The 57,300-nt window shown below is 70.9% G+C and carries 47 protein-coding genes and 2 pseudogenes (1 of these 49 only partly in view); 24 read left to right on the top strand and 25 right to left on the bottom strand.

Annotated elements, in window-relative coordinates; translation table 11 throughout:
• Positions 1-710 carry the 3' portion of an amidohydrolase family protein gene (locus tag ACFPZ3_RS63710; protein ID WP_379524133.1) on the top strand. The gene continues 160 nt to the left of window position 1, outside the view, so 710 of the gene's 870 nt are visible here — the last part of the coding sequence; the start codon falls outside the window, past its left edge; the stop codon is at positions 708-710.
• Positions 711-714: 4 nt separating this feature from the next.
• On the opposite strand, the gene ACFPZ3_RS63705 is transcribed toward ACFPZ3_RS63710, so the two are convergent.
• Positions 715-879, bottom strand: coding sequence for a hypothetical protein (locus ACFPZ3_RS63705; protein WP_379524132.1), 165 nt, complete (start codon positions 877-879; stop codon positions 715-717).
• A 175-nt stretch (positions 880-1,054) separates the two neighbouring features.
• Here ACFPZ3_RS63705 and ACFPZ3_RS63700 point away from each other — a divergent pair, with 175 nt between their 5' ends.
• Positions 1,055-2,182 carry a sensor histidine kinase gene (locus tag ACFPZ3_RS63700; RefSeq protein ID WP_379524131.1) on the top strand — a complete coding sequence of 376 codons (1,128 nt, stop codon included), beginning with the start codon at positions 1,055-1,057 and terminating at the stop codon, positions 2,180-2,182.
• Positions 2,175-3,284, top strand: a complete 1,110-nt coding sequence (locus ACFPZ3_RS63695; protein WP_379524130.1) for a hypothetical protein — start codon at positions 2,175-2,177, stop codon at positions 3,282-3,284. Before ACFPZ3_RS63700 ends, ACFPZ3_RS63695 begins: the two co-directional genes overlap by 8 nt.
• Before the next feature lie 28 nt (positions 3,285-3,312).
• On the opposite strand, the gene ACFPZ3_RS63690 is transcribed toward ACFPZ3_RS63695, so the two are convergent.
• The 4 genes and pseudogenes from ACFPZ3_RS63690 to ACFPZ3_RS63675 form a co-directional block, all read right to left on the bottom strand.
• Positions 3,313-3,672: a 5-carboxymethyl-2-hydroxymuconate Delta-isomerase gene (locus ACFPZ3_RS63690; RefSeq protein WP_379524129.1), complete on the bottom strand. Its 360-nt coding sequence runs from the start codon at positions 3,670-3,672 to the stop codon at positions 3,313-3,315.
• 22 nt (positions 3,673-3,694) lie between these two features.
• Complete coding sequence (locus ACFPZ3_RS63685) at positions 3,695-4,255, bottom strand: hypothetical protein (protein ID WP_379524128.1); 561 nt, start codon at positions 4,253-4,255, stop codon at positions 3,695-3,697.
• 262 nt (positions 4,256-4,517) lie between these two features.
• Positions 4,518-4,679, bottom strand: a complete 162-nt coding sequence (locus ACFPZ3_RS63680; RefSeq protein WP_379524324.1) for a hypothetical protein — start codon at positions 4,677-4,679, stop codon at positions 4,518-4,520.
• Between the two features lie 6 nt (positions 4,680-4,685).
• A pseudogene (locus ACFPZ3_RS63675) lies at positions 4,686-4,805 on the bottom strand (class I SAM-dependent methyltransferase); the annotation flags it as partial.
• A 287-nt stretch (positions 4,806-5,092) separates the two neighbouring features.
• On the opposite strand from ACFPZ3_RS63675, the gene ACFPZ3_RS63670 reads away from it, so the two are divergent.
• Positions 5,093-5,224, top strand: a complete 132-nt coding sequence (locus tag ACFPZ3_RS63670; RefSeq protein ID WP_379524323.1) for a hypothetical protein — start codon at positions 5,093-5,095, stop codon at positions 5,222-5,224.
• Here ACFPZ3_RS63670 and ACFPZ3_RS63665 read toward each other — a convergent pair.
• Positions 5,191-5,286 (bottom strand): annotated as a pseudogene (locus ACFPZ3_RS63665) (hypothetical protein); the annotation flags it as partial. The gene ACFPZ3_RS63670 and the pseudogene ACFPZ3_RS63665 overlap by 34 nt on opposite strands.
• 410 nt (positions 5,287-5,696) lie before the next feature.
• Here ACFPZ3_RS63665 and ACFPZ3_RS63660 point away from each other — a divergent pair.
• Complete coding sequence (locus ACFPZ3_RS63660; RefSeq protein ID WP_379524127.1) at positions 5,697-6,578, top strand: cyclase family protein; 882 nt, start codon at positions 5,697-5,699, stop codon at positions 6,576-6,578.
• A 41-nt stretch (positions 6,579-6,619) separates the two neighbouring features.
• Here the strand turns inward: ACFPZ3_RS63660 and ACFPZ3_RS63655 are convergent, their stop codons facing one another.
• Positions 6,620-7,282: a class I SAM-dependent methyltransferase gene (locus ACFPZ3_RS63655; RefSeq protein ID WP_379524126.1), complete on the bottom strand. Its 663-nt coding sequence runs from the start codon at positions 7,280-7,282 to the stop codon at positions 6,620-6,622.
• Positions 7,283-7,527: 245 nt separating this feature from the next.
• Between ACFPZ3_RS63655 and ACFPZ3_RS63650 the strand changes: the two genes are divergently transcribed.
• Both ACFPZ3_RS63650 and ACFPZ3_RS63645 read left to right on the top strand, forming a co-directional pair.
• Positions 7,528-8,757 carry a serine hydrolase domain-containing protein gene (locus tag ACFPZ3_RS63650; RefSeq protein WP_379524319.1) on the top strand — a complete coding sequence of 410 codons (1,230 nt, stop codon included), beginning with the start codon at positions 7,528-7,530 and terminating at the stop codon, positions 8,755-8,757.
• Between the two features lie 176 nt (positions 8,758-8,933).
• Entirely contained in the window at positions 8,934-9,224 is a 291-nt protein-coding gene (locus ACFPZ3_RS63645) for a hypothetical protein (RefSeq protein WP_379524125.1), read from the top strand.
• Positions 9,225-9,249: 25 nt separating this feature from the next.
• Here the strand turns inward: ACFPZ3_RS63645 and ACFPZ3_RS63640 are convergent, their stop codons facing one another.
• Positions 9,250-10,689: a glycoside hydrolase family 43 protein gene (locus tag ACFPZ3_RS63640; RefSeq protein WP_379524124.1), complete on the bottom strand. Its 1,440-nt coding sequence runs from the start codon at positions 10,687-10,689 to the stop codon at positions 9,250-9,252.
• Positions 10,690-10,975: 286 nt separating this feature from the next.
• On the opposite strand from ACFPZ3_RS63640, the gene ACFPZ3_RS63635 reads away from it, so the two are divergent.
• Positions 10,976-12,367 carry a family 43 glycosylhydrolase gene (locus tag ACFPZ3_RS63635; protein WP_379524123.1) on the top strand — a complete coding sequence of 464 codons (1,392 nt, stop codon included), beginning with the start codon at positions 10,976-10,978 and terminating at the stop codon, positions 12,365-12,367.
• 64 nt (positions 12,368-12,431) lie between these two features.
• On the opposite strand, the gene ACFPZ3_RS63630 is transcribed toward ACFPZ3_RS63635, so the two are convergent.
• Together ACFPZ3_RS63630 and ACFPZ3_RS63625 are read right to left on the bottom strand one after the other, a co-directional pair.
• Positions 12,432-13,367, bottom strand: coding sequence for an RNA polymerase sigma-70 factor (locus tag ACFPZ3_RS63630; RefSeq protein WP_379524122.1), 936 nt, complete (start codon positions 13,365-13,367; stop codon positions 12,432-12,434).
• A gap of 110 nt (positions 13,368-13,477) precedes the next feature.
• Positions 13,478-13,951 (bottom strand): carboxymuconolactone decarboxylase family protein, encoded by a 474-nt coding sequence (locus tag ACFPZ3_RS63625; RefSeq protein WP_379524121.1) that lies wholly within the window; start codon positions 13,949-13,951, stop codon positions 13,478-13,480.
• A 201-nt stretch (positions 13,952-14,152) separates the two neighbouring features.
• Between ACFPZ3_RS63625 and ACFPZ3_RS63620 the strand changes: the two genes are divergently transcribed.
• Entirely contained in the window at positions 14,153-15,517 is a 1,365-nt protein-coding gene (locus ACFPZ3_RS63620; RefSeq protein WP_379524120.1) for a PI-PLC domain-containing protein, read from the top strand.
• Positions 15,518-15,530: 13 nt separating this feature from the next.
• Positions 15,531-16,181 carry a CG0192-related protein gene (locus ACFPZ3_RS63615; protein WP_379524119.1) on the top strand — a complete coding sequence of 217 codons (651 nt, stop codon included), beginning with the start codon at positions 15,531-15,533 and terminating at the stop codon, positions 16,179-16,181.
• 9 nt (positions 16,182-16,190) lie between these two features.
• Here the strand turns inward: ACFPZ3_RS63615 and ACFPZ3_RS63610 are convergent, their stop codons facing one another.
• A complete protein-coding gene (locus ACFPZ3_RS63610) occupies positions 16,191-16,964 on the bottom strand; it encodes an SDR family oxidoreductase (RefSeq protein ID WP_379524118.1) in 774 nt (257 codons plus the stop codon).
• Entirely contained in the window at positions 16,964-17,851 is an 888-nt protein-coding gene (locus ACFPZ3_RS63605; RefSeq protein ID WP_379524117.1) for a dihydrodipicolinate synthase family protein, read from the bottom strand. The genes ACFPZ3_RS63610 and ACFPZ3_RS63605 overlap by 1 nt, the downstream gene beginning before the upstream one ends.
• A gap of 238 nt (positions 17,852-18,089) precedes the next feature.
• Between ACFPZ3_RS63605 and ACFPZ3_RS63600 the strand changes: the two genes are divergently transcribed.
• The 8 genes from ACFPZ3_RS63600 (at position 18,090) to ACFPZ3_RS63565 (ending at position 27,334) form a co-directional block, all read left to right on the top strand.
• Positions 18,090-18,623, top strand: a complete 534-nt coding sequence (locus ACFPZ3_RS63600; protein WP_379524116.1) for a tripartite tricarboxylate transporter TctB family protein — start codon at positions 18,090-18,092, stop codon at positions 18,621-18,623.
• Positions 18,623-20,134, top strand: coding sequence for a tripartite tricarboxylate transporter permease (locus tag ACFPZ3_RS63595; RefSeq protein WP_379524115.1), 1,512 nt, complete (start codon positions 18,623-18,625; stop codon positions 20,132-20,134). Before ACFPZ3_RS63600 ends, ACFPZ3_RS63595 begins: the two co-directional genes overlap by 1 nt.
• A gap of 22 nt (positions 20,135-20,156) precedes the next feature.
• Positions 20,157-21,146: a tripartite tricarboxylate transporter substrate binding protein gene (locus tag ACFPZ3_RS63590; protein ID WP_379524114.1), complete on the top strand. Its 990-nt coding sequence runs from the start codon at positions 20,157-20,159 to the stop codon at positions 21,144-21,146.
• Between the two features lie 12 nt (positions 21,147-21,158).
• Entirely contained in the window at positions 21,159-21,749 is a 591-nt protein-coding gene (locus ACFPZ3_RS63585; protein ID WP_379524113.1) for an RraA family protein, read from the top strand.
• Positions 21,750-21,787: 38 nt separating this feature from the next.
• Positions 21,788-22,549, top strand: a complete 762-nt coding sequence (locus ACFPZ3_RS63580; protein WP_379524112.1) for an IclR family transcriptional regulator — start codon at positions 21,788-21,790, stop codon at positions 22,547-22,549.
• 34 nt (positions 22,550-22,583) lie between these two features.
• Positions 22,584-23,360, top strand: coding sequence for an NAD(P)-dependent oxidoreductase (locus ACFPZ3_RS63575; protein ID WP_379524111.1), 777 nt, complete (start codon positions 22,584-22,586; stop codon positions 23,358-23,360).
• 114 nt (positions 23,361-23,474) lie between these two features.
• Positions 23,475-26,558: a glycosyl hydrolase 115 family protein gene (locus ACFPZ3_RS63570; protein ID WP_379524110.1), complete on the top strand. Its 3,084-nt coding sequence runs from the start codon at positions 23,475-23,477 to the stop codon at positions 26,556-26,558.
• Between the two features lie 152 nt (positions 26,559-26,710).
• Positions 26,711-27,334: a hypothetical protein gene (locus tag ACFPZ3_RS63565; RefSeq protein ID WP_379524109.1), complete on the top strand. Its 624-nt coding sequence runs from the start codon at positions 26,711-26,713 to the stop codon at positions 27,332-27,334.
• Between the two features lie 111 nt (positions 27,335-27,445).
• Here ACFPZ3_RS63565 and ACFPZ3_RS63560 read toward each other — a convergent pair whose 3' ends face one another.
• The 7 genes from ACFPZ3_RS63560 to ACFPZ3_RS63530 all read right to left on the bottom strand — a co-directional run bounded on the left by ACFPZ3_RS63560 (position 27,446) and on the right by ACFPZ3_RS63530 (position 33,973).
• On the bottom strand, positions 27,446-27,613 hold the full coding sequence (locus tag ACFPZ3_RS63560) for a hypothetical protein (protein WP_379524108.1): 168 nt from the start codon (positions 27,611-27,613) through the stop codon (positions 27,446-27,448).
• A 109-nt stretch (positions 27,614-27,722) separates the two neighbouring features.
• Positions 27,723-28,163: a hypothetical protein gene (locus ACFPZ3_RS63555; protein WP_379524107.1), complete on the bottom strand. Its 441-nt coding sequence runs from the start codon at positions 28,161-28,163 to the stop codon at positions 27,723-27,725.
• Positions 28,164-28,269: 106 nt separating this feature from the next.
• Positions 28,270-28,794, bottom strand: coding sequence for a DUF6528 family protein (locus ACFPZ3_RS63550; RefSeq protein ID WP_379524106.1), 525 nt, complete (start codon positions 28,792-28,794; stop codon positions 28,270-28,272).
• A 530-nt stretch (positions 28,795-29,324) separates the two neighbouring features.
• The gene (locus ACFPZ3_RS63545; RefSeq protein ID WP_379524105.1) at positions 29,325-30,653 is read right to left on the bottom strand and encodes a hypothetical protein; all 1,329 of its coding nucleotides are present in this window, start codon (positions 30,651-30,653) and stop codon (positions 29,325-29,327) included.
• A gap of 64 nt (positions 30,654-30,717) precedes the next feature.
• Complete coding sequence (locus ACFPZ3_RS63540) at positions 30,718-30,909, bottom strand: hypothetical protein (protein WP_379524104.1); 192 nt, start codon at positions 30,907-30,909, stop codon at positions 30,718-30,720.
• A gap of 135 nt (positions 30,910-31,044) precedes the next feature.
• Positions 31,045-33,024, bottom strand: coding sequence for an AfsR/SARP family transcriptional regulator (locus ACFPZ3_RS63535; protein WP_379524103.1), 1,980 nt, complete (start codon positions 33,022-33,024; stop codon positions 31,045-31,047).
• Positions 33,025-33,031: 7 nt separating this feature from the next.
• Positions 33,032-33,973, bottom strand: coding sequence for a LysR family transcriptional regulator (locus ACFPZ3_RS63530; RefSeq protein WP_379524102.1), 942 nt, complete (start codon positions 33,971-33,973; stop codon positions 33,032-33,034).
• A gap of 73 nt (positions 33,974-34,046) precedes the next feature.
• Between ACFPZ3_RS63530 and ACFPZ3_RS63525 the strand changes: the two genes are divergently transcribed.
• The 3 genes from ACFPZ3_RS63525 to ACFPZ3_RS63515 all read left to right on the top strand — a co-directional run bounded on the left by ACFPZ3_RS63525 (position 34,047) and on the right by ACFPZ3_RS63515 (position 39,626).
• On the top strand, positions 34,047-35,387 hold the full coding sequence (locus tag ACFPZ3_RS63525; RefSeq protein WP_379524101.1) for an MFS transporter: 1,341 nt from the start codon (positions 34,047-34,049) through the stop codon (positions 35,385-35,387).
• Positions 35,384-37,603 carry an arylsulfatase gene (locus ACFPZ3_RS63520; RefSeq protein ID WP_379524100.1) on the top strand — a complete coding sequence of 740 codons (2,220 nt, stop codon included), beginning with the start codon at positions 35,384-35,386 and terminating at the stop codon, positions 37,601-37,603. Before ACFPZ3_RS63525 ends, ACFPZ3_RS63520 begins: the two co-directional genes overlap by 4 nt.
• A 61-nt stretch (positions 37,604-37,664) precedes the next feature.
• Positions 37,665-39,626 carry a protein kinase domain-containing protein gene (locus tag ACFPZ3_RS63515; RefSeq protein WP_379524099.1) on the top strand — a complete coding sequence of 654 codons (1,962 nt, stop codon included), beginning with the start codon at positions 37,665-37,667 and terminating at the stop codon, positions 39,624-39,626.
• 63 nt (positions 39,627-39,689) lie between these two features.
• Here the strand turns inward: ACFPZ3_RS63515 and ACFPZ3_RS63510 are convergent, their stop codons facing one another.
• On the bottom strand, positions 39,690-41,639 hold the full coding sequence (locus tag ACFPZ3_RS63510) for a glycoside hydrolase family 71 protein (RefSeq protein WP_379524098.1): 1,950 nt from the start codon (positions 41,637-41,639) through the stop codon (positions 39,690-39,692).
• Positions 41,640-41,795: 156 nt separating this feature from the next.
• A complete protein-coding gene (locus ACFPZ3_RS63505; RefSeq protein WP_379524097.1) occupies positions 41,796-42,530 on the bottom strand; it encodes a TetR/AcrR family transcriptional regulator in 735 nt (244 codons plus the stop codon).
• A 124-nt stretch (positions 42,531-42,654) separates the two neighbouring features.
• Between ACFPZ3_RS63505 and ACFPZ3_RS63500 the strand changes: the two genes are divergently transcribed.
• Positions 42,655-44,043, top strand: coding sequence for a serine hydrolase domain-containing protein (locus ACFPZ3_RS63500; RefSeq protein ID WP_379524096.1), 1,389 nt, complete (start codon positions 42,655-42,657; stop codon positions 44,041-44,043).
• Here the strand turns inward: ACFPZ3_RS63500 and ACFPZ3_RS63495 are convergent.
• Complete coding sequence (locus tag ACFPZ3_RS63495) at positions 44,040-44,633, bottom strand: helix-turn-helix domain-containing protein (RefSeq protein ID WP_379524095.1); 594 nt, start codon at positions 44,631-44,633, stop codon at positions 44,040-44,042. The genes ACFPZ3_RS63500 and ACFPZ3_RS63495 overlap by 4 nt on opposite strands.
• A gap of 46 nt (positions 44,634-44,679) precedes the next feature.
• On the opposite strand from ACFPZ3_RS63495, the gene ACFPZ3_RS63490 reads away from it, so the two are divergent.
• Positions 44,680-45,234: a GNAT family N-acetyltransferase gene (locus ACFPZ3_RS63490; RefSeq protein WP_379524094.1), complete on the top strand. Its 555-nt coding sequence runs from the start codon at positions 44,680-44,682 to the stop codon at positions 45,232-45,234.
• Here the strand turns inward: ACFPZ3_RS63490 and ACFPZ3_RS63485 are convergent.
• Positions 45,210-46,154: a GlxA family transcriptional regulator gene (locus tag ACFPZ3_RS63485; RefSeq protein ID WP_379524093.1), complete on the bottom strand. Its 945-nt coding sequence runs from the start codon at positions 46,152-46,154 to the stop codon at positions 45,210-45,212. The genes ACFPZ3_RS63490 and ACFPZ3_RS63485 overlap by 25 nt on opposite strands.
• A 53-nt stretch (positions 46,155-46,207) precedes the next feature.
• On the opposite strand from ACFPZ3_RS63485, the gene ACFPZ3_RS63480 reads away from it, so the two are divergent.
• Positions 46,208-46,801 (top strand): DJ-1/PfpI family protein, encoded by a 594-nt coding sequence (locus tag ACFPZ3_RS63480; protein WP_379524092.1) that lies wholly within the window; start codon positions 46,208-46,210, stop codon positions 46,799-46,801.
• Positions 46,802-46,812: 11 nt separating this feature from the next.
• Here the strand turns inward: ACFPZ3_RS63480 and ACFPZ3_RS63475 are convergent, their stop codons facing one another.
• Both ACFPZ3_RS63475 and ACFPZ3_RS63470 read right to left on the bottom strand, forming a co-directional pair.
• A complete protein-coding gene (locus ACFPZ3_RS63475) occupies positions 46,813-48,513 on the bottom strand; it encodes an ABC transporter ATP-binding protein (RefSeq protein ID WP_379524091.1) in 1,701 nt (566 codons plus the stop codon).
• Positions 48,500-57,300: amino acid adenylation domain-containing protein (locus ACFPZ3_RS63470; protein ID WP_379524090.1), on the bottom strand; the 8,801-nt coding region annotated here is incomplete at its 5' end. The genes ACFPZ3_RS63475 and ACFPZ3_RS63470, both read right to left, overlap by 14 nt.

The raw sequence follows: 57,300 nt of genomic DNA, 5'->3' as shown, positions 1-57,300 counted from the left end.
ACGGCACGGTCCTCGTCCAGACCGTCTCCGACCTCGCCGAGACGCGCCTCTTCCTCGACATCGCCCGTGAGACCCCGTTCGTCCACGGCGTCGTCGGGTGGGTGGACCTCACCGCGCCCACCGTCGGCGAGGTCCTCGACGAACTGCTCGACGAGTACGGGCCGCTCCTCGTCGGCATCCGCCACCAGGTCCACGACGAGGACGACGCCGCGTGGCTGGGACGTCCCGACGTCCGGCACGGACTTGGCCAGGTGGCGGCCCGCGGACTCGCCTACGACCTGCTTGTGCGAACCCGCGAACTCCCTGCCGCCACCGCCGCCGTCGTAGCCCTGCCCGATCTTCGCTTCGTGCTCGACCACATCGCCAAGCCCGGCATCGCCGGCGGCTGGGACGAACCCTGGGCGGCGGCCATCGCCGACCTCGCCGCGCTCCCCAACGCGCGCGTGAAGCTCTCCGGCATGGTCACCGAAGCGAACTGGACCAACTGGTCCGCGGACATCCTGCGGCCCTTCGTCGAGCGTGTCGTCGACCTGTTCACCGTCGACCGTGTCATGTTCGGCTCCGACTGGCCCGTCTGCCTGCTCGCGGCGTCGGCCTACGGCGACGTCGTGGATGCCCTCTCCACTGTCCTGAGCGGCCTGAGCCCGGCGGAATCGGAACAGGTCTTCGGCCGGACCGCCCAGACGTACTATCGTCTGCCGGGCATCTGAGGTGTCAGGCGACACCGCCGGCCCGGCCCTCGCCCGGTGGAGTCAGCAGAACATGGGCATGCCGTACAGCCAGGGGCGGGCGCTGGAGCAGGTGATGCCGCGATGCCTCCACCACCTGCGCGTCGGTGTCCTCGCTGGGCGGCGCCGAATCCTTGGGGGGAGCTGTCATGAATGCCGGTCTTTCCATCGGTTGCATCGGAACATCTGTAGTTCGGCGAAGCCCCGATTCTTGTTCACGGTCCCTCGACGGCTGCCGTGACAGATCGGCCTCCCGTTTCGCGCTCGCGACTCGTTAGGCTGCGTCACGGCAAGATCGCGGTCGGGATGAGCTGAGGGGTAGCGGGTTGGCTGAGGAAGCAGTGCGGCTGCTGGTGCGCTTCGGCCGTCGATACGCGGCCGCCGTGCGCCTGGCGACGCTCGTTCCGATCTGCGTGATCGCCCTGTCCCGCGCCACTCCCGGGCAATTCACGGCCACGGCGTACGTGGTCGGCGCCGCAGCCGCCTGGACCTGCGGATACGCCTGGTGGCTGCGCATGGGCCGGGGGAACATGCCGGTCGCCCTCGACGTGGTCGTGCTGCTCGGACTGTTCGCGAGCGTCTTCTGGACCGGCGCCGTCGAGGACAGGAACACCGGGTGGCTGCGGCTTCTGGTCACCTTCGCCTGTGTGACGTGTCAATGGCACACTCCGCTCCTGGCGGGCGGCGCGGCGGCGCTGGCGGCCGGGGGCGGGGCGGTGGTCATCCTCATCGCGGCGGGAGCGGTGGAGTCGGACCGGAGCCTGGTCACAGGGACAGCGTGGGCGATTCCGGGGGCCGCGCTGTCCGGAGCGGCCTGGATGCTCCTCAAGCGCGGCGCGGAACGGGCCGACCGATTAGCGGCCGAGGCCGAACGAGCACGCGGAGAGTCGCTGGTGGCCGCGGCGGCCCGCGCGGAGGAACGCGAGCTCGCCAACACGTTGCACGACACGGCGGCCACGACCCTGCTGCTGGTCGGCATCGGCCAGGTGCGTTCCGACGCGGACTGGCTGGCACCGCAGGCGCGCCGCGATCTGGACCAGCTGCGCTCCGACAGCAGGCAGGCACCGCCGTACGCGGACCTCGTCGACCTGCTGCGCGCCAACCTCGACGCCACGCATCTGACCGTGGAGTTCGACGCCCCCGCGCAGCTGCGGCTTCCGTTCGACGTCGCCAGGGCGATCGCCGACGCGGCACGGGAAACCCTCACCAACGTACGCCGCCACGCGGGCACGACCCACGCGACCGTCCGGCTGCGCGGGAGCGAGAGAGCGCTACGACTCGACATCGCGGATCGCGGGAAGGGATTCTCGCCGACGGACGTGCCGGCCACCCGGCGCGGCATCCGCGAGTCCGTACGCGGCAGGATCGACCGCATCGGTGGCACGGCCACGATCACCTCCGCCGAGGGCGAGGGCACCCTCGTACGACTGGAGTGGCAGGCCGGCCATGAGTGACACCGGCGAAGAGGTGACGCGCGCCCAGCTGAGGCACGGTTTGCGGATCGCGACGCTGGTCGTCGCCATGGCGACCGTGTTCGGGCCCGGCCTGACCAACCTGATGAGCAACATCGACCGCTACCAGTCCTCACTCGCACAACTGGCCGCCTTCGCGGCGCTGGCAGCCGTGCTCGCCGGTGAGGCCACGCTGCTCGTCCGCGGACGTTCGTGGGGCCGGTCGCGCGGGCCCGTCATCGCCGTCGTGCTCATCGTGTCCGCGCTGTCGTACGTGACCCTGCCGGATGGGCGCACATCGACCAGCGTCGATTGGATGTTCGGCGCCGCGAACTGGGTGGGCGTCGTCGTACTGCTCGATCGCCCGTTGCGGACCGCCGCGTCGTTCCTGCTGGCCCACGAGCTCACCGCCCTGCTCCACCTGCTCCTGCTCGATGACCCCAGCCGGGCGGACCTGGCCCGGTTCGCCACCGGCTCGGTGACCGTGTTCGGCCTGCCTCTGTGCGCTGCCGTGATGGCGGCCGTCACGCGCGGCCTCAGCGCGGCGGCGGCGACCTCCCGCGGGGAGATCGAGCGGGTACGTGTCGCCGAGGCCGTCGCCGCGGAATCCCACGGCCGCAGGCAGCAGCGGTTCGCCGAGTTGTCGGCTACCACCATCCCGCTCCTGGAGGGACTCGCCGACGGCTCGCTGCGCCCCGAGGACCCGGCGGTCCAGCGACGCTGCGCCATCGAGGCGGCCAGGATGCGGAGACTGTTCGCCGAGGCGGACGATGTCGAGAACCCTCTGTTGCACGAGCTGCGCCACTGCATCGACGTGGCGGACCGCAAGGGCGTCGTGGTGGAACTGGACACGCGCGGTCAGTGGCCCGAGCCGCCCGTGGCCGTTCGGCGCGATCTCACCGAGGCAGTGATCATCGTCCTCGCGACCGCCGTCTCCCGGGCACGCGTCACCGTCATCGGTAGTGCTGAGCTGGTGTCGGTCAACGTGGTCGCGGACTGCCGTGAGATGAACATGCCGAGCCCGGCGACACCCGGTGTCGAGGTCGAGGCTTTGAACAGCGACGATTCGCTCTGGATGGAGGCCCGCTGGCAGCGGACGAGCTGATCACCGCGGACGTTCGCAGACGATCACGCTACGGTGCCAGAACGCGTTTGTGGTAGCTCGCGATCTTCCGAACCTCGACCGTGACCTGGACGTTCAACCCCGTCCCTGGCTTGATGTGATCGCACAACGTCGCGAGGGCCAGTTCACCGAGGCGGGCTTTCAGTTCGGCGTCGCGGCCGGGCAGGATCGCCAGATCCACGTGGACCATCGCCTCTCCGGGCTCCCCGCCGCCGATGACCGCCTCGCCGATCGGATGGAAGCGGGTCTTGAAGCTCGGCAGGGCGCTGCTGATCAGCTCGGCGGCGGCAGGGTGGAGCGCCAGCGCGAATCCGCGCCGATCGAACGCCTCGGCCAGGGACTCTGAGTACTCAACGGTGATCTGCGGCATATCGCCCATTATCGTGCCCGCGTCACCTTCGAGGAACTCGGCACCCGCCAGGTGCAAGATCCGCGTCGAAGTACGGGCTCAGCAACGGGCCCAGCGTGGCCGCCATCAACCGGTCGCCCGGCTCGATGGCGCGCCGCGCGCCGTCGAACGGCACCCCCAGCGTGCTGACCGCGCCCGTGGCCGGGGACCTGACGACGATCTTCAGCATGTCGTCGATGCCGTGGCGGTGCAGGAACTTGTCGGCGAAGTCCCGCTCCGGGCCGGTCGCCCGCAGGCGGAGTTGTCCGAGGGTCGCCACACCGTGACGGGTCAGGCAGGCGACCCCGTCGCGCGAGGCGAACGGATTGTTCCAGCGCCAGCGTTCGGCGTATTCATCGACGAAGTCCGGCCGGAACATGGTGAGGTACTGCTCCTGGCCATCGCCTCCCAGCGCCAGATACGCGGGGTTCTCGGCCACGAACGCGTTGACCCACCCGAGATGGACGGCCAAGGCCTCGGCCAGCACCGGATAGAGCGCCCCCTGCCGAGCCGCGGCCACCTGCTCCAGCACCTTGATGAGCTTTCGGTATTCCAGCTGTTCCACGGATCCGCCATCGCACTTGTTCATCGCTTCGGGGGCAGCCAGTACGGTCGGCTGCGTCGTTCTCGCCTTCTCAAGGATTGCGCAATCGGCGGCCGAACATCTAACACTTGACCAAGGATTCCGCTTCAAAGGGCCAGGTCACGGGACGTTCTCCGGTCGCCGACGACGGCGGATCCGGCAAATGCCGCAATCGCGTGAGTGCGACGTCGGCCAGGTGATCACGGTGCCCGGCGCCGGTGTGATGCCCGCCGGCTGGTGACCGCTACACCCGAGCCACGGCCAGAAGATGGGCGCTGGCGTTGATCATCAGAGGATCCTGTTCGGCGATGAGGGCCTCGACCGCGGAGGTCATCTCCGCGGTGAGCCGCCCGGTCGTGCCGGCCTCCAGGAGCGACAGGTAGCGGCTGATGGCGGCGGCCGCCACGAGGCCTCCTGGACGCAGCACCCGCTGTGCCTCGGCGAGCGCCCGCGCCCGGTCGGCCGGTGCGGTCAGGTGGTAGAGCGGGCCGAGCAGCAGGACGACGTCCGCGCTTCGGTCCTGGGCACTCAGCTGACGGTCCTACGCGAACCAGGCGAGCCGTTGACGAGGAGCCGCTCCGTCCGCTCACGCCGCGCCACCGCCAGTCCGCGCCGATCAGTGACGCCGCCTCCTGAACCGCTCCAGACGCCGGCCTCGTGCTGGTCGCTGGGGTCACAGCCACCGAGATCCGCATCAGGAGCCTTTCTCCACCAGGCCCGTCGACGGCCGCTCCGGTGCCGCCCTCCGTATCTCTCAGCAGGAGCAGCCCGGTGACGGAGAACGTGCAGATGAGGATGACGAGTTGGACGCCGTAGTGGATGTCCTGGGTCGGCAGCAGCATGTTGCCGGTGTGCAGGCCGACGTGCACGCCGACCGCCATCCACACCGTCCCCGTGCGCGCCCGCGCCGCCCCGCAGGCGAAGCCGAGCGCGATCGCCTGGACCACGTAGAGCAGGCGCTCGGCGAGCGTGTCCGCCGAGCTCTGCGAGATGATGTGCAGCGCGCCGAACACCACGGATGTCACCAACAGCACGGCCTTCGGCGACTTTCCTCACCGAAGGACACCAGCGCCGCCGCGTTGTCCTGGAAGGTCTCCGGTTTGGCCTCCCCTGTCATGGTGACCCGCGGTGGTCGTGCGGCCCGGCCTCATCTAGGAGCTCACACCGCGCAGGACCCGAGGCACGTCCCGGGCCGGGAGCAGGGATCGCCCTGCGCCGGTTCCACGGGGCCGCCACCCAAGGAGACCTACGACCCCGGGCAGGGCTTCACCGCCACTCCGCTTCCCGCGCGCCGGTCACCGGGGGAGCCCGCGACATCCTGAATGGCAACGGCCCGCTCGTCATAACATTCCATCGCCTGGCACTTCACCGGCGTGGAAGCCGTCTCTTTCAGGAAGTGCCGGTCGGCGAAAGGAAGATCACTATGGACCGGAACCTTGCCGAATTCCCCAGCAACTGGGGGCGTTGGGGCGATACGGATCAACTCGGCGCTGTCAATTTCATCACCGCGGAGGCCCGGGCGCGGGGCGTCGCGGAGGCGCGTACGGGAGTGACGGTCTCGCTGGCCAGGGAGACCCCGATCGCACCGTTGATCGCCGGGCCGATGGCGACCCTGCGGGCGGACTCGACGGCGGTGCAGACCGCCATGATGTTCACCGGTTCGCCGCCGCTGGGAATGGCCGAGCTGATGATCGTCAATACGCACCATCCCGAGGTCACGCACCTGGACGCCATGGCGCACATGGTCACCGACGGGCAGGTCTATCCGGGGATCGCGCAGGCGGACAGCTCCGGCCCCGCAGGAGTGAGCCATGGCGCCGCGGACGCGTTCGCCGATGGCATCGTGACCCGGGGCGTGCTGCTCGACCTGGCTCCGCAGAGCCGTCTGCCCGACGGACACGCCGTCACGGCCGATGATCTGAGCGCCGCGGCCGAGCGGGAGGGCGTCGAGGTGCGATCGGGCGACGCCCTCGTCGTACGGGGCGGCTGGGACCGGGTCGCCGACCACGGCCGGGCGCTGCCGGGGATGACCGCCGGAGCGGTCCGGTGGATGCACGACCACGAGATCGCCATCTACGCCGGGGACATCGGTGACGCGTCCCCGCCGCTCAAGGACGAGATTCCCGGCGCACTGCACCGGCTCGCGCTGGCCCGTCTCGGCATCCCGCTGATCGACGGCGCCAACGCGGAGGCACTCACCGCCGTCTGCGCGGAACACGGCCGCTACACGTTCCTGTTCGTGGCCGCGGTGCCGCGCATCCTCGGCACCACCGGCCTGCCGGTGAACCCTCTGGCCATCTTGTAGAAAAGCGCCCCGTCCATGCCGCAGCGCGGACGGGGCCGCCGTCAGGCGTCGCGACGCAGCGTGAACCAGAAGGTCGGCACCGAGTTGGTGCCCGGTGTGACGTCGAGGAGTTCCCAGCCGGCGAACCTGGCGCGCAGTTCGTCGGCTGTGACGCCCGCCGCCCACGACGTGATCTCGGTGGTCGAGCTGCCGAGCGGCTCGGGGCCGTACCCGAACATCAGCAACCGTGCTCCAGGAGCGGCGCGGTGGGTGAGCCCGGCGGCGTAGGCGTCGCGGCGGTGCAGCGGGACCCCGCAGTAGCAGCTCAGGTCGAAGAACAGGTCGAAGGGGCCGGGCACGTCCAGCTCGTCGAGGCGGGTGGCGTCTCCGTGCAGCAGCCGCACCGCCGCTCCCGCCGCCTCGGCCTTCTCCCTGGCCTGGTCGACGGCGCGGTCGATCAGGTCGACGGCCGCCACCTCCCAGCCGTGCCGAGCGAGGTAGATGGCGTTGGTCCCCGTACCGCAGCCGAGTTCGAGGGCACGGCCGGGTGGCAGCGCGCCGTGCCCCTCCACCAGGTCGACCAGCTCGGGCGGCGTCACGCCGGTGTCCCACGGCGGCTTGCCCGCGCGGTAGTAGCCCTCCAGCGCGCGGTGGACGGACCCCTCCTCCTGCTCTCGCTGCGTTGAGGTCAGGTCCGGCTTCTGGGTGGTGCCGGGCTGGTTCATCGTCGCCTCCAAGACGTTAGAGCTTAACTCTAGTGATGTACTCTAGAGATACACTCGCATCTCGTACGGAGTCAAGCGAACGCTTCTTCGTCAGTCATCTCGGCTTCCGCGCAAACGCGTGTCAGCGGCGGCGTCAGGACGGCGACGGTCCGGTATCAGAGCAGTCGGCGATGGTTACTCCCGTGACCACGACGAGCTCGCACCCGACGAGGGGCGGGGCTCGCAAGACCGCAAGGAGATTCATGATGGGAACCGGCGACAACGGCTTTTCCGAGGCGGGGCTGCGCAGGTGGCGTGAGGTGCTGGCGCGGCATGTCGAGTCCGGGAAGATTCCCGGGCTGGTCGCCCTGGTCGGCCGCGGCGATGAGACGCACGTCGAAGCGATGGGGACGATGCGTCATGACGGTGGCGCGCCGATGCGCCGCGACACGATCTTCCGGATGGCCTCGACGTCGAAGCCGGTCGCGATGGCGGCGGCGATGGTGCTGCTCGATGAGTGCCGGCTGCGGCTGGATGACCTGGCGGAGCGGTGGCTGCCGGAACTGGCCGACCGGCAGGTGCTGAAGCGGATCGACGGCCCGCTCGACGACACGGTCCCGGCGCGGCGGCCGATCACCGTACGTGACCTGCTGACCTCCACCTTCGGGCTCGGCATGGACATGACGGCGCTGGGCACCCCGATCATGGGGGCGATCTTCGAGCGGGGGCTCACGCCCGATCTGCCGGAGCCGATGCCCGGGCCGGATGAGTGGATCCGCCGCCTGGGCGAGCTTCCGCTGATGTGCCAGCCGGGGGAGCGCTGGCAGTACCAGATCAGCCACGACGTCCTCAGTGTGCTGGTGGCCAGGGTCACGGGTCAGTCGTTCGAGACGTTCCTGCGCGAGCGCGTCCTCGACCCTCTCGGCATGATCGACACCGGCTTCCACGTGCCCGCCGACAAGATCGACAGGATGCCGACCCTGTACGCTCCCGACCCGCAGAGCGGCGAGTTCATCGTGTGGGACGAGGCCGCAGGCGGACGGTGGAGCCGGCCGCCGGCGTTCCAGGGCAGCGGGGGCGGGCTGGTCTCCACCGTCGACGACTACCACGCCTTCTTCCGGATGTTGCTCAACGGCGGAATGCGCGGCAGTCAGCGGATCCTGTCGCGGCCCGCCGTCGAGCTGATGACCACCAACCGTCTCACCCCCGAGCAGACAGCCGCCCGGACCGCCCTGGCCGTCAACAACGTCCATCTGTCCTTCGGCCAGGGCCAGCACGGTGGCTGGGGCTTCGGGATGGCGGTGCGCACCTACCGCGGCGACTACGCGCCCGTCGGCCAGTTCGGCTGGGACGGTGGCAGCGGCACCTCCACCTACGCCGACCCCGCCAACCAGCTCACCGGAATCGTGCTCACCCAGGTCGGCATGTCCGTCCCGGACTCGGCGCGGCTCATCCACGACTTCTGGACCACGCTCTACCAGGCCATCGACGGCTGACACCGAGGTCACCTCGTTGTCGCTGGACGGGACCAGGGCCGTGGGCGTGCGGGTGGGGGACCTGGAACAGGCTGACCGAGAAGGACGCCCGCGACTACCGGCTGCTGCGACGCGGCCCGCTCGCCTCGCTCACCCAGGTCGCCGCGGTGCTCCGCAGCGACGCCACGCGTCCGACGGTGGATCTTCAGTTCACCCTGACGTTGCTGGGCATGACCGGGGAGCTGACGCTGATCGAGGAGCCGGTCGTCACCTGCGCGATCAGCGTGCTGGACCCGGACAGCCGCGGCAACGTGCGGCTGTCAGGCACGGACCCGGCACGGCCGCCACTGGTCGATCCCGATTATCTCGGCGACGACGGCGACGCCTCCGTCATGCCGGCCATTACCCGAGGCAACACCCAGGCCCCGACGATCATGATCGCCGAACGAGCGGCGGCGCGCATCGCGCGCGCCGCCGGCGTCAGGTGAACCGCCGGTCACGACCGACTCAAGGTCAGCTGGTGAGGCGGAAGGTGGCGTCTCCCCGGCCCGTGGCCGTGCTGATCGGATCCAGACGAAGCAGGTAGCTGGAGTGGCGGAGGTAGCGGTCGGGGAAGTTGTAGGACTGGAACGAGGCCGCCGAGGAGTCGGACAGGCCCGGCACCCGGCGGAAGGTCGCGTCCCCGCCGAACGTGGCGCTCCCGTCGTACTTGGCCAGGACGAAGTCGTAGTTGGAGTGGCGCAGGTACCAGCCGGGGAAGTTCGACGACTCGAACGACACCGCCGACGGGTCGGCCAGGCCCGGGACGATGCGCCACTGCGAGTCGGCCGCCGGGCTCACGTTCGGGTCGATGCGGACGTCGAAATTGCTGTGCCGTACGTAACGGTCGGGGAAGTTGACCGACTGGAGGCGCTGGGTGCCGGCCGAGGCGGGGCCGCCCCACTTCGACCGCAGCGCGGTGAGCTGCGCCTGGGTGATGCCGGTGATCGAGCCGTGCCGTTTGCGGCCGGCGCCGAGCGCGTACTCCGACGTTCCGCGGACACGATAGACGCCGGGGTCGGCGGGGTTGGCCGTGGTCAGCGGGAGGTAGCCGCGGCCGGCGGCGTACTGGTCGACCCAGAGGGCCCACTCGTCGCGGCCGTTGTACTGGTGCAGGATCGGGCCCTCGACCTGCGCGCCGGTGAGGCCGAGATGGGAGATGTCGCCGAGGCGGGTCCAGCCGGTGAGGATCTGGTTGCTGCCCTCGATCGTGATCTGGCCGTCGCCGGACGCGCGGACGTAGCGGTAGCCGCCGACGCTGCCGGGAATCTCGAGGATCTGCGTGTCGATGATGCCCTGCGTGCCCGGCCGGTCGATGTAGAGCTGCGCGCCGGTAAACGTACGGAAGTCGCGGGTGCGGGAGTAGTAGACGCGGGCCTTGTCGACGCCGTTGCGCGGGGAGATCGTCGCCCAGTAGACGACGTAGTCGCCGGTCGCCGGGTCGTAGATCGCCTCGGGCGCCCACGCGCAGCCGGCGTCGGGGATGGCTCCCGCGACGTTCACCAGGCGTGGCGCCGACCAGGTGACGAGGTTGGCCGACTCCCACACCACGAGCGAGGTGCTGCCGTCGTGCTGGGCGGCGCTCCAGCCCTTGCCGCTGGCGATGCGCAGGTCGGTGGCGATCAGGTAGAACCGGTCGCCGGACGGCGAGCGCACGATGGCGGGGTCGCGGACGCCGAGCTCGCCGACGCTCGATGTGAGCACGGGCAGGGAGCTGTTGAGGTCGGTCCAGTGGAGGCCGTCGGTGCTGGTCGCGAAGTAGATCTGCTCGCCGTTGGCGCTCTCACCGGTGAAGTGCGCCATCAGATAGGCGGTGTTGGGGTCGGCGGCCTTGGCGGGGCGTTCGAAGGCGACGAGGCCGAGCGCGAGCACCAGGGCGCCGACCAGCCCGATCAGCCCCGTCCGTCGCAGCATGGGTGTCATGGTTTCTCCGGTTGTCCGGGTGGTCCAGATGTTAGCGCTAACATTCAGACGCGCAGGCCGCCCGGACGGGATCCACCGGCGGGCGGGGAAGGTTTTCTGTTGTGTTGCGCAGAGTGTTTACGTAACCATCGCTGATGTCAACAGGTCTGATCGGGTATTGACCGATCTGATGGGGTGCGCACACACTGATGCGACGCCGACATGGCCACTATCGCCGTGCCGGAAACCACCGACGAATGTTAGCGATAACATCACTGGCGCTCGGAAAGAGGCACGCATGAGATGGATGGCCGCCACGGCCGCGCTCGTTCTGGCCTGTTTCGGCCTGGTGACGACCACCGCTCCGGCGTACGCCGCGACGCTGCCGACCGGCGCCCGGTCGCTGGAGTCGGTCAACTACCCCGGCCGGTACGTCCGGCACGCCGGCGCGCTCGGCCGAGTCGACCCGGTCACCTCGGCCGCCACGGCCGCGACCAAGCTCGACGCGACCTTCACGATCGTCAACGGCCTGGCCGCGCCGTCCTGCTACTCGTTCCAGAGCAAGGACGGCCTGTTCCTGCGGCACCGCGACTGGCGGCTGCGCGTGGACGCCAACACGGGCGACGCGACCTTCCTGGCCGACGCCACGTTCTGCGCCGCCGACGGTTCGGTGGCCGGATCCACGTCGCTGACCTCGTACAACTATCCGAGCCGGCGGATCAGGCACCGCGACTTCGAGCTCTGGCTGGACCCCTACCAGGACACCGCGACCTTCCGCGCGGACAGCTCGTTCCGGATCGCCGCACCGTGGGCACCCAGGACGAACCGGAACCCGGTGATCCCCGGCCTGTTCGCCGACCCGCACGTCACCGCGATCAACGGCCGTTACTACCTGTACGCGACGACCGACGGCTACGCGGGCTGGCGCGGCACGTACTACAAGGCGTTCTCCTCCGCCGACCTGATGACCTGGACCGACCACGGCGTCGTGCTCGACCACGGTCCCGACGTGTCCTGGGCGGACGACTCGGCCTGGGCCCCGGCGGTCGCGGCGGCCAACGGGCGCTACTACCTGTACTTCAGCGGCGGCGCCGCCACCGGGAACACCGCCAAGCAGCTGGGCGTCGCGGTCTCCGACTCGCCGACGGGCCCGTTCCGTGACGCGCTCGGGCGGCCGCTCATCGCTGCCGGTCAGTACTCCGGCCAGGCGATCGACCCGATGGTCTTCACCGACGACGACGGCCGCGCCTACCTCTACTGGGGGCAGGGCGCCGCCCGCGTCGTGCCGTTGAACGGCGACATGACCTCCTTCGACCCCGCGCAAGTGCGGACGATCACCCCGTCGGGCTACAACGAGGCGCCGTTCGTGTTCAAACGCGGCGGGATCTACTACCTCATGTGGTCGGAGAACGACACCCGGAGCGAGGACTACCGGGTGGCGTACGCGACCGGGCCGAGTCCGCTGGGGCCGTGGACCGGGCGCGGCGTGGTGCTGCAGAAGCGGTTGGAGGCCGGGATCAAGGGCACCGGGCACCATTCGGTCGTCCGGGCACCCGGCACCGACACGTGGTACGTCGCCTACCACCGGTTCGCCGTGCCGGCAGGGAACGGGACCAACCGGGAGGTGGCCGTCGATCGGCTGGAGTTCGCCGCGGACGGGACGATCCGCCCGATCGTGCCGACCCTCTGAGCCCGCGGGTCGCGCCGGCAACGAGGGCCGGCAACGAGGGCCGGCGAGCGAGGGCCGGGGCCGCTCAGTTCGAGTCGGGCGAGGTCCCGCCCTGTGCCTGTCTCACTTCGCGGTCGATGGCCCAGGCGTCCGCCACCGGACCCACGTGCCTGAGCTTGTCGGGGTTGATCACCGAGCGGATCGCCTGAATCCGCCCGTCGAGGACATCGAGCGCCATGATGTGGAGCACCTTGCCGTCCCGGTCGCGGAAGATCGCGCCCGGCTGGCCGTTGATCTCGTGCGGTTCGAACGTCACGTCGATCCGGGCCATCCGGGGGAAGACGCGGGCGAGCAGCCGGGCCACGCTCCCGGCGCCGATGACGGCTCTGGCCAGCTGCGGGGCCTTGCCGCCGCCGTCGCCGACCATCGAGACGTCGGCGGCGAGCAGTTCCTGAAGGCTGGCGACGTCGCCTTCGCGGAGGGCGTCGAAGAACCGCGACGCCAGTTCCTCCCGATCCTTACGGACCGCTTCGAAACGCGGGCGCCCGGCCTCCATGTGCCGCCGCGCCCGGACGAGCAGCTGCCGGCACGCCGCCTCCGACCGCCCCACCGCCGTGGCGACCTCGTCGAACCCGAAGCCGAACGCCTCCCGCAGCACGAACACCGCCCGCTCCAGGGGGCTGAGCCGCTCCAGCAGCAACAATGCCGCCATCGACACCGAGTCGGCCAGCTCCACCGACCGCGCCGGATCCTGGTACGGATCGTTCAGCAGCGGCTCGGGAAACCACGGGCCCACGTACGCCTCCCGCCGCACCCGCGCGGAGCGCAGCACATCGATCGAGATCCGCGTCACGGTAGTCGACAGGAGAGCCTTGACCGACGTGGGCCGGGTCGCCGAGCCGTCAAAGCGCAGCCAGGTCTCCTGCACCGCGTCCTCGGCCTCACTCGCACTGCCCAGGATCCGGTAGGCGATCGAGAACAGCAGCGGCCGCAGCTCCTCGAACTCCTCGACCTTGCTCACCGGACAATCCCCTCTGTGCCGCGCCGGCGCAGGCGTCATCCGGCCCATCGGCAGGACAGGCTAACACCCCCCGAGCCCAGCACCAGGACCCGGGCCGGTGCCGACGCCGTTCAGTGGAACTGCCCGGGCTCGTAGTCGCCGGCCGGCTGCCGGGCGATGATGTTCAGCCGGTTCACCGTGTTCATGAAGGAGACCAGGAGCACCAGGGCGGTGAGCTGCTCCGCGTCGTAGTGCTTGGCGGCATGCGCCCACACCTCGTCGCCGACCCCACCGGCCGCGTCCGCGATCCGGGTGCCCTCCTCCGCCAGGTGCAGCGCGGCACGCTCGGCCTCGGTGAAGACCGTGGCCTCCCGCCACGCCGCGACCAGGTTCAGCCGTACCGAGCTCTCGCCGGCCGCGGCGGCTTCCTTGGTGTGCATGTCGACGCAGACGGCGCAGCCGTTGATCTGACTGACGCGAAGCGCCACCAGTTCCTGTACGGCGGCCGGCAGCGGCGATTCCTTGAGCGCCTTGCCCGCCGACATGAAGTGTTTGAGGGCTTTGCCGGCGATCGGGTCGGCGAAGTAGTTCAGTCGCGCGTCCATGGTGTGCTCCTGTGGTCGTCGATGGCTACACCCCTTGAGACGAGGTAGCCCGACCCCCAGTGACATGAGACGCCTGAAGGGTTGGCTGACGCCACGTGATCGTATTGGCTTGGGGGATCAGCCCCCGGCCTGAGGAATCGAAGGATGCCGCGTTCGAGAGTTGTCCTGTCCGTACTCGCAGCCGCCACGTCCATTGTGCTGATGAGCGGATCCGCCGAGGCGCTGGACGATCTGCCGTTACCCATGGCGATCTTCCGCGCCACGCACAACAGCTATTCGGGCGATGTCGAAGGCGCCAAGGGCTCGATCGCCTACCAACTCGACCACGGCGTTCGCTTCATCGAACTCGACCTGCACGACAATGGGTACGGCACCGCACGCGACTACGCGATCGGCCACGACTCTCCCGGCGATCAGGTCGACCACAGGGGAAACCCCGCGTCGAACCTCCTGCGCGACTGGCTCGGCGTGATCAACGCCTGGTCCGCGGAGCATCCCGCCGCCGCACCGATCGTCGTCGCGCTCGACGTCAAGGACAACCTGACCGACAACACCTCCTATGCCGCGGGCAACCTGGCCGCGCTCAACGAGGAGCTCATTTCGGTCTTCGGCTCGCGGCTGTACCGGGCCGAGGACTACCCGGCCGTCCCCCCGACGGTGGACGCGTTGCGCGGCCGGGTGCTGCCTCTCATCTCCGGTGACGACGAGACCCGCAGCCTGTACAAGCGTGACACCGGCGTCAGCCCGGCCATCGCGATCAACGGCCGGGGCCAGGTCGTGGAGGTGCATGACTCGGGCTCGGGGACGCTGTGGTACTGGAGCGGCGTCTACGGCGCCGACCGCAGGGTGACCTGGCTGCGCCACGGCAGATATGACAGCGGCGTGACGCCGGCCGTCGCGCTGAACGACAACGGTGACCTGGTCGAGGTCCACCAGTCCCAGAACAACACCACGCTGTGGTACCGCGCGGGGCACGTCGGCGCCGACGGCGAGATCGCCTGGGGGACCGCCCGCCAGTACGATAGCGGCGTCCTGCCGACGATCAGGTTCTCCGACGTGGCGGGCACCCGGCTCCGCGAGATACACCGCAGCCAGAGCAACAACCAGAACTGGGAATGGGCCGGCACGCTCGACGCGGGCGCGAAGACCGTCTCATGGAGCGGCAACGCCAAGACCGGCGACGCCCGTCATGACAAGGCCACCTCGGCCGGCGGCACGTCGAGCGTGCACGTGTGGACCGGCGCCGATGGCCCGACCCCGGCCCAGACCCTGCGGGTGAACACCGACGCGTTCGCGGGCGACCGGATCCGCTACCCGCAGGTCGCCTTCGACGAGTTCCAGCAGGGCGACAGCGCCGAGCTCCGGCAAGGCGCCCTGTTCTACGCGGCGAGCGCCGGCGAGAGCTCGTTCATCACCGACGCGCGGCGGGCAGGACTGCTCGTACGGGGCTGGGACTTCGACTCGGCAGGTCAGGCGAGCGACCCGCCGGCCAACTATCCGGCGACCAACCATCCGTACGACACCTGGTATCAGGACCTCCTCTCTCAATCCGGTGCCGTCGAATGACTACGATGAGCGCATGGCCCTGATCCACCAAGCCACCCTGCGTCCCACGAAACTCGAACTCCTGGCCACCTGGCTACCCGGCCGCGCCTGGTACACCGGGCCGGCCGGTGAGGTGCTGCGGGTGGGGACCTTCCGTTTCGACGATCCCGCCGGAGAGGTCGGGATCGAGACGTTGCTGGTCCGGGTCGGTGACGGGCCGGTTCACCAGGTCCCGCTCACCTACCGCGACGCGCCCCTGGCCGACGACGACGATTACCTGCTGGGCACCACGGAGCACTCGGTGCTGGGCAAGCGCTGGATCTACGACGGGACCGGCGACCCCGTGTACGCCGCGGCGCTGGCGGGCGCGATCCTCGGGAACACCGGCCAGGCCGAGGAGTTCACGCAGGTCGACGGCCGGCTTGAGCGCCGCGAGCCCAGCATGAGCATCGCCAGCAGCGCGACCGGCGGAGCGGAGGTACCCGCCGTGGGCGCCGTTCAGCGCGTTGCCGAGGGCGACCCCACGCTCATCGTGACGGACACCGTCGAGCTGTCCGTCATCCGCCGCCTCGAAGCCGGCACCGCACTCGCCGGCACTGTGCTGACCGGTGCCTGGCCCGGTCAGGCGACACCGATGCCGCTGGCGTCCGCGACGCTCAGGAACAGTGCCGAATCCCCTTCGTGATCAAGCGGTTCACAGCGCCCCCGACATCCCGCCGTCGCAGCGCAGCGCGGTCCCGGTGATGTAGGAGGCGGGTGCGGAGCACAGGAAGGCGACGGCGGCGCCGAACTCGGCGCGCGTGCCGTACCTGCCCGCCGGGATGGTGTGCTCGGAGGCCGTCTTGACCTGCTCGGCGGTCCGTCCCTCGCGTTCGGCCCTGGCCTGGTCGAGGGCGCGCACGCGGTCGGTGGCGATCCGGCCGGGCAGCACCATGTTCACCGTCACCCCGTCGGCGGCCACCTCCGCGGCCAGCGTCTTGAGGTAGGCGGCCAGCGCCCAGCGGCCGACGTTCGAGGCGGCCAGGCCGGGCAGCGGCGCGGCGACACCGCTGGAGCCGATGGCGGCCACCCGCCCCCAGCCGCGCTCGCGCATGCCGGGCAGCACCAGCGAGACCAGCTCCTGCTGCGGCCGCAGATGGACGTCGATCGCGGCGGCGACCGTCGCGGAGTCCATCTGGTCGGCCCGCCCGGGAGCAGGCCCGGGGCCGTTGAGCACGAGAATGTCCACCGGGCCGAAGACCTCCTCCGTGGCCTCGACGAGCCGGCGCGGCGTGGCCGGATCGAGCAGGTCACCCGGTACGGCGACGGCGGCGGGCAGGTCGGCGGCGATGGCGGCGGCACGGTCGGCACGTCGGCCGCTGACGATCACACGTGCGCCTTCCGCGGCCAGGGCCCGCGCGCAGGCCTCGCCGAGCCCGCCCGTGGAGGCGCAGACCAGGGCCACCCGGCCCTTGATGTTCAGATCCATCAGACACCTGCCAGGGCGGCGAGGTGGCGGGCGAGTTGCTCCTCCAGCGCGGGCGGCATGCCCGGCGCGGGCGGTCGCACCGCGGCGTCGGCGAACAGGCCACGCGACTGGAGGCAGCGCTTGCGGATCGCCAGCGCGGGCCCGGCCTGCTGCTCGAAGTTGACGAGCGGCAGGTAGGGCAGGAACGCCTCGCGGGCGGCGGCGTATCCGCCGGTCCGCCAGGCCGTGGTGGCGGCGACCAGCCCTTCGGGGAAGGAGAATCCGGTCATCGCGCCCGCGGCCCCCGCGGCCAGCTCGTCGAGCAGGCCGATCCCGCCGATCCCGCCGAACACCGGCACGCCGAGCGCCGTCGTCAGCGCCGACACCGCCAGTGGCGTCGGCGGGGCTTCCGCCTTGATCGCCGCCACTCCGGGCAGCCCGTCCAGCGCGGAGATCAGCGCCGGAGTGGTGATCTTGACGCCGGTGGCCACCGGGTAGTCCTGCACGACGATCGGGGCGCCGGTGCCCGTGTGCACGGCCCTGAGGTGGGCGGCGAGCATGGCGGGATCGCCCGTGTTGACCTGCACCATGGCGCCGGCCAGCCGGGCGCCCACCACACTCTGGATCAGCTCGATCTCCTCGATGACCGGCGCCGTCGCCGAGGATGTCGTCCCGACGACCAGGGGCAGCTCGACCGCCTCCGCCACGGTCTCCAGCACGTGGCGGCGCTCGGCCGTGGTGAGCCGTACGGCCTCGCCGAACACGCCGAGCACGGTCAGGCCGCTCACCCCGCATGAGGCGTAGTGGCTCGCCAGCCGGGCCAGGCTCTCGCGGTCGATCTCCAGGCGGTCACCGTGGAAGGGGGTGGCGACGACACCCCACACTCCCGCGGCCAATCCGACGTCCATTCAGGATCCTCTCATCCGTTCAGGGCTGCTTGTCAGCTCCGGGGCCTCGTGGGTGATTCGGCACCATATCTCATGGACGAATCCGGGAATGTCGTGATTGGGCATGCCGCGTCACACATTAGGTCACGTCCGGAAACCTCTCCGTAACCCTTGACACGCCTGTCCGCCACCCAGCACGCTTGTCATGAAATGGAAAGGCTTTTCACTGTGTGAAAAGATGGAAGGCGGCAACACCCCCATGAGCCACCAGCAGGAGCTCGCCGAGCATGCCCCCGACGACCACGACGCCCCCTCGCCGGTTCCCGGCACAAGGCTGAGAACGGGCACGCAGGCGGCCCTCGTCGCGCTTTCGCTCTACATCGCCGTCGAGTCCCTGGGGCTCGGCCTGTGGACCTCGTTCGGCCCGGGCGCGGGGTTCTTCCCGTTCGTGCTGGCCATCGCGCTCGGGCTGCTCGCCGTGGCCTGGATCGTCCAGTCGGTGCGGGCGCGCGGAGGTGAGGGCGGCCCGGCCGAGCGTACCGACGCGGGCCACGTCGTCGCCGTGCTCGGCAGTCTCGTCGTGCTCGCGGCCGTCATGGACCTGCTCGGTTACCAGATCAGCGTGTTCGTGTTCCTGATGTACCACCTCAAGTGGCGCGCGGGCCGGAGCTGGACGCTGTCGCTCGTGCTCTCGCTGGCCGGCAGCGCGGGCGTCTACCACGGCTTCGTCCAGGGGCTGATGGTGCAACTGCCGCCGTCCGGGATCCCGTTCCTGGCCGGATGGGGCCTGTGATGGATGTCCTGACCGACCTGCTCGGCGGGCTCTCCACGGCCCTGTCGCCGCAGAACCTCCTGTACGCGTTCATCGGCTGCCTGCTCGGCACCCTCATCGGCGTGCTCCCGGGCATCGGGCCCGTCGCCGGGGTGGCCCTGCTCATCCCCCTTACCCTCGGCCTGGACCCGACCAGCGCCATCATCATGCTGGCCGCCATCTTCTACGGCACCCAGTACGGCGGCACCATCACCAGCGTCCTGCTCAACACCCCCGGCGAGGCCGCCTCCGCGATCACCACGATCGACGGCTACGCCATGACCAAGCAGGGCCGCGGGGGAGTGGCGCTCACGATCGCCGCGCTCGGCTCGTTCGTCGGCGGCACCGTCGCCACCGTCGGCCTCGTCGTCGCCGCCAAGCCGCTCGGCGACCTGGGCCTGCGGATCGGGCCGCCGGAGTTCTTCACCCTCATGGTGCTCGGCATCTCCCTGCTCGTCGCGCTCGCGGGCCGCTCGATGACGAAGGCGCTCATCTCGGGTGTGCTCGGCCTGCTGATCTCGATGGTCGGAATCGACCCGGTGGCCGGGGCGCCGCGGTTCACCTTCGGCAGTGAGCGGCTGCTCGACGGCATCAGCTTCGTCGCCGTCATCATCGGGCTCTTCGGCCTGTCGGAGATCCTCATGGCGGCCAGGGGCGGCACCGCCAAGGCGGTCGCGCCCGGACTGCGGGCGCTCCTGCCCAGCCGCGCCGACCTGCGGCGCAGCGCTCCGTCGATCGCCAGAGGCACCGGCATCGGTTTCGCGCTCGGGCTCGTCCCCGGGATGACCGGCTCGGTCTCCTCGCTGCTCGCCTACGGCGCGGAGCGCAAGTTCAGCAAGCACCGGGCCGAGCTGGGGTCGGGTGCGGTGGAGGGTGTCGCGGGGCCTGAGACGGCCAACAACGCGCACGCGAACGGCGCGCTGGTGCCCCTGTTCACCCTCGGCGTTCCGGCCTCGCCGACGATCGCCGTGCTCATGGGCGCCTTCCTGCAGCAGGGGCTGACGCCCGGCCCCACCCTGTTCGCCGAGCACGCCGACGTCGCCTGGGGCATCATCGCCAGCCTGTTCGTCGGCAACGTCATTCTGCTCGTGCTCAACGTGCCGCTGGTCCGGGTGTGGACGTCGATCCTGCGCATCCCGTACCCGGTGCTGACCGCGCTGATCCTCACGTTCATGGTCGTGGGCGCGTACACGATCAACTTCTCCGTCTTCGACGTGTTCGTGATGGTCGCCTTCGGCCTGCTCGGCCTGGTGCTGCGCAACCTGGACATCCCGCTGGCGCCCCTGGTGCTCACCCTCGTGCTCGGACCCCTCATGGAACGCTCCCTGCGCGAGTCGCTCGAACTGTCGCAAGGGGACCTCACCGTCTTCCTGACCCGTCCCATCTGCGTCGTCCTGCTGGTGGCCGCGCTCGCCATCGCCGTGAGCCCGTTGCTGAGCAGGCTGCTGGGACTGCGCAAACCCGCCGCGCTGGCCGAGGACCCCGAGGCCTGACACCACCCCCGAAGGAGTCACCGTGAAACTCAAGATCGCAGCCACTGCCGTGGCCGTGGCGACGGCGCTGGCCGCGTGCGGCGCACAGCAGGGCGGCGCCGCGGGCGCCTGGCCGCGCAAGGGCAAGCCGGTCACCGTGATCGTCTCGTTCGCGCCCGGCGCGGCGGTCGACGCCGCGGCCCGCGTGGTCGCGCCCGCCCTGGAGAAGGAGCTGGGCACGAACGTCGAGGTGCTCAACCGGCCGGGCGCCGGGGGCCAGATCGGCTACACCGCGCTCACCAAGGCCAAGGCCGACGGCTACACCATCGGCGCCACCGGTTCGCCGTCCGTCGTCGTCTCACCCCTCGACCCGAGCCGGGGCGCCACCTACACCCGGCAGAGCTTCCAGCCGCTGGGCATGCAGGTCCTCGACCCGATGCTGGTCGGGGTCGCGCCCGACAGCCCGTACAAGGACCTGAAGTCCTTGATCGAGGCGGTCAAGGCCAAGCCGAAGAGCGTCACCACGACCACCACCGGCGTGCAGACCGGCGAGCACTTCGCGCTGGCCGACATCCAGCAGAAGACCGGGGCCGAGTTCGCCCCCGTGCACTTCTCGGAGGGCGCGGCCTCGGCCATCGCCGCCTTCCTCGGCAAGCACGTCCAGACCTACGTCGGCAACGTCAGCGACGTCAAGGACCTCGTCACCCAGGGCAAGATCAAGGTGCTCGGCGTCATGTCGGCCGAGCGCAGCCCGTTCCTGCCCGACGCGCCCACCTTCACCGAGCAGGGCTACCAGATCGAGGCGGCCACCGCCCGCGGCTACTCCGCGCCCACCGGGTTGCCGGACGACGTCCGCACCAAGCTCGAAAGCGCGCTGAAGAAGGCGATCGAGGACCCGGCGGTCGTCGCCAAGATGAAGGACCTCGGCCTGGCCACCGTCTACAAATCCGGCCAGGACTACAGCACCTACTGGACCGAACAGGAGAGCACGGTCAAGCAGGCCCTCCCTCTCGTTCGCAACACCAAGAGCTGAAAGGCACCCAGAATGAGTGAATCCTCCCAGGACGCGCTGGCCCGGCTGGCCGTCCTGCCCACCGCGAACATCGGCGACGCCATGGACCGCCTCGGCGTCCTCGACTCCCGGATCCGCTCCACCTGGCCGGGCGCCCGCGTGGCCGGGCGCGCCTTCACCGTCTGGACCAGGTCCGGCGACAACGCCCTCATCCACCAGGCGCTCGAGGTCGTACGACCCGGCGACGTCATCGTGGTCAACGGCGGCGGCGACGAGTCCAGGGCGCTGATCGGCGAGTTGATCGGGCAGCGCGCCAAGAACGCCGGCGTGGCCGGGTTCGTCATCGACGGGGCCATCAGGGACGCGGAAGGCCTCGGCGAGATGGGCATGCCCGTCTTCGCCCGCGCGGTGACCCCCGCGGGACCGTACAAGAACGGGCCAGGCCACCTCGGCCGCACCATCGCGGTGGGCGGGGTCGCGGTCGCGCCAGGAGACCTGGTGCTCGGCGACGCCGACGGCGTGGTGGTCGTCCCGCTCGCCGAGGCCGACCGGATCGCGCAGGCGGCCGAGGCGGTCTTCGTCACCGAAGAGGGCAAACGGGCTGCCATCCTTGAATCCGCGTGACGACAGGTCTCATCCGTGTTCGAGAAAGGGTTCCGCCGATGACCGCTGGACAGCCGCAGCCGTCCATGCGCTCGGTCGAGCGCGCGTTCGACGTGATCGAGGTGCTGGAGCGCAGCGACAAGCCGCTGCGGCTGTCGGAGATCGCGCGGCGGGCCGGGCTGTCCCCGGCCACCACCCTGCGCCTGCTCGGCGTGCTGCAGCGGCGCGGGTTCGTGGTCGCCGAGCAGCAGGCCTATCACCTCGGTCCGGCCACCCTGTCCATCGCCCACGGTTTCCTGGTCACCGACAGCCTGAGCCACGCGGCCAGCCCCGTGCTCCAGGAACTGGCCGCCACCACCGGCCTCACCGCCACCCTGCACATCAGGGTGGGCCTGGAGCGGATCGTCATCGCCCGCGTCGACGGCGCCGACCCGCTGCGCTACCAGCTCCCCATCGGCCGCCGGCTGCCGCTGCACCTGGGCGCCGGCAAGGTGCTCGCCGGCGCGATGCCGGAGGAGGAGCTCGACGCCCTGATCGCCACGGTCCGCGACCTGGACACCGCGGACGGCAAGCCCGTCAGCGAGGCGGAGCTGCGGGCCGAGCTCGAGCAGATCAGGGAACGCGGCTACCACATCTCCGTCAACGAACGTGTCCTCGGAAGCTCGGGCGTGAGCGCGCCCGTGCCGGCTCCGGACGGCCACCCGGTGGCGTCGGTGAGCATCAGCGGCCCCGCGGAACGACATCCCGAGGACGAGATGGTCGCCTGGGTGCCCGAGCTGCGCCGCGCCGCTGCCGCGCTCGGCCGGGCACGCGACTTCTAGCCCTATTTCACCTGCGACGATAAAGAGATCGATCATGCGTTGTGCCGTCATTGGACTGGGCGAGGCGGGCGGCGTTTATGCCGCCGCGCTCGCCGCCGCCGGGCATGAAGTGCTCGGCCACGACCCTGCAGACATCCCCACCCCCGAAGGCGTCACCAGGACGGCGACCCTGCGGGAGGCCGTGGACCGGGCCGCGTACGTGCTCGTCCTGACCGGGGCCGCGGCGGCGCCCGCCGTCGCCGAGCAGTGCCTGCCTCATCTGGCCGGCGGTGTCTGCTACGCCGACTTCACCTCGGCCGCCCCCGAGGTCATGGACCGCCTCGGCCGAGCGGTCGGCGAGCGCGCCGACTTCGCCGACGTGGCCATCCTGGGCCCTGTCCCCTTGCACGGGCATCTGGTGCCGCTCCTGGTCAGCGGGCCGGGAGCGGAGGCCGTCGCCCGGCTCATCCGCCCTCTCGGCAGCCCTCGCGAAGTCTCCGTGGAGGTCCTCGACGGGCCTCCCGGCGCGGCCATGGCCCGCAAACTGCTGCGCAGTGTGTTCATGAAAGGGCTGGCCTCCGTGGTCTGCGAGGCCGTCTCGGCGGGACAGGCGGCCGGTAACGAGACCTGGATCAGGGCTGAGATCGCCAAACAGCTGGCGGGCGACGGCCAGACCGTCATCGACCGGTTCCTGACCGGCAGCCGCACGCATGCCGTCCGGCGGGCCAAGGAGATGCGTGACACCGCCGCCTACCTGGACGCCCTCGGCGTGCCCGCCGAGATGACCCGCGCGGCCGAGCGGACCCTGCACCGGCTCTCCGCCCTCTCTTGACGGATTGACCGCCGTGTCGGGGCGGTCTAGCATCCGCTTGACCCGAGCTGGAAACTTTCTCGTAGTCTGCGAAAGTTTCGGGATGCCGCCCCTCACCGTGACGGAGATCCGGACATGTCGAAGCTCGCCAGGCTGCTGCTGTCCGTTGCGACGGTGGCGGCCATGACAGTTTTCGCCGTACCCGCCGAGGCAGGAAAGGAGCCCGGCCCCGGTACGTACGTGACCGGCTCCGGCGGCCCGGGGCGGTTCGCCCTGGTGGCCGCCGGCCGGGCGGCGCCGATCGTGGTCAGCGCGAGCGATCATCCCGGCGTCGTCCGCGTGGCCGGTGATCTCCAGGCCGATGTCGAGCGGGTCACCGGCGTACGGCCCGCTGTGGCGAAGGACCAGATCCCGCGCCGCGACGACGTGGTGATCGTCGGCACGATCGGCAGGAGCCCGCTCGTCGACGGCCTGATCAGCGCCGGCAAGCTCGACGTCTCGGGCGTCGCGGGCAAGTGGGAGACCTCGCTGGAGCAGGTGGTGCGGGATCCGATGCCCGGTGTGCGGCGCGCGTTCGTGATCGCGGGCAGCGACCAGCGCGGCACGATCTTCGGGGTGTACGACGTCTCCAAGGAGATCGGCGTCTCGCCCTGGTACTGGTGGGACGACGTGCCCAGCCGCCACCAGGACGCCCTCTACGTGCTGCCGGGCCGTCACTCCCAGGGCACGCCGAAGGTGAAGTACCGGGGCTTCTTCATCAACGACGAGAACCCCAACCTCGGCACCTGGGCGCCCAAGCACTTCGGCCCCGGCAAGGCCGAGGGATATCCGGGCGGCTTCAACAGCACGATGTACGCCAGGGTCTTCGAGGTCATGCTCCGGCTCAAGGCCAACTACCTGTGGCCCGCGGTCTGGGGCCGGGCCTTCGCCGAGGACGACCCCGGCAACCACAGGGTCGCCACCCAGTACGGCGTCGTCATGGGCACCTCCCACGAGGCTCCCATGATGCGCGGCATCGAGGAGTGGAACCGGCACGCCGTGGCCGCCGTACGAGATGGTCAGGGCGGCATCGTCACCCCCGGCCACGACCCCTACGGCGGAACGGGAGAGTGGAGCTTCCGCCGCAACGGCGAGGCCATCAAGAAGTACTGGGCCGACGGCATCCGGCGGATGAAGGATCAGGACTTCGAGGGCGTCGTCACGCTCGGCATGCGCGGCAACGGCGACGTGAGCCTGCCCGACGGCGACGGCATCGAGCTGATGCGGACCATCCTGGCCAGCCAGCGGGAGATCCTGGCCCGCGAGAGCGGCGAGGACCTGGAGAGCATTCCGCAGGTGCAGACGCTCTACAAGGAGGTCCAGCGCTACTGGGACCAGGGCCTGCGCCCGCCGGACGACGTGACCGTGGTCTTCTGCGACGACAACTGGGGCAACATGCGCAAGCTGCCCGACCAGTCGCTCCCGAAGCGGGCCGGCGGCTACGGCATGTACTACCACTTCGACTACGTCGGCGGCGGCCGCAACTACAAGTGGGCCGACACGATCAACCTGGCCGGCACGTGGGAGCAGCTCAACCTCAGCTACCGGTACGGCGTGGACCGGCTCTGGGTCGTCAACGTGGGCGACATGAAGAACGAGGAACTCCCGCTGCAGTTCTTCCTCGACTACGCCTGGGACCCCGACCGCCTGCCGATCGAGAAGCTGGCGGACTGGGAGCGCGCCTACGCGGCGCGGAACTTCGGGCCCGAGCGGGCCGGTGAGATCGCCGGGGTGCTGCACGAGTACGGCCGGCTCCAGGCCCGCCGCAAGCCCGAACTGCTGAACCGCCGCATCACCACCGACCCCGCCAACCCCCAGAACGTGACCTACGACGACCGGGAGACCCCGTTCAGCCTGACCAGCTACCGCGAGATGGATCGGGTCGTGGCGGAATGGCAGCGACTAGCCGAAAAGGCGGAAAGAATCAGGAACGGGCTGAACGCCCGCTACGACGACGCGTACTACCAGCTCGTCTATTACCAGGTGAAGGCCACCGCCAACCTGTACGCGCTGCGCAGGGCCCAGTTCACCAACCTCCTCTACGCCGGACAGGGCCGCGCCGCCGCGAACGCCCAGGCGGACCTCGCCCAGGCCGGGTTCGAGGAGGACCGGGCGCTGAACTCCCACTACGGCGAGCTGGCGGGCGGCAAGTGGAAGGACTTCCAGCTCCAGCCCAAGATCGGGTACGGCGACGTCGAACGGTACGGCCCCAACGCCCCCTGGCAACAGCCGGAGAAGGACAACGTGGCCCTGCCCGACGCCTTCTACCCCCATCTCGTACGCACCGAGGTCCCCGCGGGGGCCGACATGGGCGTGGCCATCGACGGGTCCGACCAGTGGTGGCCGAACGCGACGGGTGCGGCCGTGTTGCCGGCGTTCAGCCCGTACCAGGCCTATCCCGGCCAGTACATCGAGGTGTTCAACCGCGGCGCCACCCCCTTCGACTACACCATCGCGGCCGGTAAGCCCTGGCTCACCATCACCCCCGCGTCGGGCAGGGTGACCGACCAGGTGCGCGCGACCGTGAAGGTGGACTACTCGCGCGCTCCCAAGGGCAGAACCGAGGCGCCCATCACGATCACCGGGCCTGACGGCCGGCAGGCGACCGTCACGGCCGTGGTCGACAACCCGGCGGGGCGACCCAAGGGGTTCGTCGAGGCGGGCGGTCACGTCGCGATCGAGGCCGCCCACTACAGCAGGGCCGTCGGCTCGTGGCAGGTGATCCCCGACCTCGGCAAGACCTCGGACGGCGTGACCCCGCTCCCGGTGACGGCCGCCCGCCGGACACCGGGCGGCGACAGCCCGCGCCTCGAATACACCACGACCCTGCACACGACCGGTCAGGTGAAGGTGTCGGTGTTGCTCTCGCCCAGAAACAACGTGCTGTACGGAGACGGCCTCACGTACGCCGTCTCCGTCGACGACCAGCCGCCCCAGACGGTGAACGTCACGGCCGTCACCGGGGCGAACGACACCACGATGAACCGCCAGTGGGAGCGCAACACCTCCGAGAACGTCAACCTCACCACGACCACCCACACGATCGCGACGCCCGGCGCGCACACGGTGAAGTTCTGGATGGTCGACCCGACCGTGGTCCTGCAGCGGATCGTGGTGGACACGGGCGGCCTGCTGCCCAGCTACCTGGGCCCGCCGGAGAGCCGCCGGGCCGGCGGGTAGGCGCGCATCGCCTGTCCGCCTCGTACGCGTGCCGCGCATGCTGGGGCGAGAGGCGGAACCGGCACGGTTGCGCCGCGCGTTGTTCCCGGACTGGGCCGACGAGCTGGTGGCGGCGAAAATTCGAGTGCGTTGTGAGTACGGCAGGGTGTTGCATGACCCAGATGATCGACGAACCGCTGGAACGACTCCGCGCCGCCGCCCGGCGCACCCGTGAACTGGCCCTGAGCCGGCCGGGCACCGGCCTGGGCCACGAGGACGCCGACGACGACGTCGGCACGATCGGCACGGACGGCGCCCTCGGGTTCGACCCGTTCCCCCTGCTCGAAGCCCTCCATCACCACGGCGTCCGAGCCGTGGTGATCGGGCAGGTCGCCGGCATCATGCATGGATCCACCGAACTGACCGGCGACCTGGACCTGCTCTGGGACGGCGCCCCGGCCGGCGCCCCGGCCCTGGCGGCCGCCTTCACCTCCGTCGACGCCCACCTCACCGATGAGGCAGGCAGACCCCTGGCGACTCACCCGGATTCCTTTCTCCGCCCCAAAGTGGGGTTCACCTCACCCGGAGCGGGCGGCGACTGCTGCACTCCGGCGCTCCCCTGGGGCGACCTGCACGTCCGGGAGTTCCTCGACCACGCGATCACCGCGGTCGATCCGGGCGGTCTGGAGGTTCACTACGTCTCCAGAGAAGACCTGATCCGGATGCGCCGCGCCGTAGGCCGCCCCAAGGACCTCCGGCGAGCAGACGAACTGGACTCCGACACCGGATCCGGGTGAGGTCGATCAGGCAGAGCTGGTCCCCGCGCTCGTAGAGTCCCACGCCGGCGGGCATGCCGTCGCCGTACGGCGAGGGGTAGAAGCGGTCCTGGGCCGGAGGATTCGTCGTGGCTACTCGGTGCCGTGCGGCTCGCCGCCCTGGCCGGGCGTGCCGATCCGCGGCCAGGCGAGCAGGTGCATCCCGGCGCCCGCCTCGACCGGCGTCACCGCGCCGCCCGCGAGGGGGACGGTGAAGACCCCGCCGGTGTAGAGCGAGAACACGATCTGGTCGCCGGCCAAGGCCAGCCCGTCGATCCCGCTGCCGTCGCCCTCCTTGATGCTCTGGCGAGTTGCTCGCGAACGCGCAGCCGCCAGGCGGCGATGTGCCAGGGCGGTTCGGCGCCTTCCCTCAGAGACCGATGACCGCGGAGGCGGCGTTCCCCGCCACTACGAGCAGGACGGACCAGCCTGTCCCGCCCAAGTACTGTGCCGTCTTCTTGAGCTCGCTCCGCTTCTCCTCGTCCGGTTCCGCTTCCGCGGCGGCTTCGAGACCGGCGACGATCTGCCTGGCCAGCATCTCGGCCGGCCAGGTGCCCACTATCCGGCGAGCCTCACCGGTCGGGCTGTGGATAGCGTCGATCTTCCGCCCTGCCGAATCGGCGCCGGTGACATCGGTGAACTGGAAGAAGGGCGGCCTCTCCCCGGCGAGTGCGGCAAGGGCGCGCTCCACGTCTTCCGGATCCATGCCCAACCGGTCGACGATCTGGTGCGGCTCGATCCGAACGACCCCTTCGTCTGTCATCTGCACAATCGCCTTGAGTACGGGCAGGTCGTGGTCTTTCCAGCTCATGTCGGGTCCTCCGGAAGTCAGTTTTGTCCGTTGTAGTCTCCTCCAGGCCAGGCTCCTGGCGTGGCCCGCACGTGGACGTGTAGCGATACCGAGACGCTTCCCGCGATCACTGGTAGTCCGGCCTGAACCAGCGGGCCTTGTAGATCTTGGCGCCGGGCAGGGTCCTGGACGCGGTGCCGCCGAAGAACTCCACCGTGTCGGTGCACCAGGACGCGCGGCAGCCGCTCTTCGGCCGGGTCCTGAGGATCTGCCCGGTGCCCTGCTGGTCACCGACCGACTTCACCAGCCGCACGTTCACCTTGTCGGCGTTGGCGTACTCGGTGGTGAAGCCGTTCGCAGACTTGACGTACTGGTAGACGGCGTCGTTCGTGGTGACCCACAGCCGGTCCTTGTCGCCGAAGACCGGCGCCATGTCATGACCGCCCTTCTTGCCGGGGAGCGCGACCCGCCGCGTCTCGGTCAGGCTGGGCTGGGCGGGCGTGCCGCCCACCGTGAGGGCCACCAGGTCCTTGTCGCCGAGCGCCCAGAGGAGCTCGTTCGCCGGGTCCCAGAGCACGCCGTGACCGCCGGGCAGCTTGAACTCCGCGTACTTCTTCGAGGTCGAGCTCTGGGAGGCCGTGTAGAGGCGCACCCCAGCTGCCCTTGGTCGCCGCCGCCACGACGTTGCCGTCGGGAAGCAACTCCACGGCGTGCGGCAGGATCCCGTCACCCCCCGTGTCGACGGCCCACAGGCGCTTGCCCGACGGGTACGACGCCGCGCCGATGAACCCTCCGTCGTTCACCGCGAGGACCGACTTACCGCCGCTCTGACGAGGCCCGCCGTAGCGGAGCCTGGCGTCCGCGATCGCCCCCGAGCACAGTGTGCAGTCATCGAGCTCCGCCTCGGGGAACCCGTTCTTCGCCGACGGCTTCCACTTCCACTTCAGCGCCCCGGGCTCCTTGGCCGGATCCCACGAGGTGTGGCGCGAATCCAGCACCACGACCTGGTGCGCCTTCCCATCCCCCGCGACGACCCAGCCGTAGGCCTCCCCGCCGCTCGCGGCCTGCGCCGGGACCGCCGCGCCAAGTGCGGTGACCAGGGCCACGCCCGTCAGCGCGGACGGCCATCTGACGATTCCCATCGAATCTGCGCCTGGCGCCCGGACGAACCGGTCGGGGCCTTCACCCCGGGTTGGTGTCGGCCGTGCTGACGGAGAAGACGACCCGTTCCTCCTCACCCTCGGTGAGTCCCCACAGCTCGCCGGTGGCGTACCACAGCGATACGTCCTCCCCCCGGTCGGCCCAGCTGGTGTGGGCGTTGATCGTCCATGCCGAGGCGGCGCCGGCGACGTCCACCGTGGCGAATCGCCTTCTCGGGTCGGGGCCGGGGTGTGAGCCGGCCGACATGTTGAGGTAGAGGCGGTCGCCGTCGGCCTGGACCCCCTGCACATCGCTGATGGCGTTGGCCGGGTCGGCGGGAACGGTGGACACCCACGCCTGCGCCGGCGTTGTGGCGAGCCGGTAATCACCGTCCGGGGGCGGCTGGAAGCGGTAGCGGACGAGTCTGGTGCCGGCCAGTGAGGCGGAGGAGCCGTCGGAACGTTTGTAGGAGCCCGCGATCAGGGTCGCGCCGCCTGAACTGCGGCGGTCCAGGGAGATGTAGTCGAGGAGGATGGGCGTGACGTAGTGGCGTACCTCGGGGATGACGTAATGGTAGTCACCGCCTCCTCCATCGCGTTTGCGGTAGATCTTCCGGGTGTCGAACACCCGGATCGTGTGTTTGGTGGAGTCGGGGCCCGAGTAGCCGTTCCAGTTGGAGCTGGAGGTCATGAAGAGGTACGGGCCGTACCAGGCCAGCCCGCCACCATGTCCATAGACGCGCCGCAACTTGCCCTGCCCATCCACCCATACCGGCAGCACGTTGCGGTAGCGGCGCTCGTCGAGGTCGACGACCGAGAGGATCACGGAGTTGGTGCGATAGTCGGGTGCCTCCGGGTCGGGTGAGTTGAGCCAGGCCCAGCTGGTGATGAGCGCCCTGTGCTCACTCCCGATCGGGGTGCCGTCGAGCTGGGCCTCACCCGAGGACGCCAGCCCCTGCGGCACCCAGGGAGAATGCGGAATGTCCTGTTTGTCGCCTTGAGCCTTCGCGTCCCAGCAGAACCAGGAGCGAACAGGCAGACGGGGGAGATGCGTCGCCCGCCCGGCACAAGCGGGATCCGCGCTGCCCGGCAACACGATCCGGTCGGTTCCGCTCAGCGCCCCGCCGATGCCCACCTGCTCGAACTCCGCGGAGAGGGGAGCGGTGTACGGGTCGGATCCCGCTTTCAGGGCGAGGCCCGTGAGGCTCAACGGCCGCAGCGGCGCCTCGGCGGGTGCGAGAGCTGTCGCGCCGGCGGGTGACCACGCCGGCACGGTCAAGACCCATGCCGCTCCCATCCGTACGAGCCACTTGCCCCAACGTAAGGCGGAGGACGAGAGCGCCACCTTGCTCTCCCCGGAGATCGACACCATCGCGACATGATGACACGAACGAAGGTGCATTTCCGGAACAGGCGCGAGACGGAGTTGACGAACCTCACACGGGGCGCTTACCGCCCGACTCGCCGTCGGCCAGCACCATGGCCCCCTGCGGAGTGCGGACCACGGTGGCATCCGTCGACGGCGTCGGCACGCCGTCCGCCTGCGCGGGAACGGTGCCCAGCGCCAGCACGGCGACCAGACCGGCGGCCGAGGCGGCGACACGGCGAGTCCAGGTACGGGTCCTCATACGGCTCTCCCAGTCGGTCGATGATCCTGCCCCATCAGCATCGGCGCCGCACGCCCGCTCGTCCACCCCGGAACGGCCGGGTGTCCGCAAGCGGACGCCCGGCGGGAGCACAGAAGCGCCGGTAGCCGGAGGAGATCAAGCATCCATGATCGATTGGTGGCGAGGCTCCCTGCCTCGCAGCGCTGAACAACGCGATCGTGTCTCCGGGCGGTAGACGCGCCCGTCGCGCTGTTCGGCCTGCTCGACGTGCGCGGGCAGGCAGTTCGCCGCCCGGGCGACGGCCGCGGAACGCGACTCGGGAGTCTCCTCCTCCTCGGCGCGTTCCCTGGAGAACAGCCGTACCAGGTCGTGCAGCCGGTAGCGTGCGGCGCCGGCCGTGTCCCGGCCGAGCGGCCGGGCGAGTTGCGCGTCCACCAGGTATTCACACAGCTTCTCCGCGATCGGGAGCGGCGCCTCGGCGAGGGCGGCCACCGTCCGGGGGGTGAACCCGTCGGGCGGATCGAGCAACCCCAGGCGGCGGAAGGCGAGCTTGGCCGCACGCGGCAGATCCCGGTAGCTCCGCGCGAGGCTGCCGCGCACCTCCAGCTCAGCGTGCCGCAGCTCGTCGAGGCGTCCCTGCTCGCTCTCCAGACGGGTCGAGATCCCCGAGACCGTCCAGTCGTTTCTGGACATCAGCTTGGCCGCGGCGATGCGCAACGCCAAAGGCAGCCGGTCACACAGCTCGCCGACCCTGCGGACCGCGCCCCGCTCCCCGGCCGTCCGCTCGGCGCCCACCATCTGGACGAGCAGTTCTTCGGCCTCCTGCGGATCGAGGACGTCCAGGCCGACACACCTGGCGCCGTCCTGGGCGACGAGCCCCCCGAGCGGCGAGCGTGAGGTGACGATGACGCAGCAGGAGGCCGACCCCGCGAGCAGCGGGCGCACCTGCGTGGCCGAGGCCGCGTCGTCCAGCACGATCAGCACGCGCCGGCCTTCGAGCAGGCTGCGGAACAGCGCGGTGCGCTCGTCGAGACCCGCCGGGACCCCCTTCTCCGGCATGCCGAGCGCGCGCAGGAACCTGGCCAGCACGGCTTCGGGGGGCAGCGGCGGCGCGTGCCGGTCATGTCCGCGAAGGTCGGCGAACAGGTGCCCATCGGGGAACCGGTCGGCCACACGATGCGCCCAGGACACCGCCAGCCCGCTCTTCCCGACTCCGGCCATGCCGTACACCACGCAGAGCGGCAGTTCCCGGCCGCCGTCCCGCCGATCGAGCAGCTCGTCGAGCGCGCCGAGCTCCCTGCGCCGGCCCGTGAAGGCCGACACCGCGGGAGGGAGCTGAGCCGGCCGGACCCGTGGGCACGACTCGTCGCCCGGCGCCGTGACGAGCGCTTCGGCGCCGCTCCACCGCACGTCCGGCTCGTCGCGGAGGATCGCCGCATGCATGTCGCGAAGCACCTGGCCCGGCTCCAGCCCCAGCTCCTCGACCAGCACCGAGCGGCCGCGGTCGTAGACCTCCAGAGCCTCGGCCTGGCGTCCCGACCGATGGAGCGCGAGCATGAGCTGCGCGCGGATCCGCTCACGCAACGGATGCTCGGCCACCGACACGCCGAGCACGCCCACCAGCTCACGATGCCTGCCCAGCTCCAGCTCCGCCTCGGCCCAGTCCTCCTGCACGCTCAGCCGCAGCTCCTCCCACCGATCGGCCACCGCACGCAACGGCTGGCTGTCGATCCCCGCCAGCACCTGCCCACGCCACAGCCCGAGCGTCTCGCGCAGCAGCGCGGCCTTCACCGCGAGCGGCGACCGACGCGCCTGTTCAAGGCTCAGCTCCGCCTGGTGAGCGTCGAGATCGACGGTACGTATCCGATAGCCGGACGCCACGGTCTCGATCACGTCGGGATCGCCCCCGGCCGTACGCAGGGCCTTGCGCAGGACGGACACGGCGATCATCACCTGGTTCCGCCCGGAAGCCGGGGGCTCGTCCCCCCATACCTGGTCGATGAGCCGCTCCACGGGCACGATCCGCCCGTCGGCCAGGAGCAGCGCCGCGAGCGTGGCCCGCGCCCGCGGACCGCCCGGGTGCACCGACCGGCCGCCCACGGTGGCGACCAGCGGTCCCAGGATGCCGAACCACACCTCTCGTTTACAGCGGCCAGACGGCGGTGCCGGCGGTCAGGGACGGGGCCTCCTGGTGGAGGAGCTCGACGAACGCGTCCACCTGCTGCGTGGCGAGCCGCCCCGCCTTGCGGTACAGCCGGATCTCCCGCTGCCACAGCGGCCCCGGCAGCGCCCGGGTCACGACATCGTCCCCGAACACCGCCACCTGGGCCGCGAACGCTCCCAAGATCGCCACCCCCAGCCCGGCGGCGACCAGGGCGGAAATGGTGGTGGCCTGGGCGATCACCATGATCTCGGCGGGATCGGCGCCGATGCGGTCGAGCCGGTCGCGGTAGTCGGCCCAGCCGCCGTCGGGATCCCCGGTGACCATGACGGTCTCGTCCGACAGCAGCCCCAGATCGAGCGGCGACGCGGTGGCCAGCGGATGCCGTTTCGGAACCACCAGCACGATCTTCTCGTGGAACAGATGGGCGGAGGGCACGTTGTGGTGCACCTGGGGCACGTCCGAGGTGCGCAGGGCGATGTCCACCTCGCCGTGCACCATGGCCTCCTCCAGCTGCAGCGGATCGCCCTCGCGCAGCACCACCGTCACCCCGGGATGCACCCGCCGGAACTGCTGCATCAACGGTGCCAGCAGCACGGCGCTCAGGCCCGGGTAGCCGCCCACCGTGATCCGCCCCTTGAGCTTGGTACGCAGGGTGCGCACCTCCTCCACCCCCGCCTGGATCTCCGCCAGCGCCGCCCGCGCCTTGGGCAGGAACCTGGCGCCGACGGCCGTCAGCGTGATCTCCCTGTTCGTACGGATGAGCAGCGTCGCGCCGAGTGCCTGCTCCAGCGCGGCGACATGCGCGCTCACCCGGGGCTGCGACCGGCCGAGGGCACGTCCGGCGGCGGTGAAACCGTCGTGATCCACGACGGCCACGAAGGTCGTCAGCCAGCTGAGCTGCAGGTCCAGACGCTCGATCATCCGGAAAACGTATGGTGTTGAGTCGCACTGTGGCAATAGACGAATAGTTGGAGGCCCGCATAGATTCGCCCGCATGACGAGCGAGACTGTCGAATTCGACGCCGGTCGCATGACCACAGGCCAGCGCAGGATCGCGCTGACCGCCATCGGCGGCTACTACGTGGACGGCTACGACCTGCTGGTCCTGTCCGGCGCGCTGCTCGGGATCACGCCGGAGCTGAAGCCGGGGCCGGGCCTGCTGGGGATGGTGGGCGCCTCCGCCTTCGTCGGCATGGCGCTCGGCTCCCTGCTGACCGGCCCGCTGACCGACCGCTTCGGCCGCCGGCCGGTCTTCTTCGCCTCGATGGCCGTCTTCGTGCTGGCCTCGCTGGGCTTCCTGTTCGTCAACGACGTGTGGCAGCTCATCGCGCTGCGGTTCTTCGTCGGCTTCGCGATCGGCGCGGACATGCCGGCCTCGGCCGCCCTGATCGCGGAGTTCATCCCGTCCCGCAGGCGCGGCACGTTCACCGGCCTGGGCGGCGTGGCGTGGATGCTGGGGGCGCTGACCGCCATCGCGGTGACGCTGATCGTCTTCACCGCCTCGGACGTGAGTCACTGGAGATGGGTGCTGGCCACGGGGGCGATCGCGGCGGTGGTGCTGCTGTTCCTGCGCCGCCGCACGCCCGAGTCGCCGTACTGGCTGCGCGCCCACGGCCGGCACGCGGAGGCCGTGGCCGCCTGGCGCTACGCCACCTCCGGCCAGGAGGAGCCGGAGGCCGAACCGGCCACGCCGGCCAGGGGGCAACCGGCTCCGATGCGGCTGCTGTTCCGCAGGCCGCTGGTGATCATGGTGGTCATGCTCTGTGTGTACTGGGGCTGCAACAACCTCTACGGCTCGGCCGTGCTGCTCTACCAGCCGACCCTGATCGGCCGGATCGTCACTCCCAGCACGTTCACCTCGCTGCTGTTCACCGCCGCCACGACGGCGCTGGCCGTGATCCTGGGCCTGGTCGTCTGCCTGTGGGTGATCGAGTCGATAGGCCGCCGCTTCATCGCGATCGCGGGCACGGCGATCGCCGCCGTGTGCACGTTCCTCATCTGGGCGGGGTTCGGCACCCCGTGGCTCGTGCTGGTGGCCTTCGCCGTCACGATCGCGGTGATCAACGGCGGGACCTCGCTGGCCTTCTACTCCTGGGCGCCCGAGCTGTTCCCCGCCTCCGTGCGCGGCCGGGCCGTCGGCATCGTGAACATGGTCGGCAAGACCGGCAGCGTGGTCGGGACGCTGGCGCTGCCGAGCATGTACGAGGCGCTCGGCGCGGTCTCCTTCCTGGTGATCGCGGGGTTGTGCCTGATCAACGTGGTGGTGACCTACAAACTGGCGCCGGAGACGCGCGGCCTGACCCTGCGCCAGCTCGAAGAAAGGATGAACGCATGACGAGCGGACATGTGGGGCGTACCTATGGGGAGTCCACGCCCTGGTGGCCGCAGCCGCCCACCCCGCGCGAGGGCGCGCCGGACGTGATCGTCGTCGTCCTCGACGACGTCGGGTTCGGCAGCCTCGGCTGCTACGGCTCGGAGATCGACACACCGACGATGGACGCGCTCGCGGCCGAAGGGCTGCGCTACACGAACTTCCACGTCACGCCACTGTGCTCGCCCACCCGGGCCTCGCTGCTCACCGGCCGCAACCACCACGCCGTCGGCATGTCCCTGCTGTCGAACGCCGACAGCGGCTTCCCCGGCAAGCGCGGCACCATCACCCACCGCGCCGCCACGATCGCCGAGGTGCTGCGCGACACCGGCTACAACACCTACGCGTTCGGCAAATGGCACGTGGCCCCGATGGACCAGACCAGCGCGATCGGCCCCTACGACCAGTGGCCGCTGGGCCGGGGGTTCGACCGTTACTACGGCTTCCTGGAGGGGATCAGCGACCAGTACTATCCCGAACTGGTCCAGGACAACCACCGGGTGGAGCCGCCGCGGACCCCGGAGGAGGGCTACCACCTCACCGAGGATCTCGTCGACCGGGCCATCGCCTGCGTCTCGGACCACAAGTCGGTCGGGCCGGACAAGCCGTACCTCCTCTACCTCGCCATGGGGGCGGGGCACGCGCCGCATCAGGCGCCGCAGGAGTACCTGCGCCGCTACCGGGGCCGTTATGACGAGGGCTGGGACGTGATCAGGCAGCGCAGGCACGCCCGGCAGATCGAGCTCGGGATCATCCCGCCCGGCACCGCGCTCGCTCCGCGCAACGACGGCGTGCGCCCCTGGGCCGAACTGCCCGAGGAAGAGCGCGCGGTCGCGGCGCGGCTGCAGGAGTCGTTCGCCGCGATGATGGAGCACACCGACACCCACCTCGCCCGGCTCCTGGCCCACCTCGACCGCATCGGCACCCGCGAGAACACCCTCATCGTGCTCATGTCCGACAACGGGGCCAGCCAGGAGGGCGGAGGTCTCGGCAACACCAACTCGATCGCGTACGAGAACGGCGACGAGGTCCCGCACGCCGACAACCACGCCCGCCTTGACGAGATCGGCGGCCCTCGCTGCCACGGCAACTACCCCTGGGGCTGGGCGCAGGCGGGCAACACCCCGCTCAAGCGGTACAAGCAGAACACGCACGCGGGCGGCGTCCGGGCTCCCCTCGTCGTCTCCTGGCCGGGACACGTGCCCGCGGGGGAGGTGCGGGAGCAGTTCCACCACGTCATCGACGTGACGCCGACGATCCTGGACGCCGTCGGGGCGCGGATGCCCGAGACGTACCGCGGGGTGGCGCAACTGCCCGTGCACGGCACGTCCATGAGCTACACCTTCGCGGACGCGGCGGCGCCCACCCGCCGCCCCACCCAGTACTTCGAGATGTACGGGCACCGCGCGATCTGGCACGAGGGCTGGAAGGCCGTGGCCTACCACGAGCGCGGCACCTCCTACGACGACGACCGGTGGGAGCTGTACCACCTGGACGAGGACTTCTCCGAGTGCCACGACCTGGCCGCCGAGCGTCCCGGCGTGCTGCACGAACTGATCGGCCGCTGGTGGTCCGAGGCCGAGCGGTACGACGTCTTCCCGCTGGACGACCGCAACTTCGCCGAGCGCGCCGCGATGTACCACAGCGCGGCCTCGCCCAGGCGGCGGCGGAGCTTCACCCTTTACCCGGAGATGAGCCGCATCCCGGGAGGCGTCAGCCCGCTGATCTACGACCGGTCCTACCGCATCGACGCGGAGGTACGGCTGCGCGCGGGCGACGAGGGCGTGCTGATCTCGCAGGGCGACGTGAACGGCGGCCACGTGCTCTACGTCGCGGGCGATCGGCCGCACTACGAATACAACCACCAGGGCACCAGGTATCGGTTGCACGGTCACAGCCTGCTTCCCGAGGGCGAGCACGTCCTGTCGGTCGTCTTCACGCGGACGGGATCCTGCCAGGGTGTGGCCGTGCTGGAGGTGGACGGCCGTCCGGCGAGCAGGAAGGAGCCGATCACCACCGCGAAGTATCTGATCGGCTGGCAGGGGATGGTGCTCGGCCGCGACGCGCTGTCACCGGTGAGCTGGGACTATCCGCACGGGTTCCCCTTCACGGGGACGATCGAACGGGTGCGCGTCGAGCTGGACACCACCCCTGACACCGTCCACGAGATCTTCGACTGAAAGCGAGGATTTACCGCTCGGCGGCTTGCGGTAGATCCACTGCCTGGCATCACAATGACGCATGTCTGACTTCACGCCGCTGATGCCCGGTGACCCTGAGGAGTTGGGTGGCCTGGAGCTTCTCGGCAGGTTAGGGCAAGGGGGACAGGGCGTTGTCTACCTCGCCAGAACCCCCATGGACGTGCGCGTGGCCGTCAAATGGCTGTACCCGTCCGGCGATGAGGAGAACCTCGAGCGCTTCCTCCAGGAGGCGGAGGTCGCCAGGCGGGTGGCGGCGTTCTGCACCGCGGCCGTGCTCAGCACGGGCGTCGAACGGGGCCGGCCGTTCATCGTCAGCGAGTACGTCGAGGGCCGCTCGCTGGATCAGGTCGTCAGGCAGGACGGCCCGCTCTCGGGCGGGGACCTGGAACGGCTGGCCATCGGCACCGCCACCGCGCTCGCCGCGATCCACGAGGCCGACGTGGTGCACCGGGACTTCAAGCCCGGCAACATCATCATGGGCTCCAGCGGCCCGCGCGTGATCGATTTCGGGATCGCACGCACGCTCGGCCCGGACACCATGACCAGTAGCACGCAGATCGGGACGCCCGCGTACATGTCTCCCGAGCAGGTCATGGGCCGCGGCCTGGGATCCGCGGCCGACATGTTCTCCTGGGCCGGCACCATGGTCTTCGCGTCCTGCGGCCGAGCGCCGTTCGGCACCGACGGGACGCACGCCGTGATGCACCGGCTGCTCAGGTCCCGTCCCGATCTGGGCCTGCTCGACGGACGGCTGGGCGACCTGGTGCGCCAGTGCCTGACCAAGGAAGCGGCGAGCCGGCCGACGGCCATGGACGTGATCACGCACCTGCTGCGCAATCCGGAGCCGGGCGCCGACCCGCTCGCGGAGGGAACCAGACAGGCCGCTCCTGACGATGCGCCGCAGTCCGGCCCCGTCAGGCGGTCGCGCAGACCGGGCCTCGTCGCCGCCGCCGCGCTGATCGCCGTGGCCGTCGCGGTGGCCGTCGTGGTGGCCGGGACAGCCGTGCCCGGCCTGCTGCGGCCGCCCACGCCGCCGCCGGCCGCCGTCACATCGGCGGCCGCGCCGTCGCGGGAGGCGACCCCCGCCCCGCCGGTGAAGACCACGCTGCCCGGCGGGGCGATCACGCTCTACGAGCGCCCGTCCGACCCGATCACGCTGACGGCGTACGAGGTCTACAACGACAAGCTTGAGGAGGACGTCGACTATGCCCGGCAGTCGTTGCGGGGCACGTTCGACCGGTATCCGGACAACCTGGAGTCGTTGGTCTCGCCCAACGGCCGCTATCTCGCGAGCCGGTCGGACGACTACACCTCCGACGGTCACGACTCGATCCTCATCACCGACCGGCAGACCGGCTCCAGCTTCCGGGTGAAGACCGTACGCAAACCGCTGGACACCGGCCTGCGCGCCTGGTCGAAGGAGAGCTCGAAGATCCTCCTCAACCTCAACAGGAAAGCCGACGACAAACAGGGCAAGGACGTCTGGACCACCAGGGGCTTCGCCATCGTCGACGTGGCCCGGAGCAAGGTGGATGTGGTCGAGGTGGCCGACGACGCGATCCGCGACAGCGACTTCGGCTGGGACGGCGACGAAGAAGGCGTGGTCGTCGTCTACGGAAAGAACGAGGGGCTGCGCTTCTTCGACGCCTCCGGCCGGCACACGCGAGACGTGCCGGGTGTCGGGCCGCCGGCGTCCGGCACCCTCGACATCTTCTCGCCCTCGGGCACGACGTTCGTGACCGACTGCCCGGGCGGCGACGACGGCGATCACTGCGTCTGGGACGCGGGCACCGGCGACCAGGTGCGCAGGTTCTCCTCCGACTGCGACAAGGTGCTCGGCTGGTACGACGAGTCGCATCTGTACTGCTGGGAGTACGACAACGGCGCCGAGGACGAGGTTCGCGTCGTGGCGTTCGACGGCAAACTGACGTACAGGCTGCTGGAGTCCGCGGACGACCTGGGGCTCTCCCCCTACTTCACGCTCACCCCCGCCAACTCTTGAACCCCGCCGCCCCCGCCGCGAAGCCGGCGGCAGGGGCGGGAGCGATGGCCGTCCGGCGTCAGGTCATCGGCCGCTGGAGGCTCCGCGGTAGTGCAGGTCCTGCACGTACGGCGTGGCGGTGATCGTGTACGGCGAGGTCACCTTCGCCACCGTGGCGGAGCTCCTGGTCACCGTGGCCGAGGCGGTGCCGGCCTTGAGCGGGACCGTCTTGGCCGACACCCCGGCGGGCGCGTCATAGGTCTGGGTCGTGCCGCCGACCGTGACGGACACCTTGCCCGCCGCGGTGAGCATGCTGAGCACCTCGACCGTGTCGCGGGCCGCCGTGCTGCCACTGCGTAGCTTCATGAGCTTGGTCTGCGCGTACGACGGTTCGGCCGCGGCCGGCTGGACGCGGTGGGTGAGGTACGCCGTGTCGTTGGTGATCTTCGGGCAGCCGAGCTTGTAGCAGGTCAGGTAATAGGCGTTGATGTCCAGATAGGTCCAGCCGGCGTTCCTGGAGGGGGCGAACTGGGTGTTCTCGGAGTAGTCGTTCCAGGTGGTGAGCTGGACCCAGTCGGCCTTGCCGTCGATCGCGCCCTTCCAGGTGGCCCGCAGGTTCTCGGTGTTGCCGGCCTCGTCGAAGACGCCCTGGTTGGGACGCTCGTCCTGGATCGACACCGGCTGCATCCAGATCTTGTCCAGGCCGTGCGCACGGTCGATGTTCGTGGTCAGGGCGGAGTTGGCCGCCGGGTTGCGGCCGCCCCAGTTCGAGAAGCCGTAGCTGATCGAGGCGAACGCGTCGCGGTACTTGTTGAAGTCCAGGAAGCAGGGCACCAGGGCGACCTTGATGCCGTGCTGCGTCTCCATGGTCTTCATCCAGTCCGACCACCAGGCCGCCGTCCGTCCTTCCGCCTTGAAGGGCGCCACGACCAGACGGTTGTCGGCGAGCCGGTAGACCGACTTCGAGGCGGCGAGCTTGGCGATGGACGTGGCGAGGGTGGCGCTGTCGACCGAGGCCAGCCCGTTCGTGTCCGGCATGAGCACGATCTTGAAGGCGGGGTCGACGGCCTCGGCCGCCTTGATCAGGTTCTGCACCCGCGTCCAGTGCGCGCTGGTGACCGAGAGGATGTCGACGGTGAAACCGTCCAGCCCCGCGGCGATGGCCTGCTTCACCTCGGTCTTGAGGTCCGCCAGCGCGTAGTCGCCGCTGATCGGGTCACGTCCGAGCGGCCGGTCGCGCAGCAGCCCGCCGTACGCGGCGTGCTTGCCGCTCTCGCCCTCCGGCTTGAGGTAGTTCCTGGCGTAGTAGTCGTTCGCCGGCGCCTGGTTGTCCAGCGAGACCGGGTACGGCGTGAAGTAGTGCGCGAACACCTTCTTGCCCGAGGCCCGCAGCGCCGCCGTGCCCGGCAGGGTGAAGGGCAGCGGACCGGCGGTCTGCTCGCTCCCTTCGGTGTAGGTGACCGTGAGCTTGGGCCCGCGGTTGCCGGTCTCCCGTGAGGACATCAGGACGGTGGTGGTGGCCTCCGTCCCCGTCAGGGCTAACGCGTAGGTGCCGTCGCCCTGAATGGCTGACGACACGTCCAGCTTGGCCGTGGCGCCCGCGGTGAAGCCGGTGTGCGAGTCCACGACCGAGGCGCCCACCGTCGGCCGGGTGTTCCATGTGGTGGCGGCCTCGGTCCAGGAGCCCGTCACCGGGTGGACGGAGACGGTGGTGTCGGTGGTCCTGGCCGACACCACGTCAAGCGTGACCTTGACGTCCTCGGCGTTCTCCGGGATGCCGGTGACCTTGAACCGGGTCAGCGCGATGCGCTGCCCCGCGGTGGCGCTGCCGCAGCTGTCGCCGCACACGCTCATCCACGTCGCGGTGGCGAAGCTCTTGGCGGGCTCGGCCTGACTGATGAACACGTCCTCCGCGGCGGCGAAGGTCACGCTGACAGGCGCGACGGCAGACGCCTGCGCGGGGGCGACGGCGGCCGTCCCCAGCGTGGCGAAGGCCGCCACCGCGCCCAGCAGGGTCCGATATCGGTTGATCATGGATCTCCCTCTACTTCTTGGTACGGCTTCGACCAGCCGATACCGTCTTGCACTCGCGGAAGCGGAGCATGATCAAGCATTCCACTCGGCCTATGGACGAAGCGCGCGAATGGAACAAATCGGAAGGGGTCGAAGCCGCGCCTCAATCCCGGATGCTCAGGCGGGCGAGAAGCGGGCGGCCAAGCCGTCGAGGACACACTGGAGCCCGGTGCCGAACTCGTCGTCGCGGGTGGCGCTCACGTCCTGGTTTCGCCGGGCGGCGTACAGCTTCCGCAGCCGCGGGTAGTCCTGCACGGCCTGTTCGGCGGCCGGCCACAGGCTCTCCGCCCATTCCTGCTCGCTGCGGCCACTGCGGGCGAGCCTGGTCAGCCACGCGGCCTCACTGGTCGACACCCCGATGACGTACGCCACGACCGTGTTCAGGGCCCGATCGGCCGCTTCCAGGGTGAAGCCCCCCTGCTCGAACAGGGCGAGGATGGCCTCGTTCTGCCGCATCACGTTCGGCCCCAGATAGGCCACGCCGGCCTCGCCCTGCACGGAGGCGATCCAGGGGTGGCGCAGGAGCGCGGCGCGCAGGCTGTGGGCGCAGCGGGTGACGGCCCCGCGCCAGCCCGCCGGATCATCGGCGGCCGGCACCTCGACCTCGCCGTAGACCTCGTCGACGACCAGCTCGATCAGTTCGTCCTTGTTGGCCACGTGCGTGTACATCGAGGTGGCTCCGGCGTTCAGGCGGGTGCCGAGCTTGCGCATGCTCAGGGCGTCGATGCCCTCGGCGTCCAGCAGTTCGAGCGCCGCGGACACGATCTGCTCCCGGCTCAGCGGCTGCTGCTCGCGCCGGGACCGCCGCGGTCGGGCCCACACCGACGGGTACGGCTGCTGGTCGGCCGGCATGCGCTCTCCTTCACGACGATCTGGTCCGAACAGTGTACGGCTTGCGAACGATATGCGGTCTCCGTACAGTGTGCGGAGCGCTGTACACCGTGCGGCGCTTTGTCCGGAAGAGGGGACCGTCCTGATGTCGTCATCGCCATTCGACGCTGATCGCTGGCAGGCCAGGCTCGATGAGCTGCGCGCCGCCCATCACGTGCCGGGAGCCGCCCTCGCGGTGTTGTCCGGCGGGAGCATCCATGAGCTGGCCAGCGGCGTGCTGCACCGGGGGACCGGAGTGGAGGTGACCACGGACTCGGTGTTCCAGTCCGGTTCGATCGCCAAGGTCTACACGGCCACGCTGGTGATGCAGCTCGTCGACTCCGGTGAGCTGCGGCTCGACAGCAGGGTCGCCGACGTGCTGCCCGGCTTCGCGGTCGCCGACGAGGAGGTCACGAAGAGCGTGACGATCGGGCGGCTGCTCAGTCACACCAGCGGGATCGCCGGGGACTTCACCCACGACACCGGCCGCGGTGACGACTGCCTCGCCCGTTACGTGGAGGCGTGCGCGACCGTGGGCCAGGACTGCCCGCCGGGGACGGTCGTTTCCTACTGCAGCACCGGATATGCGATTCTCGGCCGGGTCGTGGAAGTGATCACCGGCCAGACCTGGGACGAGGCGTTGCGCGAGCGGTTGCTGGCGCCGCTCGGCCTGGAGCATTCGATGACCCTGCCGGAGGAGGCGCTGCGGTTCCGGGTGGCGATGAGCCATCTCGGCGAGCTGGGCGGCGACCCGGAGCCGGCGCCCGTGTGGGACCTGTTGCCGCGCTCGGCGGGGCCGTACGGGCGCGTCCTCGTCACCGCCGCCGACGTGGTCCGCTTCGCGCGGATGCATCTCGACGGCGGTGTCGCGCCCGGCGGCAGGCGCGTGTTGTCCGCCGGGTCGGCGGCGGCGATGCGGCGGCGCGTGGTCGACTGCCTGGACGGATGGACGTTCATGGCGTCCGGATGGGGCCACGGGTGGGCGCTGTACGACTGGGACGGTGTCGCCGGCTACGGTCACGACGGCGCCTCGGTCGGGCAGTTCTCCTACTTGCGGGTCGTGCCTGGCAGCGGCGTCATCGCCGCGCTGCTGACCAATGGCGGCGGCGCGACCGGCCTGTTCGTGGATCTGTTCCAGGAGCTGCTCGGTGAGCTGGCCGGAGTGCGGATGCCTGACGCCTTCGCCCCCGCAGGGGAACCGGGGCCGGTGGATGTCGCCGCGCTCGCGGGCACGTACGAACGCGAAGGCATGCGCATCACGATCGGCGAGCGGGACGGTGTGCCGTGGCTGCGGTTGCAGCTCACAGGCGGTATGGCCGGCTACTCACCGCCGATCGAGACCGACCTCGTGGCGGTGTCCGGCACGGTGCTCGCGATGCCGGGGCTCGGCCCGGTCAGCGCGCCGTGGCTGCCGCTGGTGTTCGGGACGTTTCCGGACGGAACGCCGTACGTCTATTTCGGCATGCGGGCGGCGCCGAAGATCGCCGCGCGCTAGCTCCGGTCGGACGTGGGGCGTGGCTGGGCCGCACGGGGGCGCATGATGAGCGCGGCGACGTAGTACGTGCACGGTCCTGGACCCGCGTTGGCGTAGGCGTGGGTGACGTCCGCGGCGAAGTAGGCCGAGTCGCCCTCGTTCAGCTCGACGGACCTGTCGCCAAGGGTCAGCCGGAGGGTGCCGGACTCGACGACGATGTACTCGTGGGAGCCTGGGGCGTAGGCCGGGAATCGGCCGGCGTCGCAGCCCGGTGGCAGGCCCGTACGGATCCATTCGAAGTTCACCCCCGGCACGACCGGTGAGACGATCGTCCGCCGCCACCCGCCGGGCTCGTCGATGGTGTCCTGGTCGGCGGCGCGGCGCACGATGACCCGATTGTCCTCGGGCTGGGCGATGAGATCGACGAGCGCCATGCCGAGGCCGTCCGCGATGCGAGCGAGAACCACGATTGTGGGCACCTTCTGCCCGCGCTCGACCGAGGACAACATGCTCACGCTCACCTCGGCCGCCTCGGCCAGCTGCTGAAGGGTCAGGCTCCGGTCGTGCCGCGACGTCTGAATACGCCGGCCCAATGCCGCGAGATCCAACATTCCTCTATAATGGCATTAGATTTCACTATAGAGAAACGAGGACGTCATGGCGCCTCCCCAGGCCATCATCCGCCCCGCGCTCCCCGCGGATCTCAAGGCCGTGGCGGAGATCTTCGAGCACTACGTCTCCCACACGGTGATCACCTTCGAGCAGACCCCGCCACCGGCCGCCGACTGGCAGCGGCGGCTCGACGACCTCGCCGCCCGGGGAATGCCGTTCCTGGTCGCCGAACGATCCGGCGACGTGGCCGGATACGCCTACGCCGGGCCGTGGCGTGCCAAACCGGCCTACCGCTACACGGTGGAGAACTCGATCTACCTGGCCCCGGACCTGACCGGCATGGGTCTGGGGAGCGCTCTGCTCGGCGCCCTGGTGGACCGGTGCGCGGCGGCGGGCTTCCGCCGGATGATCGCCGTCATCGCGGACAGCGGAAGCCGCGCCTCGCTCACGCTGCACGAGCGCTTCGGCTTCACCCATGCCGGCCGGCTGACCGGCGTCGGCCACAAGCACGGCCGCTGGATCGACACGGTGCTCATGGAGCGAGCGCTGACTCCTTTCACCTCGCACGATATCCGTCAGGGAGTGAAGGCCCGGCGGTAGGCGGTGGGGGTGGTGGCGAAGGCTCGATGAAAGTGCGCGCGCAGATTGGTGGCGGTGCCCAGTCCGGTACGCCGGGCGACCTGGTCCACGCTGATGTCGCTGTCCTCCAGCAAGGCGCAGGCCGCACGCAGACGCTGCTGGATCAGCCAGGCCCGCGGACTCATGCCGAATCGGCGCTGGAAGTCGCGGTGCAGGGTGCGGGTGGACCGCATGCCCCTGCGGGCGAGGTCGTCGACGGTGATGGGCAGGTGCAGGTTGGCGCTCGCCCAGGCGGTGACGCCGGCCAGCTCCGCGTCCTCGGCGGACTCGCCGGAGGGGATGAACTGTGCCTGGCCACCGGCCCGGTGCAGCGGCGTGACCATGTGACGGGCCCGCTGGATGGCCGCCGGCTGGCCGTGGTCGCGGCCGACCAGGTAGAGGCACAGGTCCAGGCCGGCGGCCAGCCCCGCGCTGGTCAGCACCTGACCCTCGTCGATGTACAGGGCATTGGCGTCGACCTCGACCAGGGGATGCTCGCGTGCCAGCGCGGCGGCGTGGAACCAGTGGGTCGTCGCCCGCCGGCCGTCGAGCAGGCCCGCCTGGGCCAGCGCGAACGCGCCCGTGCAGATCGAGGCGATCCGCGCCCCGCGGTCATGAGCGCGGGCCAGGGCGGCGAGTGCCCGCTCCGGTGCGCGCCCGCGGGCGAACCCGGGCACGAGGACCGTGTCGGCGTCGTCGAGAGCGTCGATGCCGGCCTCGACGGTCAGGCCGAGGCCGGACGTCGTGGTGCGCACCGCGCCGCCGTTCAGCGAACAGACGGTGACCGTGTATCGGCCCTGCCCCTCATGCCCGAACACCTGCGTCGCGATCGTCAGGTCGAAGGCCACCACCGATGGCAGGGCGAGCACGGCGACGCGACGCGTGGCGGATTTCTTACGCATGATGGCAAGCATGCCACTCGCCCGGACCGGCGGCACGGCGCGATGCTGGCCGCGTGCGAATCGAGATCGTGGTGTTCGACGGCTTCGACGAACTGGACGCGTTCGGGCCGTTCGAGGTGTTGTCCGTGGCCGGGCTCACCGTCGAACTGGTCGCCGCCGAGCGGCCGGGCCCCGTGACCAGCATGCGTTCCGTCAAGATCGATGTGCCCGCCGTGCTGGGGCAGGGGCAGGCCGACGGGGTGATCGTCCCGGGCGGCGGGTGGCTGAACCGGGCCCCAGCGGGCTCCTGGGCCGAGGCGCGGCACGGCGTGCTCCCGGCCCGGCTGGCGGCGGTGGCGCCGGCGACCCGCTGGATGGCCTCGGTGTGCACCGGCGGGCTGCTGCTCGCCGCCGCCGGTCTGCTGGCCGATCGGCAGGCGACCACCAACCACAACGCGTACGAGGAGTTGCGGTCCTACGGCGTGGAGGTCGTGGAGGAACGTGTCGTCGACGCCGGTGATCGCATCACCGCGGGCGCCCTCAGCGCCGGGCTGGATCTCGGCCTGTGGATCACCGAACGAGAGCTGGGCACCGGGACCGCCGACCGCGTGGCCACCGCCGTCGGGTACACGCGGACGGCCAGGGTGTATCACTCAGCCAGGTCTTAGGCACCGTCGCGTCACCGGGCCACGGCCAGGCGGTAGTTCTCGTCGGTGGCGAGCAGGTTGCGGTGGGTGTCCTCGGCGGTGATGACGCCGCCGTCCAGGACGAGGACCCGGTCGGCGGCGTCCAGGAAGGCCGGGCTGCTGGTGATCACGATCAGGGTGCGGTTCCTGCGCAGCTCCGCGATGTTGCGCGCGATGAGCTGCTCGGTGACCGCGTCGACGGCCGTCGTAGGATCGTGCAGGACCAGGATGTCGGTGTCGGCGGCGAGGGCGCGGGCCAGCGACAGCCGCTGGCGCTGCCCGCCGGAGAGGTTCGCGCCGCGGTCGTGGACGCCGTAGTCGAGTCCTTCGCGGTGGAGGGCGATGACGTCCGTCAGCATGGACGCCTCGACCGCCTCGGGGACCAGGTGGCCGGCGCCCGCCGGATCGATGTTCGTGCGGAGGGTGCCCTCGAAGATCTCCCCGTCGTACGGGTTCACCAGCATGTGCTCGCGTATCGCCTCGATCGACAGGTCCGCCGTCTCCCGCCCGCTGACCCGCACCACGCCCTCGTACGTGCCGGGCGGGACGTTCACCGCCAGGATCGAGGCGAGGTCGGCCGCCGCGCGCGACTGGTAGGCGGCGATGGCCACGAACTCACCGGCGGAGACGTGGAACTTCAGCTCGCGCAGGGATCCGTACCGGACGCTGTCGACCTCGAGGTCCCCGCCCGGGGAAGGGCGCTCCGTCCCCGGGGTCATCACCGGGCGCGCGGCCAGCACCAGCGCCATCCGCTCCGCCGACGCGCGCGCGATCATCACGTACTTCGGCATCTCGGAGAACAGCTTGAGCGGCTCCATGATGAACTGCGCCAGCCCGACCGCCATGACGAGCTGCCCGATGGTGATCTGGCCGTTCAACGCCAGCCAGCCCGCCGTCAGGGTCACCGAGGCGGCGAGGATCGCGTTGAACGCCAGCGCGGCGCCGGCGTACGCGCCGTTCACCTTGGCGACGGTGATCGCCTGGTTCTTCGCCTCCGTGCTGACCTTCCGGTAGGACAGGAACGCCGCGTGGTTGCCGCCGAAGCCGTGCAGGGGGCGCAGGCCGGTGATGAGGTCGGCGACCTTAGCGCCCGCCCGCGCCACTCTGGCCTGCTGCTCGCGGGTGCCGGTGCCGATCCGCCTGGACAACACGCTCAGGATCGTCAGGATCACGACGGTTCCCACGATCACCAGCAGGCCCAGCGGGACGCTGGCGATGCCCAGCGCGACCGCCGTGATCAGCACCGCGACCAGTGAGCTGATCAGCAGCGGCACCACCTCGATGATGTCGGCGGTCTGGTCCGCGTCCTCGGTGGCGATGGTCAGGACCTCGCCGGACTTGAGGTCGAAGTCCCTGGCCACCGGCTGGAGCCCGCAGGCGGCGACCTGCACCCGCCAGCGGTGCGCCTCTGTCGTGTTGGCCTTCTGCAGGATGCGCATCCCGAACCGCCACGACAACGACACGGTCGTGATGATCACGGCCAGCGCCGCGATCGACAGGCCGAGCGAGCCGAGGCTGCGCTCCCGCAGCGTGTGCTCGACGATCAGGCCGAGCGCGATGGGGAAGGCGGTCTCGCCCGCCTGGTACATGCCCATGAGGACGGTGCCCCACGTCATGGGGCCCGCGTTGCGGCGCAGCGCGGTCCAGAGGATGCCGGACCCCGTACGGGGCCCGCGCTGGTCAGGAGTTGTCATCGAGGTGGCAGGCAATCGCTTCGGGGGTACGAAGGGCGAACAGATCGCGAATGGTGATCACGGGACCGTACTCGCGGCGGAGCAGCCCGATCAGCCGCACCGCCAGCATGGAGTGCCCGCCGAGGGACACGAAGTCGCTCACCGCGCTCACCTCGTCGTCGTCCAGGTCCAGCGCCTCGGCGAAGAACTCGCAGACCACGGTCTCGGTCCCGGTCGCCGGGCCGCGCTCGCCCGACGTGGTCAGCGCGCCCAGCGGCCTGGCCTCCGGCAGCGCCTTGGTGTCGGCTTTCCCGTTCACGGTCAGCGGGATGGCGTCGACCTGGGCGTAGTGCGTGGGACGCAGGTAGTCCGGCAGCCCCGCGCCCACCTCGGCGGCGACCGCCGCCAGGTCGGAGCCGTCCAGCACGAGGTAGGCGGCCAGCCGGTACGCGCCGTCCACCTGCGGATCGGGCTGGGCGACGGCGGCGACGAAGCGCACCGCCGGGTGCGCCGCGAACGCGGCCTCGACCTCGCCCGGCTCGACCCGGTGCCCCCGGATCTTGACCTGCTGGTCGGTGCGGCCCAGGTACATCAGGTTCCCGTCGGGCCGCCGGAGCACGAGGTCTCCCGTGCGGTACATGCGCTCGCCGGGCTCGCCGAACGGGCACGCGACGAACCGGTGCGCGGTCTGCTCGGGCTGCCCGAGGTAGCCGCGCGCGATGCCGACGCCCGACACGTACAGCTCACCGGGCACGTTGTCCGGCACGGGCCGCAGCCACGGGTCCAGGACGTACACGTCGGTGTTGTCGATCGCCACGCCCACCACCGGGTCCTGGCACTCGAAGGTGCCGACGCCGAGGGTGTTGATGGTGTACTCGGTGGGGCCGTACAGGTTGTAGCCGGCCGTCCCCTCGGTCTCGGCGAGCCGCCGCCACAACGCCGGGGTGACCGCCTCGCCGCCCAGCAGCACCAGCGGAGGGCGCCGCGCGGGGTCGTCGAGCAGGCCCTCGGCCACCAGTTGCTGCGCGTAGGTGGGGGTCACGTTGATGACGTCGATCCCGTGCTCAAGGCAGTACTCGACCAGACGGGGCGCGTCGCGCCGCAGCTCCTCGTCGCAGATGTGCACCTCGTGGCCGTCGGCGAGCCACAGCAGCTCCTCCCACGACATGTCGAACGCGAACGACACGGTGTGCGCGATACGGAAGACCCGGTGGCCGTGCTCCGCCAGCACCGGCTCGAAGATCCGGCGCTGATGGTTGATCAGCATGTTGGTGAGCCCGGCGTACTCGGTCACCACGCCCTTCGGCTTGCCCGTCGATCCCGAGGTGTAGATCGTGTACGCGGGGTGCCGCAGCCGGTCCGCGTCGTCGGGGTCGAACGTCACGAACGGCTCGGCCCCGGGCAGGGGGCGGTCCAGCTCGATCAGCTCGCCGCTCAGCCGGGGAGAGACGGCGCTCACGGTGAGGATCACCTCCGGCCGGGCGTCCGCGACGATCGCGGAGATCCGCTCGTCCGGGTGGTCCAGCTCCAGCGGCACGTACGCGGCCCCGGCGCGCAGCACGGCGAACAGCGCCACGATCGAGTCGAGCGAGCGCGGGACCGCCAGAGCCACGGTCTTCTCCGGGCCGATGCCGCGCTGGGCGAGCACCCCCGCCACCGCGCGGCTGCGCTCCTGAAGCTGGGCGAACGTCATGGTCCGGCCGTGGGCGACGAGCGCGACCCGCCCAGGGCTGCGGTCCGCCGCCCGGTCGAACCGGTCGACCACCGTGTCCGTGCCGATGTGCGAACGCCCGGCCGGCTCGGGCTCCGGCCCCAGCCCCCGCAGCGCGCCCATCGGCCCGCTCGACCGGGCCAGGTCCTCCAGCACGCGCAGGTAGTCGTCCAGGAGACGACGGGCGCGTTCCGTGTCGTGGTCGCGATACTCCAGCTTGACCGTGAGCCGGTCGCCGGGCGTGACGACCCAGGTGAACGGGTAGTGCGTGGAGTCGTCGGCCAGCACCGAGGTGATGCCGTGCCTGGCGTTGAGCTCGGCGAACGCGTCCAGGTCCAGGAAGTTCTGCAGCACGAACAGGTTGTCGAACAGGGTGTCGTGCCCGCTGCTCCGCTGGATCTCGCCGAGCCCCAGGTGCTCGTGCTCCATCGCCGCGACCCTGGCCGCCTGCACGGCCGACAGGTACTCCCGCGCCGTGTCCGCCGGCCGGGCCCGCGTCCACATGGGCACGGTGTTGAGCAGGACGCCGACGATGCCGGACAGGCCCTCGCCCTCCCGTCCGGAGACGGTCACGCCGAACACGGCGTCGCTCCGGCCGGTGTGCGCGCCGAGCAGCAGGCCGAACGCGCCGGTCAGCACCGAGTTCAGCGTGACGCCGTGCGTCCTGGCCGCCTCCCGCAGCAGCTCCGACTGTCCGGCGGACAGCGTGCGCATGAGGGCGCGCGGCAGGTCGTCGGAGAGCGACGGTGCCGGCCCGGCGAGCAGCGTCGGTCCTGGCAGGCCGGTCAGGTGCTCCGCCCAGAAACGTTCCGACGCGGAGAGGTCCCTGCCGTCGAGCGCCCGGGCGTAGTCCTCGAAGCTCGGCGTGGCCGGGGCCGGGTCCAGGGGCTCTCCCGCGACGACGGCCTGATAGGCGTCGAACAGGTCCCGCAACACGATCTCGCGTGACCAGCCGTCCCACAGCAGCAGGTGGTAGCTCAGCAGCAGGCCGTCGTGGCCGCCGGGCAGGCGCACTACGGTCAGCCGGATCAACGGCGGCTCATCCGGGTCGAAGCCCGTGTCGCGGTCCCGCGCGCGCAGGGCTTCAACCTCCGCCTCCGTCGGCAGCACGACCGTGCGGACGTCGACCCGCCGGCCCGCCGCGAGAACCTGGACGGGGTTGCCGTCGGCGTCGGTGGTGAAACCGGCGCCCACCACCGGGTGCCGCGCGATCACGTACGCCATCGCCTCGGCCAGGGCGCCGGTGTCCAGAGGCCGGTCGAAGGTGAAGTAGCTCTGCGCGACGTAGTGCCCGGCCGGGCCCGCCAGCTGGGCCTGGAAGTACAGTCCCCTCTGAAGCGGGGTCACCGGCGCGGTCCGCTCGGCCGTCGCGCAGGCGTCCGCGATGCGCTCCAGCGCGCGCCGCCAGTGCTCGGTGAGCTCGTCGGGGATGCCCTCGGCGAGGGTGAAGGCCGCGCGCAGGGTTCCGGTGGCCGCGTCGGTCCACGCGTTGACCTCGACGGCGTACGGGCTGCCCTGGTCGCCGCCGGCGATGTGCGGCACCTGGGACTCGCCGCCCCTGCCGAGGTAGTTGAACAGCACCTGCGGGCGCGCGTTCAGCAGCGGGGCCGTCTGCGGGTTGAGGTATCTGAGCTGGCCGTAGGCGACGTGCCCGCGCTCGTCCTGCTGGCGTTCCGCGACCTCGCGCGCCGCCGCGACGGGATCGGTGAGCGCCGTGAGCCGCACGGGCGCGATGGAGGTGAACCAGCCGACCGTCCGGGTGTAGTCGTGGTGTTCGAGCACCGGGACCCGGCCGTGCCGTTCCAGGTCGATCGCGAGATCGGCGGGCGACGGCTGGATGTGCGTCAGCGCGCTCCGCAGCGCGCCGCACAACAACTCGGTGAGACCGATGCCGAGCACGGTGGGCGCGGTCCGCGTCACGCGGGCGGTCACCTCGGGCGGGACCTCCACGGTGGTCTCGCGCAGCCCCTCTGCCACGGGCAGCAGGAGGGGCGCTTCGAGCGTGGTGACCCAGTGCTCCAGGTCGTCGATCACATGGGCGGACCGGGTCGCGAGCGCGTCGGCGTACTCGGCGTAGGACGTGGTCGGAGGTGGCAGGACCTGTCCGCGCAGGGCGGTGGCCAGGTCGTCCAGCAGGACCAGCCAGGACACCGAGTCCACGGCGAGATGGTGCACGGTGACCACCAGGGTGCGGCTCGCCGCCAGCCACGAGAACGCGATCATCTCCCCGGACCCGGGATCGAGGCGTCCTGCTGCCTCGTTCGCCGCGGTCGTCGCGTCGGTCGCGTCGGTCGCGTCGGTCGCGTCGGTCGCGTCGGCCGCGTCGGCCGCGTCGGTCGCGTCCATCCGGACGACGGCGACCTCGCGGGCGGGCTCCGTGCGCAGCGCCCACACCCCGTGCTCGGCGCGCAGCCGCAGCCGGAGGGCCGGGTGCGCGGCCACGACGGCGTTCGCGGCGCGCACGGCGTCGTCGAACCCGGCGCCTTCCGGCGCCACCAGCGTCCTGGCCTGGGCGAACCGGGCGAGGGAGCCGCCCAGCTCCCGCTGGCGCAGGATGATCGGCGTCGGCGTCAGCGGGCCGTCCTCGCGGCGGGCGGGCGCCGGGGGCTGCGTGGAGGTCCCCAGGTGTTCGGCGAGCGCGCGCGGCGTCCTGTGCAGGAACACCTCGCGCGGGGCGACCGGCAGGCCGAGTGCCCTGGCCCGGTTGACCACGGTGATGGCGACGATGCTGTCGCCTCCGGCCCCGAAGAAGTCGGTGTCGGCGTGCACCTCGGCGCCGGGCAGCGACTCGGCGAAGATGCCGACCAGCGCGGCCAGCGCGGAATCCCTCGCGGGCGCGGGGACGCCGTCCCGCACGGGTGCGGGGACGCCGTCCCACGCGGGTGCGGGGACGCCGTCCCATGCGGGCGCGGCGGCGCCGTCCCGCGCGGGCACGGGAGCGTCGTCGCGCGCGGGCACGGGAGCGTCGTCGCGCGCGGCGCGCTCCGTCAGGGCCTTGCGGTCCAGCTTGCCGTTGACCGTCAGCGGCAGCGCGTCGATCGGCAGCACCCGGCCCGGCACCATGTGCGCCGGCAGTTTCGCCGACAGGAGGCCGGTGAGGTCGCCGGGCACCTCGCCCACGACGTGCGCGACCAGGTGATCGCCGCTGTCCGCCACGGTGACGGCCGCGTCGACCACGCCCGCGGCCTCCCTGATCGCGGACTCCACCTCGCCGAGCTCGATCCGGAAACCCTTGAGCTGCACCTGATCGTCGGCGCGGCCGGCGAAGACCAGCTCGCCGTCGAGCGTGCGGTAGGCGAGGTCGCCCGTGTGGTACATGCGGGAGCCGCCGCCCGCGAACGGGTTCGCCACGAACCGGCCCGCGGTGAGCCCCGGCCTGCCCAGGTAGCCGAGCGACACCTGGTCGCCGGCCACGTAGATGGCGCCCACCCGGCCAGGCGGCACCGGCCGGAGCCGGTCGTCGAGCAGGTAGGTGACCAGGCCGGGGATCGAGCCGCCGATCGGGCTGGCGTCGTCGCGGACGTCCTCGCCGGTCAGCACCCGGTGCGTGACGTGGACGGTGGTCTCGGTGATGCCGTACATGTTGACCAGCTCGGGGGAGCCGGTGCCGTGCCGCTCGACCCAGCCGCGCAACCGGCCCGGATCCAGCGCCTCGCCGCCGAAGATGATCCGGCGCAGCGAGGTGACCGGCTCTCCGGCGTGCCGGTCGGCCTCGATGAACTGGTAGAACGCCGATGGGGTCTGGTTGAGCACGGTGACTCCGCGCTCGCGGACCAGCCGGTGGAAGTCGACGGGGGAGCGGGTCAGCCCGTACTCGGGCACCAGCAGTTCGCCGCCGTGCGCCAGCGCGCCCCACAACTCCCACACCGCGAAGTCGAAGGAGTAGGAGTGGAACTGGACCCACACGTCGTGCGGGCCGAAGCCCATGCCGGGCCGGGTGTTCGCGAGCAGCGCCACCACGCTGGAGTGCGGGACGACGACGCCCTTGGGCCTGCCGGTCGATCCGGAGGTGTAGATCACGTATGCCGGATCGTGCCGGTCGACCTCGGGCGCGGTGGTGTCCAGCGGCAGATCGTCCCCCTGGACGAGCACGCGGGCCGGCCCGCCCGCCCTGGCCGCCAGCTCCGTGAAGCGGTCCCGCTGGTCCCGGTCCACGAGAACGACCCGAGGGGCGGCGTCGGTGAGGATGTACTCCAGCCGTTCGTCCGGGTAAGCCAGATCCAGCGGCACGTACGCGCCGCCCGCGGAGACGATCGCGACCAGGGCGACGACCTGCTCAAGAGAGCGCGGGACGGCGACGGCGACACGTTCGCCAGGTCCGACACCGGCCGCGCGCAGCGCCGCGGCCAGCCGGTTCTTCTCCTGCGCCAGCTCGCCGTAGGTCAGCGACCGGGTGCCGCCGTCGAGAGCGCACTGGGTGACGGCGGTGGCGGCCGGGTCGCGGTTCGCGGCGGCGTCGAACAGCCCGCCCAGGGTCGCCGCAGTGATCGGCGCGGGCGGCCGGGCGTCGTCTTGCGCCAGGTCGCCAGCCGGGTCGCCAGCCGGGTCGCCAGCCGGGTCGCCAGCCGGGTCGCCAGCCGGGTCGCCGGCCAGGTCGCCAGCCGGGTCGCCGGCCGGGTCGCCGGCCAGGTCGCCGGCCAGGTCGCCGGCCGGGTCGTCCGGCCGGGTGAGCAGGCCGGTCAGCACCCGGGTGAACGTGCGCAGGATAGCCTGGGCGCTCGTCTCCCGCAGCAACGCGCCGTCGTAGATCAGGTTGGCGCGCGGCCGGCCGTCGGGCGTGCGCTCCAGCACCAGCGTCAACGGATAGTGCGGGGCGCCCTCGTTCACGATGCCGGTGATGACGAGCTCGTCGCCGGGCCTGCGCAGAGCGTCCACGTCGGTCGCGACGTCGAACACCACCAGGGTGTCGAACAGCGGTCCGCCGCCCGCCTGGCGGCCGATCCTGGTCAGCGAGACATGCTGGTGCGGCAGCACCGCGCTCTGATGGTCGCGCACCGAGGCGAGCAGCTCGCCCGCCGTGGTGCCGCCGGTCCATCGGGCGCGTACGGGGATCGTGTTGATGAGCAGCCCCACCATGTCCTCGATGCCGGGCACATCCGCGTCACGCCCGGACACCGTGGAACCGAACACCACGTCCTCGCTGTGCAGGATGCCGCCCAGCGTGAGCGCCCACGCGCTGTGCACGGCGACGCTCAGCGGCACGCCCGCCGACCTGGCGGCCTCGTCGACGTCGTCACCCGGCTCCACGGCGGTGTCGGCGAACCGGCCGGACGGGGTGTGCCCCTCGGCGACCAGCGAGGGGCCGGCCAGCCCGGCGAGCTGGTCGCGCCATACCCGGTCGCTCTCCTCGTCGTCGCGTTCGGCGAGCCGGCGTACGTAGCCGGGAAAGCCGCCGCGCGGGTGCACGGTCCCCGGCGCGTGATATTCGGCCAGCATCGCGCGCAACATCGCGGGCACCGACCAGCCGTCGGCGACGATGTGGTGCACGGTCTGCACCAGGACGTTCCTGCCGGAACCGGCGCGGATGAGCGTGTAGCGCATCAGCGGGCCGGTGGCCAGGTCGAACCCGGCGCGGCGGTCCCGCTCGGCGTAGTCGCGGATCTCGCCGTCGGTGATGCCGGGGCGCTCCAGCGTGGTGAACGGCGCCACCGCGCCGCTCTCCAGCACCGAGACCACCCGGCCGTCGGCCAGGGCCACGAACCGCGCGGCCAGGTTCGGGTACAGCGCGAGCAACCGGGTGGCCGCCGCCGCGAGCCGATCGGCGTCCACCGGGCCGTCCAGCGTCATCAGCTGCTGCTCGACGTAATTGCCCGCCGAGTCGTCGTCGAAGACCGAGTGGAAGTACAGGCCCTCCTGCAACGGGGTCAGCGGCAGGATGTCCAGCAGCGCCGGGCCGTCCAGGGCGTCGACGTCGGCCTGCGTGAGGGGCACCGGGCGGAAGTCGCTGGGGGAGTGGCCGCCCGCGTCGAGCGCGGCCAGCCCCGCCAAGGCCGCCAGGAAATACTCGCCGATCGTCGCGATGTCCTCCTCGGTGAACACCCCGTCAGGCCAGGAGATGGCGGTGACCAGTTCGTACTCGCCGGAGGGGCCGGGTTCGGCGATCGCGTTGAACTCCAGGGCGCGCGGCAGGCGCATCCTCGGGTCGCGCTTCTCGCCCAGCTGCCCCGTCGCGCCCGCGAACTGCCAGTCTTCGGACGCGCCCCCGTCGAAGCGGCCCAGATAGTTGAACAACACCTGCGGGGCGGAGGCGTCGAACCCGATGCCGGCCAGATACCGCAGGGCGCCGTAGGACACGCCGTTGCCCGGAACCCGGGCGAGGTCCTCCTTGACCGCCTTGAGCGCGGCGGACAGATAGCCGGGGCCGGTGAGATCGGCCGCCGCGCCAGGGTCCACGGTCACCGGGAACAGCGTGGTGAACCAGCCCACGGTCCGCGACAGCTCCGGCTCGAACCCGGCGGCGCCCGCCACGACCCGTCCTTCGCGGCCGTGGCCCTCGAGTTCGATGTGCGCGAACGTCTGTTCCTGCCCGAGGCCGCGACGCCACCGGGCGAGGGTGACGGCGAGCGCGGTCAGCAGCACGTCGTTGACGCCCGCGTGGAATCTCGCCGGGATCTCGCCCAGCAGTGCGGCCGTGACCTCGGGGGAGGCCGAGACGACGCGCACCCTTTCCCGCGCGACGGTGTCGGCTTCCGACAGCGGACGCCTGCCCACCGGCCCGTCCGCCGCCGGCAGGGGACGCTGGAAGTAGCCGCGGTCCGCGTCGAACGTCGTCTGCTCCAGCAGCTGCGTCCAGCGCCGGAACGACGTGCCCACCGGGGGCAGCTCGATCGGCGTGCCCGAGGTGAGCTGCCGCCACGCCGTGGCCAGGTCCTCCATCAGGACCCGCCAGGACACGCCGTCGATCACCACGTGATGGACGGCCACGACCAGTTCCCGCGCCTCGCGCCGCCAGACGGCACGCAGCATCACGCCGCCGTCCGGGTCCAGCCCGCCGGTGGCCAGCGCGACGCACTCGTCGAGCGGCCGGTCGCTCTCCTGCCACCCCGCGACGGCCAGATCCGCCGCCAGATCCGCCGCCCGGTCCGCCGCCCGGTCCG

It is taken from the genome of Nonomuraea insulae, from assembly GCF_042656245.1.
The sequence above is the reverse complement of the archived record's forward strand: the minus strand, read 5'-3'. Positions and strand labels throughout refer to the sequence as shown.

Coding starts and splice junctions, on each gene's coding strand:
- ACFPZ3_RS63705 (WP_379524132.1), bottom strand. CDS start 879: ATGACAGCTCCCCCCAAGGATTCGGCGCCGCCCAGCGAGGACACCGAC.
- ACFPZ3_RS63695 (WP_379524130.1), top strand. CDS start 2,175: ATGAGTGACACCGGCGAAGAGGTGACGCGCGCCCAGCTGAGGCACGGT.
- ACFPZ3_RS63690 (WP_379524129.1), bottom strand. CDS start 3,672: ATGCCGCAGATCACCGTTGAGTACTCAGAGTCCCTGGCCGAGGCGTTC.
- ACFPZ3_RS63670 (WP_379524323.1), top strand. CDS start 5,093: ATGTCCTGGGTCGGCAGCAGCATGTTGCCGGTGTGCAGGCCGACGTGC.
- ACFPZ3_RS63660 (WP_379524127.1), top strand. CDS start 5,697: ATGGACCGGAACCTTGCCGAATTCCCCAGCAACTGGGGGCGTTGGGGC.
- ACFPZ3_RS63655 (WP_379524126.1), bottom strand. CDS start 7,282: ATGAACCAGCCCGGCACCACCCAGAAGCCGGACCTGACCTCAACGCAG.
- ACFPZ3_RS63650 (WP_379524319.1), top strand. CDS start 7,528: ATGGGAACCGGCGACAACGGCTTTTCCGAGGCGGGGCTGCGCAGGTGG.
- ACFPZ3_RS63640 (WP_379524124.1), bottom strand. CDS start 10,689: ATGCTGCGACGGACGGGGCTGATCGGGCTGGTCGGCGCCCTGGTGCTC.
- ACFPZ3_RS63635 (WP_379524123.1), top strand. CDS start 10,976: ATGAGATGGATGGCCGCCACGGCCGCGCTCGTTCTGGCCTGTTTCGGC.
- ACFPZ3_RS63625 (WP_379524121.1), bottom strand. CDS start 13,951: ATGGACGCGCGACTGAACTACTTCGCCGACCCGATCGCCGGCAAAGCC.
- ACFPZ3_RS63620 (WP_379524120.1), top strand. CDS start 14,153: ATGAGCGGATCCGCCGAGGCGCTGGACGATCTGCCGTTACCCATGGCG.
- ACFPZ3_RS63615 (WP_379524119.1), top strand. CDS start 15,531: ATGGCCCTGATCCACCAAGCCACCCTGCGTCCCACGAAACTCGAACTC.
- ACFPZ3_RS63610 (WP_379524118.1), bottom strand. CDS start 16,964: ATGGATCTGAACATCAAGGGCCGGGTGGCCCTGGTCTGCGCCTCCACG.
- ACFPZ3_RS63605 (WP_379524117.1), bottom strand. CDS start 17,851: ATGGACGTCGGATTGGCCGCGGGAGTGTGGGGTGTCGTCGCCACCCCC.
- ACFPZ3_RS63600 (WP_379524116.1), top strand. CDS start 18,090: ATGAGCCACCAGCAGGAGCTCGCCGAGCATGCCCCCGACGACCACGAC.
- ACFPZ3_RS63595 (WP_379524115.1), top strand. CDS start 18,623: ATGGATGTCCTGACCGACCTGCTCGGCGGGCTCTCCACGGCCCTGTCG.
- ACFPZ3_RS63585 (WP_379524113.1), top strand. CDS start 21,159: ATGAGTGAATCCTCCCAGGACGCGCTGGCCCGGCTGGCCGTCCTGCCC.
- ACFPZ3_RS63580 (WP_379524112.1), top strand. CDS start 21,788: ATGACCGCTGGACAGCCGCAGCCGTCCATGCGCTCGGTCGAGCGCGCG.
- ACFPZ3_RS63575 (WP_379524111.1), top strand. CDS start 22,584: ATGCGTTGTGCCGTCATTGGACTGGGCGAGGCGGGCGGCGTTTATGCC.
- ACFPZ3_RS63570 (WP_379524110.1), top strand. CDS start 23,475: ATGTCGAAGCTCGCCAGGCTGCTGCTGTCCGTTGCGACGGTGGCGGCC.
- ACFPZ3_RS63565 (WP_379524109.1), top strand. CDS start 26,711: ATGACCCAGATGATCGACGAACCGCTGGAACGACTCCGCGCCGCCGCC.
- ACFPZ3_RS63555 (WP_379524107.1), bottom strand. CDS start 28,163: ATGAGCTGGAAAGACCACGACCTGCCCGTACTCAAGGCGATTGTGCAG.
- ACFPZ3_RS63545 (WP_379524105.1), bottom strand. CDS start 30,653: ATGGTGTCGATCTCCGGGGAGAGCAAGGTGGCGCTCTCGTCCTCCGCC.
- ACFPZ3_RS63540 (WP_379524104.1), bottom strand. CDS start 30,909: ATGAGGACCCGTACCTGGACTCGCCGTGTCGCCGCCTCGGCCGCCGGT.
- ACFPZ3_RS63530 (WP_379524102.1), bottom strand. CDS start 33,973: ATGATCGAGCGTCTGGACCTGCAGCTCAGCTGGCTGACGACCTTCGTG.
- ACFPZ3_RS63525 (WP_379524101.1), top strand. CDS start 34,047: ATGACGAGCGAGACTGTCGAATTCGACGCCGGTCGCATGACCACAGGC.
- ACFPZ3_RS63520 (WP_379524100.1), top strand. CDS start 35,384: ATGACGAGCGGACATGTGGGGCGTACCTATGGGGAGTCCACGCCCTGG.
- ACFPZ3_RS63515 (WP_379524099.1), top strand. CDS start 37,665: ATGTCTGACTTCACGCCGCTGATGCCCGGTGACCCTGAGGAGTTGGGT.
- ACFPZ3_RS63510 (WP_379524098.1), bottom strand. CDS start 41,639: ATGATCAACCGATATCGGACCCTGCTGGGCGCGGTGGCGGCCTTCGCC.
- ACFPZ3_RS63505 (WP_379524097.1), bottom strand. CDS start 42,530: ATGCCGGCCGACCAGCAGCCGTACCCGTCGGTGTGGGCCCGACCGCGG.
- ACFPZ3_RS63500 (WP_379524096.1), top strand. CDS start 42,655: ATGTCGTCATCGCCATTCGACGCTGATCGCTGGCAGGCCAGGCTCGAT.
- ACFPZ3_RS63495 (WP_379524095.1), bottom strand. CDS start 44,633: ATGTTGGATCTCGCGGCATTGGGCCGGCGTATTCAGACGTCGCGGCAC.
- ACFPZ3_RS63490 (WP_379524094.1), top strand. CDS start 44,680: ATGGCGCCTCCCCAGGCCATCATCCGCCCCGCGCTCCCCGCGGATCTC.
- ACFPZ3_RS63485 (WP_379524093.1), bottom strand. CDS start 46,154: ATGCGTAAGAAATCCGCCACGCGTCGCGTCGCCGTGCTCGCCCTGCCA.
- ACFPZ3_RS63475 (WP_379524091.1), bottom strand. CDS start 48,513: ATGACAACTCCTGACCAGCGCGGGCCCCGTACGGGGTCCGGCATCCTC.